This is a genomic window from Frankia sp. EI5c (assembly GCF_001636565.1).
GTDB lineage: Bacteria > Actinomycetota > Actinomycetes > Frankiales > Frankiaceae > Parafrankia.
This window is the reverse complement of the sequence record NZ_LRTK01000024.1, coordinates 1-57,671: the sequence shown is the minus strand read 5'-3', so window position 1 is coordinate 57,671 and position 57,671 is coordinate 1. Positions and strand designations below refer to the sequence as shown.

Sequence of the window (57,671 nt, the reverse complement as noted above, 5' to 3'; positions counted from 1 at the left end):
CGCCGGCGGCCAGATTTCCGGATTCAGGTCAACGAGGGACTGGCTCCCGGTTGCGCCCGGGGGTTCAGGAACCGATGAAGGGCGCGCCCGCGACCAGCTCCGACTCCCTGCCGTCGACACCGACCGGGACGTCACCTTCGAGAGTCACCCGGTAGAGAACCCGGTCGAAGTCGAGATGACCGAGGTCGGACGGGCCGAGGTGGGCGGTGGCGCGGTTGTCCCAGAAAGCGATGTCACCCGGGTTCCACTTGAACCGCACCGTGAACTCCGGCCGCGAGATCTGCTCGTAGAACAGCTCGAGAATCCGGTGGCTCTGCCGCTGCGAAAGACCGATGACGTTGTTCTCCCGGGCGGTGAAGCTGGGGCTGACGAACAGCGCGCGCTCCCCGGTCTCCGGGTGTACCCGGACCAGCGGGTGAATCGCCACCAGCGGGTTCTCGGCGACCCGCCGGCCGTACTCACCGCCGTCGAAGATCGGCAGGCTGAAGCTGTGCCGGGCCCGCAGGCTGTCGGCCAGCGCCCGCAGCGGCTCGGGCAGCCCCTCGTAGGCGGCGACCAGGTTCGTCCACGCGGTGTCGCCACCGTAGGGCGGCACGATGTCGGCCCGCAGGATCGAACCGGCCGGCGGGTTCACCAGGGCCGTCACGTCGGTGTGCCAGCCGTTGTCGTAGGTGACCTTCCGCTTCTGGCCGAACAGCTTCTCGTACCGCCGGCTGTCGATCGGGAGGATCTCCGGGAAGCCGGCCGGCGGCTCCGTCTCGTGCGGGTGCGCCGGGGTGAGGCGGCCGAAACGGCGGCCGAAGGCGATCTGCTGGGCGTGGTCCAGGTTCTGGTCGCGGAAGAAGACGACCTTCCACTTCAGCAGGGCGGAACGGATCTCGGCGATGGTCGCGTCGTCGAGGTCCACCCGCAGGTCGACACCGTGGATCTCGGCTCCGGTGTGGCCCGACAAAGGCCGGACATCGATGCCGATGCTCTGCACGGAACTGGTCATTTGCACACGCACCTTTCAGCCCCGACCGCCCGCGAGACACGCCCGCGACGCCATTTTCTGGCAGGCCGAGGAAAGAGATGTAGAGGGGTCTGGAAAAAACGGTCGAGGGGTCCCGGGGGCGAGTTCCGGCCGGCTTCGGAGCGGGTTTCCTCTATTACATCGTCGCCCGCCGAATGACGGAGGTCAACGATTTCCGATTGAATGGAACTATTTCGCGACCGCTACCGAAGAACGCCGGTCCCGGGCCGGGTTCGGGCCGTTGTTCCGCTGCGGGGCACCGCTGGCCGGACTGGCCCCGCGCCCGGGACTGACGCGGCTCGCCGCGTCGGCCCTGCCAGTGGGTTTGACGCTGTTCCCCGGGTTCGTCCAGCCGCCCAGGTTGACCGGGCGCAGGGCCCGCGGGCTGCGGTGGACGGACTCCAGCACGGTCGCGGCGGCGGCGACCGCGAGGACGTCTTGCCCGAAACTGTTCGGGCGCACCACCCGCTCCGGGTCCGTGCAGGTCCGGGAGCTGGCGGCGATCTCCTCGAACAGGTCGGGCAACAGCTGGGGCTGGTAGATCGAGCCGAGCTCGGTCAGCACCAGCACCTCCGGATCGAACATGTCCAGCAGGGTCGCGGCCACCTTGGCGACGCCTCGCAACCGGCGGCGCACCAGCTCGATCACCCGGTGCTCCCCCGCGGCGACGGCGTCGCGCAGCAGCTCCGGGTCCCGGCGCGGGAGAACTCCCTGCTCAACCGCCGTCGCCAGCAACGCGCCGTCTGACAGCACGGCCTGGGCGCAGCCAGTGTCGCCGCAGGCACACAGCCGGTCCTCACCACGAATGCGCAGGTGAGCCACCCGGCCCGCGGCCGAATGCCCCCCGCGGTGCACGACGCCGTCGGTCGCGATCGCGGCGTCCACCACATGGCCGACGAACAGATGGATCAGGCTGGAACGGGCCCGCGGCTCACCGAAGAGGATCTCGGCGCCGGCCAGCGCGCGGGCGTGGCTGTCAACGCTCACCGGCAGCCCGGTGCGGGCCGCGAGCAACGGGCCCAGCGGCAGGTTTCGCCAGCCCAGCGGCTCGTGCTCGACCACGGTTCCGGTCCGGGTGTCCACGTGGCCGCCGGTCACCACCCCCAGCCCGAGCACCCGGCGGCGAGCGGCGTGCCGGCGGAGGAACCCCGGCAGGTGACGGACGACGAGCGCGAGTGTGGCCTGCGCGTCGCCGCCGTGCGGCACCTGCTCCCGGGCCACCGTCCGCCCGCGCAGGTCGACCAGGCCGAAGGTGACCATGGGGACGGCGATGTGGACACCGCAGGCGAGGTGGGTGTCCGTGTCGACGTCGATCGGCACGCTCGGTCGGCCCGCGCGCGGCGCGCAGGCCGCCGCCGGCAGCTCCCGGAGCAGGCCCAGAGAGATGAGATCGGCGGTCTGCCGGGAGACCGCGGCCGGGCTGAGGCCGGTGGCCGCGCCGATGAAGGTCCGCGCGACCGGCCCGTGGTCGAGGACCGCGCGCAGGACGGCCGCCGCCGAGCCGGCGCCTCTCGGCAGCTCGCGGGAACGCTCGACCGGACCGCCGAAATCCCCGGTACCACCGGAACCGGCAGGTCGGGCGGTGGGTTGCTTCGTGGATGGGCCGGTGCGCTGGACGGACACGGGATCCTCCTACACGCGTGCCGTCCGCGGATTCAGACGGTCTCCGCCGGGCACGGGGGCACGGCGGAGCACGTCCTGCTTCGGCGGAGGGCGGCGGACGTCGGACAGGCGATGCGCTGGGGGACCCGGGACCGTCGAGGCGGTTGGGCCGTCAGAGCGTCGCCGGACAGAGCGCGCTGGCTACGCGACGGAGGTCGATATGAGCACGGCAGACAAGAAGCAGGTGCTCACCCATGGGTCAGAGGCTAGGCGGCACCGGACCACATTGTCAACTACCTCGGTGAGGATAGTGGCGAAGGGAGGGCGGTCGCGGACGGGTCGCCCCCGATCCGCCGCCGGTACACCGACGGCTTCTCGCCGCAGTGCTGGGCGAAGGCCCGCGCGAACGCACTCGGGCTCTCGAAGCCCACCGAGGTGGAGACCTCGAGCACCGACAGGCCGGGGTCGGCGAGCAGCGCCATCGCCCGCAGCAGCCGCGCCTGCAGGAGGTAGTGCCGCCACGACATGCCCAGCGTGACCTGGAACTGGCGGCGCAGCGTCCGCTCCGAGACGCCGGCCGCCCGGCTCACCGCCCCGATGCTGACACCGTCGAGATGATCCTGGGTGTAGGCGATCGCCGCCGCGACGACCGGGTCGGCGGAGGTGGGCAGACTCAGCGGGGCCTCGTGCTCCAGCGCGTCCGCGACCAGGTGCCCGAGGGTGCGGAAGAACCCGTCCGAGACGTCGTCCCCGCTCCCGCGCGCGATCGGCCAGCGCAACGCATAGATCATCATCTCCCGGATGAGCGTGGGCACCGCCAGGATGCGCGCGCGGTCGCCGGGGCGGGGCACGAGCTCGGGGTCGAAGAGCACGGCGATCGTCCGGGCCGCGGAGTCGAGGACCGCCCGGTGCTCCAGGCCGGCGGGAATCCACGCGGCCTGCTGCGGCGGCAGCAGGTAGTGGGCGCTGGCCGTCCGCACCTCGACCACGCCGGCCATCGCGTACTCGATCTGGTGCAGGTCATGCGAATGCCAGCCCGTCGCCAGCCCGTCACCCTCGTGCAGGTAGCTGCCGCCGAGCGCGGTGCCGCCGCGGCGCATGTCCACCACGCCGATCCTGGCCGGCTCGGTGGTGCTGTCGGGCAAATAGGCAGGGGCGGCCACAGGACGAGACTATGCGCCCTTGCCGGCCAGACACACCGAAATCCACCCGGTCCCACGGGTCACACGAGTTGCGCGCCTGCCGGCGCCGGCGGCCCGGGCACGCTCACGGCTGGCACCGGCCCGGGATCAGCCGCGGTGGACGGTTCCGCCGGGGGACTCCCGCGCCGGAGGCCCTGGGCCACTCCCGTCAGCGCGAGCGCGGCAGCGGCCCCGAGGAAGGGGAAGGCGGGCGCCACGTAGCGGTAGTCGAAGCCCGCGGTGGCCGGCGGCAGCAGCAGCGCCAGGAACGCGAAACCGGTGAGCAGCAGCAGCGGCGCACGCAGCGACCGGTTGCGGATGGACAACGGCACCCCGCCGAACGCGACCAGCAGCAGTACGCCGATTCCGCGCGCGGGAACCTGCACGTCACGCTGGTAGGAGACCAGCCAGCCGGCCGCCGGTGCACGCGCGGTGGTGGTGAAATCCCCGCGCTCGTACGCGCGCAGGTCGGAGCCGTCCTTGCCCACGATGGGATCGGTCGCGGTGGCGAAGCGGTATCTCTTCGCCACCAGCTGGCTCGGATAGTCCGCCAGCCGGGATTCGAACGTCCGCCGGAAGTCGTGGGCGACGGTATGCAGGTATGCCGCCGGCTGCCGGGTTATCGCGCTGATCGCGAACTCCCGCGCGAGGCGCTCCTTCGCCNGGCTGAAGGTGTCCCCGGGAATCGCGAACAACGGGGTGTCCCCGTGCCAGATGTAGTCCGACGGCGGCCGGTGAGTGTCACCCAGCGGCTCGGTCGGGCACAGGATCCGCAACCGGTCCGGAGGATTGATCACGGCGCAGTCGGCGAAGGTGGTCGTCCGGGAGTACAGGAAAATCCCGGTGCTGCCCGAGACCGCGAATGTGCCGTGTTCGGCCTGGTACCAGCCGCAGTAGGCGGCCACGGGCAGCGTGAGTGCCGCTGTGAAGGCCGCGACGGGGCGCCAGCCCGGCCATCTGATGATCAGCCACAGCGCGGCCGCGAGAGCCAACGGCAGACCGACCGATCTGGTCACCGACGCGGCGCTCAGGAGAAGGCCGGCGCCGAGCGCGCCGACGACCCCGACGCGCCGTTTCCACAGCAGGCACAGCACGGCGCCCGTCAGCAGGGCGGTGAACACCGTCTCCGACAGGACCATGTGCTCCAGCGCGATCTGGTAGGCGTCGAGCAGCTGTGGGGCCGACCCGGCCGCGGCGAGCCAGGCGGGGGCCCGCAGCCGCAGCAGCAGCACATAGATTCCGAGGCCGACGGCGAGCCCGATCAGATGCTGGGCGACAACCACCAGCTCGAAGCTGTGGAACGGCAGCAGGATCCGCAGGAAGAAACTGTAACCGGCGGGCCGGACGACATAGGGCTCCGGCCGCAGCGCACCCGCGACATATTCGTAGCTGTCGTTGAACCAGAGCGCGGGCCGATACCCGAGGCAGGCGGCCGCGCGTACCGCCAGGCCCGCCAGGAAAAGCGCCAGGAACAAACAGTGCCACCAGCCACCGGTACGCCGCCATATCTCGATGGGCGCCGGCCGGCCGCGGGCCGCTCGGTGCTTCGGTCGATGGACGTGAGCAGGGCCCAACACAGGCCGGAGCGTAGCGAGACCGCACAAGAAGGGCAAACTTCCCACCTCATGGTGTTATTCGCCAGCGCGGTACGTGACCCAGAGGACGCCCTACGTGCCGCCGCCGGCCGGCCGTCACCGGAATCGGCGGCGGCCCGGACACTCGGCGGGGCCGGCCGCCCCACCGCCGACCGGACGCGTTCGCAAGCATGGATCGTGCTCTGTGAACAGCCTTTCCAGGCATCGGACAGATGACGGATCAGCCCGCGGTGACCGGGAATCAGATCATCCGGGCCAACGTTGCGTGAACAGTCCGGCGACCGCCCTCGCCCATTTCCCGGCAGGTCGTAGGAAAGCCCCCATGACCCAACTGAACCGGCGGACCGTCCTCCTCGGTGGGATTGCGGGAGTGGGAACCGCCCTGGCAGGTGCGGCGGTGGCCCGCGCCGCCGCCTATCCCTTCACCCTCGGAGTCGCGTCAGGTGAGCCCACCGCGGACGGATTCGTCCTGTGGACCCGCCTCGCGCCCAGCCCGCTCAACGCGGACGGACTCGGCGGCATGTCGAGCGCGAACGTCACCGTGGAATGGCAGGTGGCGACCGACCAGAACTTCACCCAGCTCGCCGCCAGCGGCTCGACGACCGCGGTCCAGGCGTGGGCGCACAGCGTCCACGTCGAGGTCGCGGGCCTGCAGGCGAACCGGGAGTACTGGTACCGCTTCCGCGCGTCGGGCCAGATATCCCCGGTCGGCCGGGCCCGCACCGCCCCCGCCGCCGGCACCAGCCCGGCGCTGAAGATGCTGTTCGCCTCCTGCTCGCACTACGAGGCCGGCTACTTCACCGCCTACCGGCGGATGGCCGAGGAGGCCCCGGACCTGATCCTGCACCTCGGCGACTACATCTACGAGGGCGCGGCCGGTTCCGCCGTGCGCACCCACGTGCCCAGCGCCGAGATCAGCTCGCTGGCGAACTACCGGGTGCGGCACGCGCTCTACAAGACCGACGTCGACCTGCAGGCCGCGCACGGCGCCGCGCCGTGGATCCCGGTGTGGGACGACCACGAGGTCGAGAACAACTACGCCAACCTCGTCCGCAACGACTCAAGCCCCGCCGGGGACTTCACCGCCCGCCGCGCGGCCGCCTACAAGGCGTACTACGAGCACATGCCGCTGCGGTCCGCGCAGCTTCCCGCGAGCCACAACATGCAGCTCTACCGGCGCCTGCGCTGGGGGAGCCTGGCCACCTTCCACCTGCTCGACACCCGGCAGTACCGGGACGACCAGGCCTGCGGCGACGGCACGAAGGTCTGCGCGGACGCCGACCTCGCGAGCCGCACGCTGACCGGCGCGGCCCAGGAGGCGTGGCTGCTCGACGGGCTCGGCCAGCACCTCGGCACCTGGGACATCATCGGCCAGCAGGTGTTCTTCGCCCAGCGGCTCGCCGCCGCGGACGGGTCGAGGAGCATGGACTCCTGGGACGGCTACACCGCCAGCCGCGGCCGCATCCAGGCCGGCTGGCAGGCCCGCGGCAACACCAGCACGGTCGTGCTCACCGGTGACGTCCACCAGCACTGGGCCTCGAACATCATGGACAACTACACGACCCAGAACCAGGTGATCGGCACCGAGCTGGTGACCACCTCGATCACCTCCGGGGGCGACGGCAGCGGAGCGGGCACCGGCCTGTCCAGCCTCAACCCGCACGTGAAGTTCAACTGGAACAAGCGCGGCTACGTCCGCACCGTGACCACACCCACCCAGATGACGGTGGACTTCCGCGCGCTCAACCAGGTCACCGTGCGCGGCAGCGCCGCCACCACGGTGCGCAGCTACGTGATCCAGGCCGGCAGTCCCGGTCTCCAGACGGCCTGAACGGGGCAGGCATGCGCAGGCGCAGCACACACAGCACACGCATCGCGGTGGTCGGGGTAACGGCGGCGGCTGTCACCCTCACCGCCCTCGTCGGCACCGCGGCGGCGGACGGCACCACCACGGCCGACGTCACCTGGACGGTCGCCAACACCACCGCGGCCGGCGACCAGGACAACGCCGAGGTCTCCGCGACCCGCAACGGGTACACGGCCGTCGTCTGGGAGGACGACCGGGACGCGACGGCGCCCGAGAACACCCTGCACACCGAGGTGTACCTGCGCCTCTACCGCGACGGGACGTCCCTGTACGAGACGAGGCTGTCGGCGGGCGGCAGCGGCGACTGGCGGCACGTGCAGCCCGACGTCGCGCTGCACGAGGACGGCACGGCGGTCGTCATCTGGGCGGAGGACCCCGACGGCAACGGCTACTACAACATCGCCGTGCGCGCGGTGAACACCGCGGGCACCGTCACCGGCACCGCCCGCGCGAACGCCGACGCCGACGGGCAGCAGCTCAACGCCCACGTCGCGGCCGACCCGGACGGTCCCGGGTTCGCGGTCGCCTTCGAGGACGTCCAGGGCACCGCGGCGCCGACGATACGGCTGTCGGGATACGCGTCGATCACCTCGAAGACCTACGAGGCCCAGGTGAACACCGCGGGCGGCACGCACCGCCGGCCCGATGTGGCCATGGACGCCGCGGGCAACGCCGTCGTCGTCTGGGACGAGGACGGTGACGGCAACGGGGCGTACAACATCGGCCGCAAGGTGTACACCGCCACCGGCGGAGTCAAGGTCGCCCAGGCCATCGCCAACGTGGCGACCGGCGGTGACCAGGTGCATCCGTCGGTGGCGGCGAACTTCAACGGCGACCAGTTCGTCGCCTGGGAGACCGACCAGAACGGCGGCGCGCAGGTCGGCACCCGCTCGTTCAGCGCGGCGAACGTCGCCGGCCCGGAGGTGATCGTGCCCGGCACGGACCCGCAGGCCGGGCTCGACGACCAGCGGCGCGCGGTGGTGGCCTGGGCCCAGTCCACCGACGTCTACGCGCAGGGCCTCAACGCGGACGGCACGACCGCGGGACGGCTGCCGCAGCTGCGGGTGCACACCACCGTCACCGGCCGGCAGGATGAGCCCGCGCTCGGCGTCAACCCCTGGGGCCAGCTCGTGATCGCCTACACCGACGACCACGACGGCAACGGATTCGACCAGATCTATCTGGGCACCGGGCTGATCAACAGCACCTGGTAGCCGGTAGTCCGTGGAAGCGCGCGCCCACCGGTCGGGTTGCCAGCCGCCAGGTCTGGCAACCCGACCGGAGCGGTGTTCGGGTGTTCGGGTGTTCGGGGGCTCCGCCGCCCGGCGGCCAGCGGCCAGCGGCCAGCGGCCACGGGGCGGGAGGGCGGCGTGACATTGGTGTCGGAACGTGCGATCCCGCCGCCCGCGGGCGGACCAGTCGACGCCACGGCCGCCAGGCTGGGACGGCATCCGGGCGCGGGTACCCCGCCCGGCTGAAGGTCGGCGGCGACGGTGCGCCAGCGCCGGCCCGCCGGCCGCGGCCCCCCGCCCTCAGCAGTGGCGCCCGGGGGTGGCCGAGGGCCTCAGTAGGCCGCCCACCAGCGCTTCTCCGCCGGCTGGCCGACTTCGACGGAGTCGGTGACGGCCGCCGGACCTATCGGCAGTGGCGACTATAGGGCTGCTTGTGGTCTCCCGGCCCCGAGGGATTGCAGGACACCCATCGCAGCTGTCGTCAAGACCCGTTCGGGCAGAGTCACACAGAGCTCTTCAGTCGCGAGGACGCGGCACCCGAACCCGTCACCGAACAATGCCCAGCCATGTCAGATACCCGAACGCCAGCCCACCCGGAGCGGCCACCCGGCCCGCCGCGATCTGGCCCTGGCGGCGCGGTCCGTCCCGACAAAGCGCGGCTGGTCTGAGCGCGCGGCTGGGGATCGGTGCCGCCGGCGGGTCAAGCCGCTCTTGCCCGGTGCACTATCTGACCTGCACAACAGCGGCATAGACTTGTTTTTCGCCAACGGGGGTAGACGGCGGGGGGGGTGTCGGCTATGCGCCGGCTCGGATCGCATTACGTCCTGCACGCACGGCTCGGGCGCGGCGCGACCGGTGAGGTGTGGCGNGGCGAACGGGAGTCGGACGGCAGTCCCGTGGCCGTCAAGATTCTGCGTGCCGAACTCGCGGACGACCACGATGTCGTCGACCGCTTCCTGCGGGAACGCCGGGTCCTGCTCCGGTTCGACCACCCGCATCTGGTGAAGGTCCGCGATCTGGTCGCCGAAAGCGGGACGCTGGCGATCGTCATGGACCTTGTGGACGGAGTCGACCTGCGCGGGCATCTGCGCAGGCAGGGGCCCCTGGAACCGCGCGAGGCGGTCGCCCTGCTCTGCCAGGCGCTCGACGCACTGGCCACGGTGCACCGCGAAGGAGTGGTGCACCGGGACGTGAAGCCCGAGAACATCCTGGTCGACACCACCGATCAGGACCACCCCCGGGCGATGCTGACCGACTTCGGGATCGCCCGGCTCACCCACGGCCCGGCGATGACCCGGCTCACCGGCCTGATCGGCACACCGCGGTACATGGCGCCGGAGCTTTCGGACGGCACCCCGGCCACCACCGCGGCCGATCTCTACAGCCTCGGGGTCGTCCTCTACGAACTGCTGAACGGCCGGGCACCGTTCGAGGCGGAGCATCCGATCGCGATGCTGCGGGCGCATCTGGAACAGCCGCCCGCCCCGCTCGACGGACTCCCCGGAACGCTCTGGCCCACGCTCGCTCGCCTGCTCGCCAAGTCCCCGGCCGACCGGCCCGCCACCGCCGAGGAGGCGCGGGCCGAACTCCTGGCCGCGCTGCCCGGAGCCGACCCCGCCGACGCGGGGCCGGATCTCACCCTCGTCGTCACCCCGACCGACAGCGACGGCGGTGCCCGCGCCGGCGGTGGTGTGCCTGATGAGACGGTCATCTCCCCGCGGCTGACCACTCCCCTGCCAGTCGCCGGTGAGCCGACGCTCGACACCATCCTCTCTCCGGTTTCGGGGGCGGCCGTCGCTCCCCTGCCGGGGCCGGGAACCAGACCGGAACCAGTACCTGTCGCCACGTCGGCGCCCGCTCCCGCGGCGGGAGCCGCGGCGGATTCCCTTCCGGTGGTGGATTCCCTTCCGGTGGCGGAACCCCTTCCGGTGGCGTCAAATCCTGAGCCGACATTGATCGTGGCCGGCGGTGTGCCCCGGGAACAACCGCCGACCGCGGACGCGGGCAGCCTGGCAGCCGCCACCCCGGCGCGGACGGCCCGGAAGCGGCCCGGTGGGCCGGTGTGGGTGGGGGTCGCCGTGGCGGCGGCGGTCGTCATCGCCGCCGGCTCCTGGGCACTGGCCTCGACCGGGGGCGGGAACGATGACACCGGTGACACCGTCGCGCCCGTGGCTCAGGCGAGGTCCGGCCTGCCGGGAGGCGGCACCTCGGCGTCGCCCTCGGCGTCAGCGGCCGCGTCAGCCACCCCGGCCGATACGGGCACGCCCGAGGCCACAGACCCGCCCGCGGGGGCGCAGACCACGACCGAAGCCGTGGCCGCCGGTCCGGAGCCGGCCAGGGCCACCAACGCCCAGCCCGGCGGCCGGACGACCGCCCCGGCGGCGGTCCAGCCGGCGGCAACCCAGCCGGCGGTGGCGGTGCCACCCGCCGACGACGGGCGCGCCACCGTGCCGGGTGTGCTGAACCGGACGCTCGACGACGCGGCGGCCGTCCTGAAGCAGGCTGGCTTTTACAACCTGCCCTACCTGTACAACTGCTACGGCTCGTCCAACAACGGCAGGGTCGTGCGGCAGGAACCGGCGGCCGGTACGCGCCTGACGCGCACCGACCCCGTCCATCTCTCGCTTGAGGCGAACAACTGCGCGATCGTGCCGGATGTGCGCGGCAAATCCCTCGACGCCGCTGCCAGTGCCCTCAAGCAGCGCGGTTTCACCAACATCCCGTACCTGTACGCCTGCCTGGGCTCGGCTCAGATCGGGGCGGTCATCACGCAGTCCCCGGCCCCCGGTACCGACCAGATCACGTCACAGCCCATCGACATCCGGCTGCAGGCGAACAACTGCTGACCGTCAGCCGCTGACTGTCAGCAGGCAGTCATTCACCGGCACCGGCGGCGACGCCGAGGCTGCTCCCGCCACCGGGACCGGCCCCGGTGAACGACTGCCGGCAGTGTTCGAGCAGCTTCTGGACCACAGCGCCCGGCTGGCTCCGCCAGACCAGCGAGAGCACCGCGGGTGTGAGCACGTCCGAGATCGGCACCGCGGTGAGCCGGTCCGGGAAAGCGACCACCCGACTGATCAGGCCGAGACCACCACGGCGGCGACGGCGGCGGCGATCCCGGCGTCGGGAGGGTAGGCGCGAGGAGGCTGACGTCCGCCGCGCGGGGCATGGGGCATCACGCGCGCGTGTAAATTTTTCACGCGCGCGTGATGGTCAGGCCGGTGCGCGTGATGGCATCACGCGCGGCGCGTGTAAACCCGGGAACGACGATCGCCGACCGCCACCAGCGGCCCACCTTCCCCCGCGAGCCGGCGCAGCAGCCTCGATGCCTGGTCAGGGGACAGCGAGCAGAGGTCCGCCGCCTCACCTCGCGTGATCTGGCCGTGAGCCGCCACGTAGCTGACCACCATCTGCTCCTGCTGGGCCTGATCGAACCCGCGCACCCTGACGTAGGCGGCGGGCTCGCGCAGCTCGCGGTAGACGGCGGCGGCGAGATGCCAGGTACGGCCCTTCCCGCCACCGCGTTCCGCCACCAGGCCCCGGGTGACCATCCGTGCCAGCTGCCGCCGGGCCTCCGCCTCACCGACCTGCAGTACGGCGGCGACCTCGCCGGTCCGCAGCCGGCCCTGGTGCAGCAACTCGGTGACGATCTGCAGGTCGGGAAGAGTCAGCGGCTGGCCTTGACGCTCCTGCTCGACCACATAGCGGATCAGCGGCAGGTCAGCCTCGCCGCCGGGGAGCACCACCACGACCGATTCCTGGGTCGAACGGGCGTAGTCCGGCGGGCTGTGGCCGAAACGCAGCTGCTCGGCGAAGATGCGGTTGATCCCGCGGCCGGTCCGCTCGACAATGCCCGCACGCTTGAAGGCATCCGCGATCCGCGGGTTACGCGGGCGCGGTGGCGCGATGAGAAAATTGTCGACGGTGATATCCCCCGGGAAGCCGCCGGGGTTCGATATCTCCAGCTGATCGTCCTGCCACTGGACATGGACCGCCCCTCGGGCGGTGTAGTCCCGGTGGATCAGCGCGTTGGCGAGGGCCTCTCGGTAGGCCGTCTCCGAATATGCGGGCACGCTGATCCGCAAGAGGCCGAACTGAATCTCCTCCTCGGTGTTGCGGGCCCGGAACCGGGCGAGGAACTCGTCGGCGAGCCGGAACAGCGGCCAGGTGAAGAAGTCGTTGACCTGCACGGCCAGGCCCCGCATGGCCTGGAATGCCGCTTCGTGGGTCGGGCAGTGGCGTCGGATCGCCTCCTCCCGGCCGAACAGAAGCAACGCGCCGGCACAGATCACGACCGTGCCGCCATGATGTTCGAGCAGGCCGAGCGCGCGCGCGAGATCCTGGTCGTCGAGCTCGGCGAGCACGCGGTCACCGTAGCCGGCTGACTCCCGGACCAGGCGGCGGAAGCGTTCGAACTCCAACGGGTCCAGATCGCCCCAGGTCGCGTCGGGCACCGGGAGCGCCGAGTAGTCCACCGCACCCCGGTCGATCTCATGCGCGAGCATCTCGTGCGCGTGGATCGGTACGCACATCGGCTTTCCATCACCACCGACAGCCCGCCGCTGGTACATCCCACGGGTGCTGCCGACGACCCGCGGGCTGTTCTCCACCTGGACACAGAGCACCGGCTGGCCGTCAATCTCAACGGTGCAGGCCACGGACTGTACGGGAGGTTGTGTCGAGTTCGCGATGAGCGCCTGCAACCGCGGGGGATCAGTGCTGTCGCCGTGCCGCGGTCGAGCACCGGTGACCATGCCGGAATCCTCGACGCCGACGAGCAGCAGACCGCCGCGACCGTTGGCGAGACAGACAACCGCCTCGATCAGCTCACGGTCACCGAGCTTCTGCCGCTCCTCGCCCTTGAACTCGACCGTCAGCGTCTCGCCGCCCGCTATCGCCGCCCGGACCGCGTCCACATCGAGCGGCGGGAAGGAGACGACATTTCTGACCATCCTGTCCTCCGCCCGTGGCGTCGCCGGCCTGATCCCGCTGGCGTCACGCTACTCCGGATCTCCGGCCCCGAACGTTTCGGCAATCCGGCCGCGCGGGTGGGTTTCGGGCGGTCAGTTGCCTGGGGACGCCGGCCTTTCCGGCAGGTCGACGCGCCAGACCGCGGCCCGCCGCGCGTCCGCCGACCCGTCCGAGACGTCGCCGACGACCAACAGCTCGTCACTCCCCGCATCAGCGCCGCTGAGCAGTTCCGGCGCTCCCGAGGCCACACCCGGGTCCGTCGTGTAGTGCTCCCACCGCACCGCGTCCGCGATCGCGTCCCCGACAGCGATCAGCGGCACGTGCCGCCCCTCACCGGAGCCGAGGCCGCCGACGGCGAGCACCCGCCCGTCGGCCAGGACGCCGAGGCCGCGCACGAGCGCACCCCCCGGCAGTTCGAAGGCGGCCGACGGCGCGGAGGTGGCCGGCTGTCCGGAGGCGGCCGGGCGTTCGGAGGTGGCCGGGCGCCAGTCGGCCCCGTCGTCCGACCACCGCAGGCGGGTGACACTCGTGCCCGCCTCCGGCTGCGCCCCGGCGCCGAGCAGGCGGCCGTCGGCCAGCTCGACAACCCGGGTGACATGCTGCTCGCCGGGGCCACCGAGCCCGGTCACAGCCAGCTCCTCCCAGCTGACGCCGCCGTCGGCGGACCGCCACAGCCGTTCGGTCTCCAGCGAACCCGCACCGCGCCCGACGGCGAGCAACCGCCCGCCGGAGACGACGACCTCGCTCAGCTCACCCACCGGGCCGCCGACCGACGCGGACCACGTCGCCGACACAGCCTCCCACCGCGCGCCGTCGGCAGAGCTCCACACGGCGGCCGCCTGAGCGGCTCCCGGCGCCGGGGCCGAGCCGACGGCCACGAACCCGCTCCCGGGCAGGAACGTCACCGCCGTCATACCGCCACCCGCGCCAGCGGGCGGGGCGGCAGGCACCCAGGGCCCACCGCCGACCGAACGCCAGGCGGCCGGCTCGGTGCCGCCGCCAGTGCCGCCGCCGGTTCCGGTGCCGGTGCCGGTGCCGGTGGCACCGTCGGCGGACCGCCGCCCCACGACCACCCGGATCCCGGCCGGCGAGGTCGCGACATCCTCGGCGCGGGCACCCGTGCCGCCTTCGAGTCGCTGCTCATGAAGCTGAACCACGCGCGGGATGTCCGCCGCCGAGCTGGCTGCACCGCCCGCTGGGAGGCTCGCGGTGGCATCCAGGACTGCCGCTGCGCCGCCCGTTCGCGGGACGAGTGTCCACAGCGCACCTGCCACGGCTGCGGCGGCGAGCACGGCGACGAGCACCAGCCCGGCGGGCCGCCGGGCCGCCCGCGGTGATGGCGCCCGGGCGCTCCCGCCCAGCTCGACGACCAGAACCGGTTCCGGGGATGGCGGCGGGGCGGGTGTTACCGGGGCGTCCTCGTGTTCCGGAAGAACGACTGTGACCGCGGTGACCGGTTCCGGGGGCCGGGATCCGCGGGATGCCGGTGTGGGCGTGTTCTCGGCCGGCGGGCGGGGCGCCGGCGGCGGGCCGATCCGCCGGGTCGTGCCGCCGGGCTTCTGAGCTGCTTCCGGCAGCCAGGTCGGCGCGGTTGGTTCGAGGTTCCCGAGCGGAGTGGCGGCGTCCGGTGAAGAGGCGGCGTCCGGCGGGGAGGGGAAGCCGGTGGCCGCGGCCGAGGTCACGGGACCCTGGCCACGCGCCGCGTCCAGGATCGCGCGGTCGACCCGCACCACGGCCCCGGACCGCTCCAACCAGTCCGGGCCGAACAGGGCGCGCGCGACGCCGACCAGCGCCGCGGCGAAGTCCCGGGCGTGCGCGAACCGGTCCTCCAGGCTGGGCTCCAGTGCTCGGTGGAGGAACGCGGCCAGCTCGGGCGCGACCTCGGCGGGCAGCTCCGCCGGCGTGGTCAGCTGCAGCCGCCACAGGTGCAGCGGCGGCAGTGACGGGTCGAACGGCGGGCGGCCCACCAGCAGCCGGTACAGCACCACGCCGAGCGCGTACAGGTCGGTTCCCGGGCCGATCCGGCCGCCGCCGAGCTGCTCCGGCGCCATGTAGCCGGGGGTGCCCGCGATCGTCGTCACCGAGGCTCCGGGTGCCCGCAGGAACTTGCTGATCCCGAAGTCGACGAGTTTCAGCGCACCGTCCGCGGCGAACATCATGTTGGTCGGCTTGACGTCCCGGTGCAGCACGTCGCCGCGGTGGGCGGCGGCCAGCGCGTCGGCCGCCGCCAGGACGAGTGCGCAGGCCAGGGCAGGGTCCGGAGACGCCGACCCCGACGCGGTTTCCGATTCCGACCCGGGTACCGGCCGGGCTGCGGGGAGCCGGGCAGCCAGGGTGCCGCCGGGCAGGGATTCCATGACCAGCAGGGAGAACTCGTCCCGCTCGACGTAGTCGTAGATCCGCACGATGTGCGGATGGTCCAGGCCCGCGAGGACGTCGGCTTCACGCCGGAAACCCGCCCGGTCGGCGTGCTCGGAGACGGTCAGGACCTTGACCGCCGCGAGCCGGCTGATGTGCCGGTGCCGCCCGGCCAGCACCAGGCCGCTGGAGCCCCGCCCGAGCACCTCCCCGATCTCGTACCCGGGCAGCGCGGCCTGGATCTGCGCGCGTTCGACCAGCACCATCGGCTACGACGCGAGGTCGATGGAGACCGGGCTGTTCGTGGCGTCACTGCGGACGGTGACGACGGTGGACGTCGTGCCACCGCCCACCGTCGCGCTGAGGGTGCAGGTGCCGTAGGGAAGGAGCCGCGTGCCCACGCAACTCCCGTCGACCGGGCCGCTGATCGAACTGATGACGATCGGGTCCTGACCACCCATGATCGTCACCTGGTACTCCGTCCCGCCCGGCGAGGCGGAGATCACGGTCTTCGACAGCGTCATCTCGGCGTCCCGATCACGGATCAGCATGTCGACGCTGGCGGTGGACCGCAGCCCGTTCTGGTCGATCACGGTGACCGTGCCGACGAAGTCGCCGCCCTCGCCGTACATGGTGTAGGCGGAAACCGGATCGGACTGTGGACCCATCACCGTTCCGTCACCGAAGTCGAAGGTGTACGACACGATCGGCGAGGAGCCGGGCGTCGAGGCCGACGCGTCGAGCGCACGGCTGTAGGTGCCGCCCTGGCCACCGGCCGGGGGTGTGACCACGCTCACCGCCGCTCTCGGCCCGACGGCCGCGGCCGACACGGTCACGTTGCCGTTCGCGGTCGACTCCCGGCCCCCGGCGTCACGAACCGTGACCGTCACGGAGTAGGTGCCACCGGCGGTCACGGCGAGCCGCGCCGTCGGGGACGCCTGCGGGCCGACGACCGCACCGGTGCTGAACCGGAAGGTGTAGTCGGCGATCGCGGTGGAACCCGCGGTGGACCCGGACGCGTCGGCGACGACCTCGGTGGGTGCCGCGGAACCGGCGGCGCTCACCCCGAGACGCGCGGTCGGGCCGGTGGCGGTGACCGTGTCGACCTGGACGTTGCGGCTGTCCACGGCGGTGCGGCCGGCGCCGTCGGTCACCGTGACGGAGACCCGGAAGGTGCCGGACCGGGTGTAGGTGTGCGTCGCGCGGGCCTGTCCCGCCGTCGTCCCGTCACCGAAGTCGATCAGATAGCGGGCGACCGGTCCGTTCGCCGCGGTGGAGGACGAGGCATCCGCTGTCACGGTCAGCGGCGCGGGGCCGCCGGTCGGGGTGACTACGAGACGCGGCACGGGGAGCGTGCCGGGATCATCGGTAGGCGGCGGATCGTTCCTGCTCACCGTGACGGTGGCCGAGAGTGTGGCCGACTGCCCGTCGGCGAGGAAGACGTTGGCCGTCACGGTGAAGGTGCCCGCCGCCGCCCAGGTGTGCGGCGCCCTGGTTCCGGTGGCGTTCGAGCCGTCCCCGAAGTTCCACGCCACGTCGACCACCCCGGGCGCACCGGGGGCGGTGGTGGTGACCTGGTAGGTGACGGCCTCGCCGACCGAGGGGGTCGGGTCGCTGGCGGCGATTCTCAGCGCAGTGGCGGGATCGTCCCGGGACGGGCCGCCGGTGGCGGGCGGGGTGTTCGTCGGCTCGTCCCGCGGGGGGGTCCGCGTTGTCTGCGGCCCGGTGAGCGGGCCGGTGGGCGGCGTGCGGTCGGCCGGGGCGCGGCTCGGCGGTGGGCCGGGCGGCCTCGACGGCGACCTGGAAGGCGGTGTCGAGGGCGGTTCCGAGGGCGGTTCCGAGGGCACCGTCGGCGGGGGCGTCTCGCCGTTCCCGGTGCCGGTGCCGGTGCCGGCTCCGTCGCCTTCCCCGCCGCCGCCCGTGCCTTCGCCCGTGCCGCCCGGGGCGCTGTCCGGTCCGGCGGGACCGGCGGCATCCACCGCGCCCTCGGCGATGTACTTGCGCACGAGCGCCGTCGACCCGTCCGGGCGGATCAGGCCGGCCTGCTCACTGGCGGGATCGTTGAAGAAGACGAACCCACCCTGCGAGGCGAGGGTGAACGGACGGTGCTCGGGCAGCACCCGGGGCGCGGCGAGGAGCTCTGCCGCGGCCAGGTCCACGATGTGCACCTGGCCCGAGGTGTGGTCGGGGACGAAGACCCGGCCGGCCGCGGCCAGGGGCGGCCCCAGGTCGTGGCTCGCCGCGCCGAGGTCGACGACCGACTGGCACTGCCGCCCCTCCAGATCAATGATCATCAGCACGCCCCGGCTGCCGACGGCGGCGAACACCCGGGGCTCGTGCGGGTCCCCGGCGACCCGGGCCGTCGCGTCGCCGGACGCGAGATCCAGGCAGGTGGACGTCCCGAGGGCTCCGTCGGCGGAGATCGGCGCCACCCGGCGGCCGCTGAGGTCCACCAGCGTGGGGCGCCCGTCGACGAGCACCAACCGGGTGTGCTCGGGATCGACGGCGGCGCGGCGGTCGTGCCGGGTCGTCCCGTCGAACCAGACCAGGTCGCCGGTGAGCGCGTCGATCACCCACAGCCAGCCGCGGCTGTCGACGACTCCGCCGTCCGATCCGATCCGGGCGGCCAGGGACTGACTGCCCCGCACCCGCATGGTTTCCGGGTCGAGGATCGTGACGATGCCCGAGCGGCCGTTGACCAGGTAGACCGCGCCGGCGCCGGCGAAGATCTGATCCGGGCTGCCCGGCCCGGTCACGCCGTCCCGGCTGTTCCAGGCGTAGGTGGCGCCGCTGATCCGGCCGACGGTCCCGGTGGAGCTGTCGGTGACGTAGGCGTCGAGGTCGGCCTGGGTGGCGGTCAGCGTCCCGGGCGCCAGGCCAGGGCGCCCCACCGTCACCTGGGTCACCACCTTCTCCGAACTGCCGTCGACCAGCGCGACCTGCCCGACGGCGTCCGAGACCAGCCAGGCCTTGCCGTCGGTGAAGCTGACCGTCTGCTGGCCGGGCCCGGTGGCGGTGCCGGCGACGACCAGTCCACCGAGCACCAGCAGCACCGCGGCCGCGATCTCCGCCCACCGCGCCGGGAAACGCCGCGACCGGCTGGCTCCGCCTGTCATGTCAGGCCCCCTTGCCCGTGTGCGGACGGTGCCCCGGGCAGGCCGGCGCGGCTGGTTCCGGCGTAGTCCGCCGGTGGGCTGTCCGGGTGAACCGCGGACCGCCGGCGGCGAGCGTTCCGGCCCAGCAGCGGGCGCGCGTTGAGCGCGGCCCGCGACCGGCGGGTGATCGGGCGGCCCGCACGCAGCTGGCCACGCAGGTCGGCGACGAGCGCCCAGGCGACCTCGACCTCGACCTCGACCTCGACCTCGGCGCCGGCCCCGGCCGCGACCCCGCCCCCGACTCCGGCGGCGTGGACGTCCGGCACGGCGCGGGCGGCGAGGGCCGGTTGCGGCCGGGCGAACATGGTGGCGGCCATCAGCGCCGCCAGGCGCGCCAGCACATCGGCCACCGGATCTCCCAGGGCACGCGCGTCCTCGACCACTTCGGTCGCCGTCCGTGACCGATCGGGTGGGACACCCCAGTCCCACAGCCGGTCACGGGCCTCCTGCCAGGCGCCCGCGATCCGCTGCGCCGGCGGCCCGCCGACCCGCCGCCGCCACCGCCGCCGCCGTTTCTCGCCGACGATCGCGGCGGGCAGCACGACCAGCAGGAGGATCAGCAGGATGAGGAACGCCAGCAGAGCGGAGCGGACGGGGCCGCCGCCCCCGGACGACGGCGGGGCGAGAAGCGGAATCGGATCCACCCGGGGCAGCGGCGGCTCGCTTTCCGCCGGCTCCGGCGGCGCGGCACCGTCACCTTCCGCGCTCGCGGCGTCGACCTGGTCCTGTCGGGCCAGATCCGTGGTGTCCGTCGGCTCGAAGGGCAGCCATCCGATGCCGTCGAGGTAGACCTCGGGCCAGGCGTGCGCCCGCGTCTGGCTGATCTCGTAGACGCCCGGCCCGCCGGCCCGGTCGGGGCCGAGGAGATAGCCCACGGCGATCCGGGACGGGAAGCCCCTGACCCGGGCGAGCAGCGCGAACGCGGCGGCGTGCTGCTCGGCGTACCCGCGCTGCTCCCGCGGGTCGAGGCTGGTCAGCATCCGGTTCAGCGAGCCGTAGGACTGGCCGGGACGTCCGCTCAGGTCGTAGGGGAACCTGGCCGGGTCGCGGAGGAACCGCTCCAGCGCGGTGAGCTGCTCGTAGGGGGTGCCCGCGGCGGCGGTCGCGGCGGCGGCGACGGCGACGAGGTCCGGTGGCAGGCCGGTGGGCACGGTGAGGTACTCCGCCAGGCCCTCCCCCGATCCGGGGAGGGCGGCGGCGAGCCTGGTCCGGTCCGGCGCCGGAACCGCCGCGGTGAGCTGGTAGCGGTAGGCGTTCGCGGGAGTCCCGGCGGCCAGCAGCGTGCCGGTCTCGGGATCGATCGCCAGCGCGGCGCCGGTGAGGCGGGTGGGCCAGCCCACGACGGGCAGCAGCGGCGAGCCGAGCGCCTCGACGGTGATCTCCGCCCGCACCGTGACGGCGGGGTCGACGGGGGCGAGACCGCCCGCGGGCGGGACGGCGCCCGCCCGCACGAAGACATTGGTGTTGCGCCAGCGCGCGCCGTCGAAGTCCCCGAGGATCGCGGTCGTCACCCGGTCCACGGGCAGCTGGCCGGTGGACGACGCCAGCCGGACGGTTCCGAGCCGGCGGGCCGGTGTGGCGGTGAGCTGGCCCCGCACCTCGACGAGGGGGTTGAGCTCCTGGCTGATCGACACCGGCGGCTGGCGCAGCGCCCGCGGGTCCGCCGGGTCACGGGTCGGCACGACCGCCGCCGCCGCCGTCCCCAGCGCCACCGCGATGATCACGACCGGCAGGCCCAGCAGCAGGCGGCCCCGCAACGCCCGCCCGGGCGGCGACTCTCCAGCCGTCGCGCCGCCGCGCGTCCGGGGGGTGTCCGCGCCGGCCGGACCGGCCGGACCGGCCTGTTCGGACCTGACCAGCGCGAAGCCCAGGGCGGACAGCCCGAGCACCGCGGCGGCGGGCAGGTGTGTGCCGCCGCGGACCGCGGCGAGCGCGAGGGCCGCGGCGAACCCGGCCAGCACCGGCACCAGCGCCGGCAAAGCCGACCGGCTGGTCACCGCGAGCGCGACCGCGACAGCCGTCGTCAGCCACACCAACATCACGGGCGCGGTCAGCAGGGCCGCTTCCGGGTCGGCCGGGATGCCCGTCGACAACAGCGCCGACCAGCCGCTCCGCAGGGCGACGGTGAACGCCCGGACACCGAACGGGCCATGGGTGCTCAGCGGCCCGAACAGTGTCACCAGCGCGTAGCCGGCGAACCCGGCCACGGAGGCGACCGCCAGCAGGTCGAGCCGCCGCGTGCGCGCGGCCACCGCCAGGACGACCGCCGCTGCCGCCAGCACCGCCCCGGCCAGCTCCGCGAGGGCGCCGTAGCCGGTGAACAGCGTGCTCGTCGTCCAGGCGACGGCGAGCGGGCCCACGAGGAGAAACCCCAGATCGGCCCGCGGCCGCCGGCGGCCGCCCGGAGCGGAGAGCCGGCCCGCAGCGCTCATCGGGTGGACACCGCCCGGTTCCAGGCGACGGCGAACGCCCCGCTCGTGTCGGCGCTCACTGCGAACACTCCCGCGGGCACCGCCGCGGGCCGCCGCCCACCCGGGACACCGTTCCCACCCGGGACACCGTGCGACGCGGTCGCACCGCCGGAGTCGGCTGCGAGCACGGCCACACTGACCATCGCGAACCGCTGGCGAACCGTCGTGATCGCCCGCAGCGCCGCCGGTGCCGGAACCCCGGTGACCACACCGAGCGCGGCCCCGTCGTTGGCCAGTCCGAGACCCACCAGCACCGGCAGGCCCGGGTCCCCCGCGCCGCGGTGCGCGGCGGCGAACAGGTCCAGCAGCTCGCCGCGTTGCGACCGGCCCCGCTCCGCCACCAGGTGCGCACCCGCGGTGGTCCGCACCTCGACGGGGAAGCCGCCGTCGAACGCGGCGACCGTCAGCGACGCGGCGACCCGCACCGCCTCCTCGAAGGAGTCGTCGGTGTACGGCTCGGCGCTGGTGTCGAGGACGACGACCACCCTCGGCTCGTGTGGCACCACGTTGTGCCGGATCATCAGCGTTCCCGTCCGCGCCGACGACGGCCAGTGGACGAGTCGCAGGTCGTCGCCGCGGACGTATTCCCGCAGGCTGTGGAACGCCACGCCGCCACTGGGCGCGGCGGCCGAGGTCCGGCCGTCGGTCTCCCGCGAGCGGCCCGTGGGCGGTGGGAGAACGCGCTCCGGCCTGGGCTGGACGACCAGCTGCGACCGCGACGGATACGAGCGGGCGGCGTGGAACAGCCCGAGCGGATCACTGTGCCCGATGGTCAGCGGCCCGACCGGGAAGACGCCGCGGCGGTCCGTCGGCAGCAGGTAGGCGACCTCGCGCGTCTCCGCCGGTGCGAGGCTCGGCACCGCCACCCGCACCCGCCGGCCCCCGACGAGCTCGACGGCGAGAAAGGGCGGGCAGCGGCGAGGCCCGAGGTTGGTCACCGCCAGCAGGCCGCGGGCCTCCCCGCCCTCGGTGATCCGCGCGGGTTCGATCCGCCGCGTGATCCGCACCCGCGGACGGGCGGTCATCCACCCGGCCGCGGCCACGAGCGCGACCGCGCCGGCGACGGCGAGCGCCACCAGCGCCGGATAGCCCAGAGCCAGCCCCCCGGCGAGCAGCACGGCCGAGCCCGCCAGCACCCCCCAGCCCGACCGGGTGATCATCCCGGGGCGACGCGGCGCTCCGGGACGGGCACCGAGGCGGTGATCTGGGCGAGGATGCCCTCCGCGGTGACGCCGTCGAGCGCGGCCTCCGGGCGCAGGATGATCCGATGCCCGAGCACCTCGGGCACCAGCGCCTTCACGTCGTCCGGTGTCACGAACGGCCGCCCGTTCAGCGCCGCCCTGGCCTGCGCCGCGCGGGCCAGGGCCAGGCCTCCGCGCGGGCTCACCCCGAGCCGGATCCGCTCCGGCCGCCGGCGCGTGTCGGCCACGATCATGACGATGTAGTCGAACACCTCGCGGGAGATGTACACACCGCGGACCAGATCGGTCATCCGGACGAGATCCGCGGTGGACACCACCGGCGAAAGGTCCGCCGGCGAGGCGCCGCGGGTCCCCGCCGTGAGGATCTCAACCTCCGCCTCGTGGCCCGGATAACCCACCGACCCGCGGGCCATGAAACGGTCGATCTGCGCTTCGGGAAGCTCGTAGGTCCCGCCGTGCTCCACCGGGTTCTGCGTTGCGATCACCACGAACGGCCGCGGCACCGGATGCGTCACCGAGTCGACGGTGACCTGCCGCTCCTGCATGACCTCAAGCAGGGCCGCCTGCGTCTTCGGTGACGCCCGGTTGATCTCGTCGATCAGCACGACGTTCGCGAACACCGGGCCGTGGTGGAACTCGAAGGTCCGCGACCGCTCATCCCAGATCTGCACACCGGTGACGTCCGACGGGAGAAGGTCCGGGGTGAACTGCACCCGCCGCACCGACCCGCCGGCGGACTGCGCGACAGCCTTCGCGAGCGACGTCTTGCCGGTTCCCGGGACGTCGTCGAGAAGCAGGTGCCCCTCCGCGTACAGGCAGGTCAGCGCGAGTTCGACGACGGCGCTGTTACCCCGGAAGAACTGGGTGACGTTGGCCGCCAACAGCCGATGCTGCCGCACGAACCAGTCGGCGTCCGCCGCGGAAGTAGCCGCACCCACCTGAATACTCACTATCCCCCGAATTCACGACTCGCGGCCAATCTACCGCACACCCACCGGCGTGGACGCGCTGCCGCGACACCCGCGCACCGCGGCTTTCGCGGCCGGTGCGGGTGCGACCCCGGCCCGGCGCCGACCCCGGCCCGGCGCCGACCCCGGGCCGGCGCCGAGAACGAGAACGAGAACGGGACCGGGACCGGGACCGGGACCGGGACCGGATTCTCGGCCTGGGGCGTACGCACCAGGTATTTCGAGGGCTTGTCCGCCGGCGCGTCACATGTTGGACTCGGCGTTCACGGGCGGCTCCGGCGCACAGGTGACACTGGTGAGGTCGCATTGACGCGAGACACGCACACGCGCGACGGCGGCGCCGAAAGTCGGCGGCGGCCGGATGATCTCGGCGGTCGATCCGGTGAGCGTGTCGCGCGGCGGGGTGCCTGGTCCCGCCCGGTCAGGTTCACCGGCCTGCTGGCCGCCACCCTCGTCACCGCGGGCATGTTGGTCGCCTGCTCCGACGACTCCGAGCCCCCCTTACCTGCGGCGAAGACCGATCTCGGGCGCCCGTTACAGATCGACCGGAAGCCGTCCGCGGGCCCACCCTGCGAGCCCGCCGCCGAAGGCGGCGCGATCCGCGTGACCGAGAGCTGCGTCGATCCGGACCTGAACCAGCCGTATGTCGACATCGACGAGAAGCGGACGATCACGGACTCGGCGGCGAAGGTGACGGTGGACGTCCGCCACGTCCACGGTGGCTTCAGCGGGACGAAGGCGAAGTTCTCCTTCTACTTCCCCGAGCGGTATCAGGGCCGATTCTTCGAATCCACCTATCCCACATTGTCGACGGAGGAGGCGGCGCCGAACACGGTGGCGTTCGCCGCCACCAACGGCGCGTACGTCGTCTCCACGAACAACGCCGGTGGCCTGCCCGGCGCCGGCGACATCGCCGGCTACCGGGTCAACGCGGCGGCGGCGAAGTTCTCCCGCACGGTCGCGGCGCAGGTCTACGGCGACACCGCCCGCCCGCGCGGATTCATCTACGGCGCGAGCGGCGGCGCCTACCAGACGATCGGCGCGCTGGAGAACACCGAAGGCGTGTGGGATGGCGGGGTGCCGATGGTCCCCGGCACGCCGAACGCCATTCCGAGCAGCATGACCGTGCAGCTGCTGGCACTGCGGGTGCTGCGGGACGCGTTCCCCCGGATCGTCGACGCGCTGGAGCCCGGCGGCAGCGGTGACCCGTACGCCGGCCTGACCGGCGAGCAGCGGGACGTACTGCGCGAGGTGACCCGCCTCGGCCTGCCGATCCGCGGCTGGTGGGACTACCGGGACATGAGCGGGGGCGCCTTCTTCGCGGTCGGCGGCGGGGTGCGGATTCTCGACCCGACGTATGTCGACGATTTCTGGAGCCTGCCGGGCTATGCCGGCACCGACCCGGCGTCGTCGGCCGCGGCCGCCCGCATCCAGCACGAGGCCGAGGTCACCGCGCTGGTCAGCGACCCGGGAACACCCGCCAGACCAGCTCTGGCCGACGTCCAGGGCACGCCGACGATTCCCGCCGCGCCGCCCGGCGGGCTGACCCTGTCCAGTGTTCCGACCGGCCCGGCGGGCGACCTGGCCGGGGCGGACATCGTCGTCCTGAGTGGGGCCGCGGCCGGCAGCACCATCCCGCTCGGGGAGGTGCGGGGAAACACCATCACCTACGGGACGGGCGCCGACCCCGCGATCACCGCCGCGCTGCGCCCGGGTGACCGGCTCCGCCTCGACAACTCCTGGATCATCGCCCTGCAGTACTACCACCGCCACCAGGTCCCGCCGACCGACGAGTACGCCTGGGACCAGTTCCGCGGCGCCGACGGCACACCCCGCTATCCGCAGCGGCCGGTTCTCGCCGGGCCCACGTTCGCCCAGGCCGCCAGCGGCGCCATTCCCACCGGCACCTTCCACGGAAAAATGATCATGCTCGCGTCCCTGCTGGACACCCAGTCGTTCCCCTGGCCGGCCGACTGGTACCACGGGCGCGCCCGAGCTCACCTCGGCCCGAAACTGGCCGACCACTACCGCCTGTGGTTCATGGACAACGCCGACCACATTCCCCCGCGGGACGCGGCGGCCGGAACACACGTCGTCAGATACCTGGCCGAACTCCAGCAGGCACTGCTCTACCTGGACGCCTGGGTCCGCGACGGGACCGCCCCGCCGGCCAGCACCACCTACCAGGTGGACGGCGACACGCAGGTGCGGGTGCCGGCCAGCTCCGCCGAGCGGCACGGCGTCCAGCCGGTCGTCGACCTGGCCGTCACCGCCGTCGCGGGCCGCGGGATCCCGGCAGCCGGACGCGCCGAGGTCTCCACCGGCCAGCCCGTCGCCCTCACCGTCACCGCGCAGGTGCCACCGGACGCCGGCGACCTCGTCAGCGTCGAATGGGACTTCGACGGCAGCGGCGAATACCCGGAGCATTCCGAGCTCGACAAGCCGGCCCGGGAGACGCGGCTGACCATCAACCACACCTTCACCAGGCCGGGGACCTACTTCCCGGTCGTGCGGGTCACCTCCCGACGGCCCGGCGACGACCTCGGGGGCGCGGACGGCGGCACCCCTTACGGCCTGGTCCAGAACCTCGCCCGCGTCCGGGTCGTCGTCCGGTAGGCCGGCCCCTCAGCGCTCGTCCCGGGACGGCCGCGCCGCGGCGGCCCGGAAAACCCGCACATAGGTCAACGGAAAAGTTGCCCTGCGTGACATCGGTGCGATCAAGCGGACTTCTGTTCGCTCCGAGCGACCGTGCCATGCGACAGGAGGCGTCTCCACCGCGAATGTCACGCTGGCGGGTCATCCGGGTGGCCACCCTCCGCAGCACGGGACAGTGACGCGCAGAGGCCGTTACATGCTTCTACTACGATGCCGAAGGTCACTCGCAGTATTGAGTTAGACCAAGCGGATAGGACGAGCCTCCCGACATGCTGATCAATACCACCCCGCTCGCCGGCGCGGCGCTGGTCGATCTGAAGCTCCTCGAAGATGAGCGCGGCTTCTTCGCCCGTGCGTTCTGCCAGCAGGAGTTCATCGACGCCGGGCTCGAACCGCTGGTCGAGCAGGCCAACATCTCGTTCAACCACAAGGCCGGCACCCTGCGCGGCTTCCACTACCAGCTGGAGCCGAACGCCGAGACGAAGTTCGTCCGCTGCTACCGCGGCGCGATCTACGACGTCATCATCGACCTGCGGCCCGAGTCACCCACGTACCTCCAGTCGTTCGGCGCCGAGCTCAACGAGGACAACCGAACCGCGATGTACGTCCCGCGCAACTTCGCGCACGCCTACCTCACGCTGACCGACAAGGCCGAGGTGCTGTACCAGGTAAGCACCTCGTACACCCCGGGCGCCGAGCGCGGCCTGCGCTGGGACGACCCGCAGCTCGCCGTCGAGTGGCCGATCCAGCCGGTGGTCATCTCGCCGAAGGACGCCGCCTGGCCGCTGCTCTCCGAGGTCTCGGTGGAAGCCCGATGATCATCATTGACACCGCGCTGGCCAAGCGCGAGGCCCAGGGCCGCCCGATCCGGGTCGGCATGATCGGCGCCGGGTTCATGGGCCGCGGCCTGGCCAACCAGATCGTCAACTCCAAGCCCGGGATGCGCCTGGTCGCGGTCGCCAACCGCACCCTCGCGAACGCCGAGCGCGCCTACGCCGAGGCCGGCGTCGAGCCGGTCCGGGTCGAGAACGCCGCCGCGCTGGACGCCGCGATCGCCGCCGGCACCCCCGCCGTGCTCGAGGACGCCTTCGAGCTGCTCAAGGCCGAGAACCTCGACTGCATCGTGGACGTCACCGGCGCGGTCGAGTTCGGCGCCCGGGTGACCGTGGCCGCGATCGAGCGCGGCCTGCCGATCGTCACGATGAACGCCGAGCTCGACGGCACGGTCGGCCCGCTGCTCGCTCACCGCGCCCGCGAGGCCGGGGTCGTGCTCACCGGCGCCGACGGTGACCAGCCCGGCGTGCAGGGCAACCTGATGCGCTTCGTCATCGGGCTGGGCGTCACCCCGCTCGTCGCCGGCAACATCAAGGGCCTGCAGGACGAGTACCGCACCCCGACCACGCAGAAGTCCTTCGCCGAGCGCTGGGGCCAGGACCCGTACATGGTCACCAGCTTCGCCGACGGCACGAAGATCTCGTTCGAGCAGGCGATCGTGGCCAACGCCTTCGGGCTCACCGTGCCGAAGCGGGGTATGAACGGCTGGGACCACGAGGGCCACGTCGACGAGCTGACCAGCCGGTACGACGTCGACGAGCTGCGCGAGCTCGGCGGCATCGTCGACTACGTGGTGAAGTCGAAGCCCGGGCCCGGCGTGTTCGTGCTCGGCACCCACGACGACCCGAAGCAGCGTCACTACCTGGAGCTCTACAAGCTGGGCACGGGCCCGCTGTACAGCTTCTACACGCCCTACCACCTGTGCCACTTCGAGGTGCCGAACACGGTCGCCCGAGCGGTCGACTTCGCCGACGCGGCACTCGCCCCGCCGGCCGGCCCCAGGGTCGATGTGGTCGCCACCGCCAAACAGGACCTGAAGGCCGGGCACACCCTCGACGGGCTCGGCGGCTACGACACCTACGGCGTGGCCGAGGCCTCGGCCGCCACCCGGGCCGGCGCCCTGCTGCCGATGGGTGTCGCCGAGGGCTGCATCCTCACCCGGGATGTCGCCAAGGACGACGTGCTCACCTACGCGGACGTGACGCTTCCGCCCGGACGGCTGATCGACACGCTCCGCGAGGAGCAGGAGAAGCTCTTCGCCTGACGGCGGGACACCCCCCACCGGCCGGCCGGCCGGCCCGGCCCGGCAGCGACCCGCGCGTCCGCTGCCGGGCCGGGCCGCGTTCGTCTCCGCCCATCCGCGCACCACCTGAGCACGCGCGCCACCTGAGCAGCAGACGCGCGGCCTGAGCACGCGCGCCGCCCCCACCGTCTTGTCCGTCTTGTCCGTCTTTTCCCGGGCAAAGAGAAACCCCGGCCTGGACCCAGGCCGGGGCGCTCGTGGTAGCCGGTCAGCCGGCCGTCGGCACCGCCGCGGTCTCCTCGACGACGGTGAACAGGCCACCCTCGACCTCGCGCCAGTCACTGACGGGGCGGACGCCGAGGGTCGCGAGCAGCTTGCCGGCGGCCTCGCCGAGGGCGGGGAGGTCGGCTTCGTCGAGCCGGCCGACGACGGTGCCCACCGTGTCAGCCTCACCCCGGATGATCCGGACGTCGCGGGTGTCGGCGTCGACGTACGCGTAGGTGTTCGTGTCGGTCAAGGGAAGCCTCCTTGGGACAGGGGAGATCGGTTCGATTCGTACGAGGGAAATCCTTACGCAGCGACGCGGAACCGGGCCACGCGCCTCCCGACGCGTCAGGCCGCACGGGCATATGGCGTGCCGCGGTCGTCCCGCGGGACCAATCCCAAACCGATGGCGGCCAAATCCGGTCCGACCGGTGCGGCGGAAGCCCTTGGCGGTAGCTGCCATGTGGTGCCACTCCGCGGCCGGATGATGTGCGTGCCGGCACAATTGGGAACTACCGCTCGCCAGCCGCGACCCTCGCGGCGGGCCGACCGGCGCACCTCACGAACGCCTGTCGGTGAGGGCTTCCTTGATGAGATCCGCCATCGCCCGGTGCCCGACAGCCGTGGGGTGGTACGCGAATCCATCACCCTCCGGAACGGTGTACCCGTTCGTCCAACGTGCCGACTCGGGACCGCAGGCAGTGTGGTCGCCCGCGACGGCGTAGGGATCGACCAGGAGAGCGTCCGACGTGGCGAACGCCTCGACGAATGCCGCCTCGAGCTTCTCGCCCATCGAGCGGAGCATCGCCAGTTCGCTGTCTTCCAACGACATTGCCGGGCAGTTCGTGTCAGGCATTTCCCGCGGATAGGTGACGAACACGATCCGGGCCGAAGGTGCCTTTGCCTGAAGTTTCTCCACCATGGATACCAGCTGGCCGGGAAGTGCCCGCAAATTGGCCTCGAGGTCGACCGGCTCGGTGCACAGTCTGGCCGGGTCACCGCAGCCCAGGGCGGTTCCGTTGAAGGCGATGTCATTCCCTCCGACGGTTACGGTGATGAGTTTCGTATCGGCGGTCACAGCGTCGATCTGTGGCGGGTTCTCGCCCTGGTTCGTATCGACGACATGTGGCACCGAGGCCGCTCCACAGCTCACATCCACGAGCCGCAGCCCGAGTTCGGCGGCCACCAGTTGGGGGTAGTCGCGGCTCGAACGTCCACACTCCGACTGCTCACTGATCCCGAATCCAGAAGCGATCGAGCTGCCCAGCGCAACATAGAGATCGCCGTCACGTAATGCCGGGGCGGCTGAGGAGGTCGGTGTTCGCGCGTTGGACGACGTGGGCGTCGGCGAGGAACTCTCATCACTCGAACACCCCACGACTCCGATCACGAACGAGCCGGCGAGCACCGCGACCGCCGCCCGACCTGCCGTCAGCCGAACTCCCCCGTTGGAGCGGTTTCCCATACTGTGCGCCNTTCTCTTCACTGATTCCGATCAGCCCGGACTGTGCGATTTCTCGGGCGCCGCCACCGACCGCCGGTTCGCCATCCGGGAAGGATCCTGGACATTCAGGTGACCGCGGCACAAGGCGATGCCGACGGGCGCGGGGCAGGCCGCAGGCGGCTTGCCACCTGTTACATCATGTGTTTGAAATTAATACACTTGTTTTATCAAGGTGTCAACGGAGCGGACGGCACGCGCGGCCGGCGGGCTACGTCACCTGCGAGTCGGGGAGCCCTGCCGGTGTCACATCGCCTCGCTGGCAGCCGCCAGGTGATCACCGCGTCCTGCCGCGACCGATCAGCGCGAGGTGCGGTCGGCGCGAGGTGCGGTCGGCGCGAGGCGCGGTCGGCGCGAGGTGGCCGCCCCCGCCGCGAACCCGACTTCGGTCGAAGCGCAGATGTTTAATGGGGACCGGGCGTGAGTCCGGCAGCCGGTGGTAGACCCGTCCTGGTCGGGTACGGAAGGCGCACAGCGATGGCAGCAGTAGCTCGACCGCCCTCGATCCGTGAACGGGCTCCCATACAACTACTCGAGACCGCGGAACGGCTGTTCGCGATCCACGGTATCGACGGAGTATCGCTGCGCCAGATCGGCAGTGCCGCCGGCCACCGGAACTCGGCTGCGGTGCAGTACCACTTCGGGTCGAAGTCGGCGCNGCTCCAGGCGATCCTCGAGCACCGACTACCCGCGATCAACGCCCGACGTTCCGAGATACTCGAAGCTCTTCAGCACGAAGGGCGGCAAGGAGATCTTCGAGCTCTCGTCGAGGCGATGGTCCTCCCGCTTCTCGAGCTGAACCTGGGGATGCACTACGTGGCGTTCCTCGCCCGCCTCATGGACAACCGGAGCGAACTGAGAACTGCCGCCCTCGCGGTCGATCCGGTCGGCCCCCCCAGCGTCGGACTGGTGGCCGAGAACATCAAGGCCGTCCTCGGCCATGTGCCACCACATCTGCGGGACCGCCGCGTTCTGATGGCGCTGGAGCTCACGGTGCACACGATCGCCAACCGCCAGTCGAGGACGGTCGACGGCGAAGACGACGGGCTGACTCCCACGATGTTCGCTAATGATCTTGTCGACGCTGTCGTCGGGCTGCTCGCGGCACCGCATTCCAGCGCTCGCCGAGGGTAGATCCCCTCGCGCCGGCAGCGCACGCCTCCGAGGATGACGGCCAGGACGTCCGTTCCCGGGGCGAGGTACCCGTNGTCAGTGCGGCTGGTCGAGTTGGCTGGCCTGTGCCGGACCGCCACATGACCCACTTCAACCGGGACTTGGCACCAGGTCGACGTTACGATCGGCGATCTCCTCCAGATCATCTCGGAGGTCGACGATCTCGAAGCCAAGAGTCGAGTCGGGCGCCAGCACATACAGCAGGTCGCCGTACGTCGACTCCTGGCAGTGATCAGCTGCCATCGAGCACCTCGCCNGTCGTGGCGTTACACGCTGGTAACGTCGGCTGTACCGGTACAGACAGGGTGGCCGCATCGAGTGATCGAAAACAGTACTGGTACAGCTTGAGTGACGAGGAGTGCCGGTATGACCAGATACGAGGAGATCGCCGCCGAGCTACGCCGACGCCTCGACGCCGACCCCACCCCCTACCCGGTGGGTAGCCGCCTGCCCGGCCACAGCCAGCTGACCGCGGAGTTCTCCGTGGGCCGCGGGGTCCTGACCGAAGCCCTCGGCCTGCTGGCACTGGAAGGCCGCATCCGCATCACCGACCGCTCCGGCGCACTCGTCCTCGACCCCGCCGCACCCCCGCAACCCGTCGACGTCGGCGGACAGGTTCGCCGCAACGAACTCGGCTACATCTTCAACGCCGCCGCTGGCCACTGGCGGCTCACTGTGCCACCCACCCGCCGCTGGCTTCCGGCTCCTCCACACATCGCCCGCCTCCTCGACGTCCCCATCGCCAGTGACGTGCTGGAACGCCACCGGATCGTCGGCCCCGACGGCCACCCCGCCCAGATCGCCGACTCCTACCTGCCCGCCGACCTCGCCCGCGGCACCATCCTCGAAGCCGCCTCCACCGGCCCCGGAGGCATCTACGACCGGCTCGAACACGACTTCGGCCACGGCCCCCTCACCTGGCACCCCCGCATCGGCGCCGCCGCGGCCACCCCCGACCAGGCCCGCGACCTCGGCGTCTCCCGCGGCACCCCGCTGCTCGTCCTCACCCGCATCTCGATCAGCGGCACCAGCGGACGCCCCGTCGAAGCCACGATCACCTACCTCGACGGACACCGCTTCGCGGTCACCGGCCAGTCGATCACCCGCGACGACACCGCCGTCTGGCCCACCACACCCGCCACCGCGGAAAACCGACCAGCCGCCCTTTGACCTGTGTACACATGCCGGGCCGTCGCGGGCGAAAGCGTCAGCGGCGAGTGGCCAGCATCTGATCGCGGTCAGCGCCAACGACCCGGACCATCTGCGCGAACTGGTCGAAGCAACGCGCCTCGATGTCGACCGCGGCGCGGTCGACCGGTACCGGTCCCTCCTACGGGATCGCCAGCGGCCAGAGCACAGCGCGCTACGCCGCTCCTGACAGCTCGATCACGAGCCGGTCAGCTTCGCGGGCCAGCGGCCCGGCCAGGTCCGGATGATCGCCGAAGTTACGGCACATCCTCAGCAACTCGACGCACATGAACAGCCGGGCCACGGCCCCGGACCGGCATGCCAGGTCATCGGCGAACAGGTCGGCCACCCGCCCGGCAACGGCGGGAACGAGGAGCAAGAACGCCCACAGAGTGGCGCCGTCGAGCCCACGGGGCCCCTGGCCCCACCCTTCCCAGTCCAAGAGCACCATGCGCGGGGCGGTCAGGTTCGCCCAGTGCACATCGGCGTGAGCTGGTAGCCACTCGTCCACCGTGGGGTCCACCGCCGGGCCGGCGTACTCGGAGATCCGCCGACTGATCAGATCCTGTCGGACGGCAACGCGGGTCGTCTTCGCCCCGGCAAGTGTGGTGAGCGAGCCACGGAGGGACTCCCACCAATCGCCAGTCAGGCTCTGCGGTTCCTCCCGGATCTCCGGCGTCGAGCTGACGGCAGGCGCCTCGACGCGGGTCGTCTCGTCCGCCCGCCACACCAGGCCCCGCGTGTCGTCGCGCCAACGCACCGAGCCGAGAAGCTGCGGCTTCGACACGCCTGTGAGGACGGAGGCACATTCCTCCNCGGTCCAGATGCGTTCGTTGATCTGCGAGGCGGGGCGGAACAGGATCTTGACCCAAGTCCCCCGGCTCGTCCCGAACCCCATCGACTTGCCACCCCACCCGAAGGCCGGGTGCTCGATGTCGAGATCGGTGGCGAGGGTTGCCGCACAGCGGGCAATCACATCGGGCACGGGAGCATCCCGCAGGTCGAGCACCGTCGTTCCTTCGGGCTGGTCGAATCTCGGAAGGACCGACGGTACCGCACTGCGGAGGCAGGCCCAGACACCCGACGCTCAGGTGATCCAGTTCCGCCGCGTCGGCTGATCCTTTTCTAAGTGGGCACGCCGTGGGCATACGACCTTCGAAAAGATCAAGCATAAAAATGCCGTGCGCTCCAAAAACTGTTGGAGCGCAGGCGGAATCCAAGGGTGGAGCTGAGGGGATGGAACTTGAACCCTGATCTCGCCCGCTACCTGCGGGAACGCGGTACGCCCACCACAGGCGAAGTCAGAACGTAGTCACGGAACTCCGCAGAGCAGAGGGCCCGCCCGGGAGGAGCACTCCGGGCGGGCCCTCTGCGTTCCACGATCAGGTCGGGCGCTAGCCAGACTGCTAGCAATAGCTAGCAGTCGGTGGACGGGTGGGGCGCGTACTCGCCACGCGCCATCACCGGCGACCCCTCCTGATCGCATTCGTCGGATTGTTGGCGGGTGCGGCGAGAGTCTGTGGTCTCCACAGTTCTCCGAGCGTGACGATGACCGTGTCCAGCATCGCTCTCTGGCCGTACTCGTAGGCGGCGGCTTCGTCCTCGGTGACCTGACGGCCGGCCGTCAGCAGTGGCTTCGGGTCGGCGCCGAGGATGGCGAACAGCGCCCGACGGTAGTCCGATTTCCTGAGCGGCGNCCCGTCCTCGCTTTCGGTGTCGAGNTCGAGGAGGTTCATCACATATTCTCGATACAGGGTGATGACTTTTTCCCCGCCGACTTCGAGTATCACCGGATCACCAGCCCCGATCCGGCGGGACGAATGTCGGGCGAGACATCGAATTCGATGGGGGCGACATCNTATCCGTCGAGCCGCCGCAGCCGGGCTGACCTCTCGGCAGCGGCGACCGATTCGTAGGGAAGCAGGATTCCGCCGATACAGGGCTCCGGCCCACCCTGATACCAGACGATCGCGTAGACGGTCTCGTTTCCCACGCCCGACCTCCCGTTCCGCCCGCGCCATGCGGGCCCGATCGACAGTTCTTTCTCGCCGATGGCGGCTACCCGGGCCCGGGAGTCGAAAAGCGTGGGGTGCTCTCCGCTGCGACCGAGCCCGGGTGCCTGGAACAGAAATCTAGCCGCTCGTAGCCGAGGGCCACGAGCGACGGATCATGGTAGTTCCCGATCGTGTCGGTGGGACTACCACGCAACGTGGTAGTCCCTGATTGCTGCTACGCAGAGACGTCAAGGAAGTCCGCGAGACCCCGGAGTTCCTCGTTCAGGGAACGCTTGCGGCTGTGCAGCAGGGTGATCAGGACGTCTTTCCCCTTGCGCTGGTGCCGCAGCCATTCCGGCGCGTTCTTCCTCAGGTGGACGAGGACATCCGTCGCGTCCTTGTAGTCGCGCAACACGGTATGCGCGGTGGCGACGTCGAGCAGATGACGGCTGAGGTTGTCCGACCGGTACCGGCGGGACCGGGGGTACGGGATGCTCTCCGCCAGCCGCAGCACGCCGCGCGCGTCGCCCATTACCATCATGGATTCCGCGCGTTTCATGGCGACCACGGCGGGCCCGAAGGTCGTCAGGTACTGGTTGTGGTGATCGGGCGCCCGTGCGGCGGAAATCCGGGACGCGGCGACGTCCGCCAGCGACAGGAAATCGTCCGAGGAGTCCTGCCGGTTGTTGCGGATCGCGGCGGCGGAGCCGCGCAGCAGGAGCCATCCCCACGCCGATAGATCCTCATCCGTCGCCGTGGACATGCGCGGTTCTATCTTCGTCGCGATGTCGCCTGCCAGTGATTCGGCGTCCACGAAACGGCCCTGCCGGATGAACAGCCATGCCTGCGAGATGGCAGCGAACGCCGCTGTCAGGTTGTCCCCGACGGTCGTGGCGTCGCCGATCGCGTCACGAATCGCCGCATAGGCAAGGTCGTATTGCCTCACCTGAGTGAGGAAAAGTCCGGCGAGTTGGAAGATCTCGGCTCGCAGCCGGACCAGTGTCGCTCTTTCCTCGTCGGCTGCGCGGTCCACGAGTGCGTGGCTCTGCCGGATCATTCTCGGGAGCATCGCGGCGACGGCTTCGAAATCGTCGGCACGATACCGGCCCACTGCTTCGGACAGTGCCGCCCGGAGGGTGGCCTCTGGCGCTTCGGCGGCCGGTTCCGCGCCGAACGTGACCGCACCCGCGAGACCGATCATCGGGGTGAGCGCCTGCCGCAGCGGGAGAAGATTCAGCTTGTTACTTTCCTCGTGCTCTGCGACCGGTGCCGGTGAGCCCGACTCGAACAGCGACGAGGTCTCCACATCGAGCGCACGAGCAAGGATGTGGAACGTTTCCAGCCGGGCGTTTCCTCCCTGTTCGATTTTTCGGATTGTGGAAACGCTCAGCCCGGCTCTCTCGGCCAGCCCCTCCTGAGACAGGCCGCGTCGGCGGCGGAGGTTCTGGAGATGGGTTCCCGGTGCCGGCTCGTCTGTCATCGCGACCCTCTTCCCGCATACGCGCGCAGCCACTTACCAGAGTACGGCGCCGCGATGACAGCGACGCGCCACCGCACCACGGATGCCGGTATCTCGCCCCGGTGGTCCACCGGACCGACAGCGCGTCTCCGGAGAGCCGGTGGAGCCGCGTCGGCGGCGTCACCGGTCGCGTCCGTGGAAGGCCGGTGGGCACCCGACCGGGCAGGCAGGGCACCGACCCCGCGATGACTACGCAAGGTGACGACCGTCGGGGCGACGGGCGGAGGGGTTAGCAGTCCGCCGGAGGGTCTCACAGGCCGGTTCTCCGGCGTTTTCGGGGTTTGGCGCTCCTGGGCGCTAACCACATAACGCCCAGGTCAAGGGCCGTTTTGGCTGCTAACACAGGTGCTAACGTTAGCGGGCAGGCCGCTAACGTTAGCGGCTCTCCCTCGCCGGATACTGCTACTTTCCGTGACGATCTCGGCCGCCGGGCGGCGGCGTCGCGGGGCNGGTGCGGCACGCTCGGGACCACGCCACGAGCACAGCCGGACATGATCCGCGACAGGGCCGATTCAGAATGACTTCTCTCACGAAGGTCAGGACTTTCTGCCCCGCTTCCGCCGTGAATGCCGGATGCCCTCACGGGGAATAACTACAGGGGAGGCATGGTGTTCCGCGCCGTGGCTCGCACGCCCGATCATCGGTCCCGTCGTCTGGGAGAGGGTGCGCTTGACATCATTGTGGATCTTCGTGGTTCGGTCTGGCCGTTCACAGGACTTCGACAGCTGGTTCCCACATCCGGCCACCACGACGAGGACAGGCGTTCTCCCGATGAGAGCCGCAGTCCTCGGAGGATTCACGGTCAACCCCCGGAGACAGGGCTCCACATCGTGTCGTGGATCAACCTAGACAAGCGGATCTTTACGTTCGGTATCGGGTAGCGGGCGGAGCGCTACGGGTAGCGGCTGTGCTACCCGGGGCGCTACCTGTCCCGCCGGTCCTGACCTGCGCCCGGACCGCCGGGTAGCGAGTAGCGGACGGCACCGCCGATCGCGCGCGCACGCGCGTGGCGGCGGGTGCCCTGCCCTGTGCGGCCGCTACCGCTACCCGACCGGGCGAATCCCCTTGTCCACGATTCTTCCAACCGCGCGAGAGAATCGGGTCTGATTCGTTGAATGCGGCACGCCGCCAGCATGTCTCCGTCATCGCACAACCTCATTCCGATATCGACTGCGGCGGGTTCGCGGCCGCGCTCGTCAGCTGGGCGAGCATGATTTCCCGCGAAGAGGTAGAGGGTCCGGGCGACACCCGGACCGACAGTTCTCCGGTCGCCATTACCGGCATGGAGAGAACTCAAAAGGAAAGTAAATGCTAACAGGAAGGGTGTTACCATGTCGTCGCCGATCATCGGAAGAAAGGGTCTTCCATGCACCCTGCCACTGCCACCGATACCGACATTCCACCGTCCACTGAATCCATCCGCCGACTGCGCGCCGTGTTCTATCTTCGGGTTTCCTCCAAGTCGCAGGTACGCACCGACTACAACCCGGAGGGAATCTCGCTCCCCGCGCAGCGGACGAAGTGCGGCGAGAAAGCCGAGAGCATCAATGTCGATGTCGTCGACGAGTACGTGGAACCGGGCGCCTCCGCCTACAAGGACCTGAACAAGCGACAGGCGTTCCTTTCGATGATCTCCCGTATCGAGGCGCAACGGGACGTCGACATCGTGATCGTCTACCAGTTGAACCGGTTCGCGCGGGACAGGTACGAGGACGCCGACTTCACGATGCGGCTGCGTAATCTCGGCGTCCTGCTCGTCTCCGCCACCGAGAACATCGACGAGACCCCGTCCGGGGAGCTTCTCCACGGAATCATGGCCGCGATCAACCAGTACCAGTCGGCCGCGAGTGGCAAGGACATCGCCTACAAGATGATGCAGAAGGCCAGCAACGGCGGAACTCCCGGTCTCGCCCCGATCGGCTACCGCAACGTCCGGATCAGGACCGACGGGCGCAACATCGCGGACGTCGCACTCGACCCCGACCGGTGGCGGCTCGTCCAGTGGGCTTTCGAGGAGTTCGCCACCGGGAAATGGACGGTCGCGACCATCACCGAGGAACTCATCCACCGTGGCCTTACAAACCGGGCCGCCGGAAAGCGGCCCGAACGGCCGCTCAACAAGTCCCACGTCCACAAGATGCTCACCAACAAGTACTACGTCGGTGTCGTCACCTTCTCCGGTGTCGAATACCCGAACGGCAGACACCNCACCTTCGTCACCCCCGCGATCTTCGACCGCGTCAACGCGATACTGCGTGCCCGCGACGTCGCCGGAGAGAAACCGCAACACCACTTCCACCCGCTCAANGGCAGCCTGTTCTGCGGGCACTGCGGCTCACGGTTCGGGATCACCAACGCCACCGGCCGGCACGGCGGCACCTACCCGTACTTCTACTGCCTCGGCCGCCAGCGCGGAAAATGCCGACAGCCCTACGTTCTCATCAGCACCGTGGAACAGCTCGTCGAAGAACAGTGGCGCCGCGTCGAGATCNCCCCCCGACACAGGGCACGCATCCGGGAACTCGTCGTCGCCAGCGCGCAGTCCCTCACCACCCACGGCGCCGCACAGGCCACCCGCCAGAAGAAGACCATCACCGACCTCGAACACGAACGCCGCGCGTGCATGCGCGCCTACTACAACGGCGCGATCAGCGAGGAATTCCTCAAGGAGGAACAGGACCGTATCGACCGGGCACTTACCCGGGCCCGCGAGACCCTCGCCGTGTGTGAGGGTGAATGGCGCAACCTCGATCGCGTCCTGGACCAGATTCTCGCGCTCTGCGAGGACAGCCACACCCTCTACCGCACGGCACCCGCCATGGTGAAACGGCACCTCAACCAGGCGGTGTTCCACCGATTCTGGATTTTCGACCGTGGCATCCGTACGGCGGACCTGCACCCGCCGCTGGCACAGCTCCTCGGGAAGGATCTTGACCAGCGGCTCGCCACCGAGACCAAGAACCTGATCAACGCCCAGCGGACCCCAGAGGCCTCCGAGACCCTCGACCCACACTCCCCNACAGGACCGACCATCGCGCTCGTCCACAGCGACGTCAGGGCCCATAGCGGACAAATGAAAACGCCGCCCGGGACTTCACCGGACGGCGTGTTGCTTGCCGAGGGACAGAGGAACCATGGTCAGGTTTCGAACATGGCAACTCTGGTGGAGGTGAGGGGACTCGAACCCCTGGCCTCCTCCGTGCGAGGGAGGCGCTCTACCAGGCTGAGCTACACCCCCTGGAAGCAACTGAAGCTTACAGGACGCTGGCGGCAAGCGGGTGACCACCCCCCTCCGACTGCCTACCGGTCGGTGGCGCCTGGCTTTCCGACGCCGACCGGCCGGTCTGACCGACCCCGGTCGTGGCGGCGTGCGTGGCGTAGGANCGCGCCGGGACGGGTGCGGGCAGGGGGTGGGGTGGAACCGTTCGGGCGGACCCGGGCTGGCCGAGGGGCTGGTGCGGCAGCTGGGCCGGGCCTGGCCGCACGACACCCGGTTTCGTGACGAGGCCCGCGACCACCAGCATGGTCTCGAAGATGGCGGCGGCTTCCGCCGCCCGGAGCAGGCCGGCCTCGTGCCCACGCCAGCCGCGGGAGCGGGCCCCGTCGAGCACGATCTCCGCGTCCGGCTGCCCGCTGGGGCCGTCGCCGACGAAGACCAGGCGCCCGCCGTCGGGCACGGCGCCGCCCCGCAGCGGGCGGTGCTCCCACAGTTCGAGGGTTTCCTCCGGGCTCCAGGCATCGTCCCGCAGCGGAGTCTGCCAGGCGGCCCGCCCCGGCCGGTAGACACGGAGGAAGACCCGGACCCCACGGCAGCGGAAATGCAGGCCGGTTCCGTCCACGGTGACGGCCTTCAGGTCCACGGGTATGGCACTGCTCGTCGGGCACGTGACGAATCCCCGGTGCCGCAGCCGGGCGAGCCATGATTCGAACGTCAAGACGGAACTCCTCCTGCCGCGAAGCACCGCGCACCTGCCCGGGCCAGGCCGGCCAGACCCGTCCCGGCGGCCGGCTCCCGGTCGGTCCCGGTCCGTGGGGACCGCGCGAACCAGGGCGGCGGCAGGTGGACGAGCGCTGGGCGCCAGTGGCCGGCAGGCGGGTCCGACGGCACGACATCGAGACACACCAGTGACCGAACATGGAGGGATACAGGTCAGGCTGGGAGCGGACGGCGGCGAGCGCCGCGGGCTCCGGTTGGCGCGTGATCACGTACCTGGCCGGCCGTACCCGACGGTCTTCACCGTGCGGGTCGCGCCCGGGAGGCGGGCCCGGCGCTGAACGTGATCCGGAGGCCCCTCACGCCCTGGCCCGTCAGGCGGAGCCTGTCGGGGCGACGCCGGGTGGCCGTTCGAGGCCTGGACGCGGCGTCAGTGGGCGCGAGGGCAGAGACAACACCGCGAACAGGCAGTCGAAAGCTCCAGGCGCCGGAAACCGGCGACAGCAGCGGACCGCGAGCGGAGTGTCACCAGGCCATTATGCACACGGACACCGCCCGCTGGGGGACGTGCCTTCCCCCACATCCGCTCAGCTGCCGACGGCGTGCCGCCGGAGCAGGGTCTCCAGCTCGTCCGGGTCCTGGCTCTGGGCCGCCGGCCCGGTGGCCTCCGGAGTGACGGGCTCCGCCGCCGGCGCGGCGGGCGGAATCAGCCCACCGTGGGTGCCCGGCGGGTGCACCTGGACGCGCCCCGGGCGCGAGGTGTTCGGGCGCGCCCCCGGCCGCGGGACGGGGCGCTGCGCGGCCCCGGTGCGGTAGGCGGGCGCCGCGGGGGCGGCACCGGCGCCGCTCCCGGGGGCCTCGACGCCATCCGCGGCGGTGTCGGCGTACTGAGGCTGGTCGGCGTACTGAGGCTGGTCGACGTACTGAGGCTGGTCGNCGTACTGAGGCTGGTCGNCGTACTGAGGCTGGTCGNCGTACTGAGGCTGGTCGGCGTACTGAGGCTGGTCGGCGTACTGGGGCTCGCTGTCGTAAACCCGCGCGTCGTCCTCGACCTGACCGGTCTGGACGGTGTCGTCGGCGTACCCGTAGTAGGCCTGCTCCGGGTGGTCCGCCGGGTGGCCACCCCGCTCCGTGTACTCGGGATCGGCGGCGTACTCGACCTCGGCGGCGTACTGGGCCTGCCCCGCGTACTCGGCTGCCGGGTACTGGGCTTCCGGCTGGGCCTGCACGTACTCGACGTATTCGACCGGGCCCAGGTGGTCGCCGTGGCCCGGGTGCTCCCCGTAGTGCGCGTAGGCCGTGCGGGTGACCATCCGGCCGGTGTAGCCGACACCGGTCGACGGAGGCGATGCCGGCGACTGGTCGGGGCCGGCCATCGAGCCGTCAGCCTCGTAATGCCGCGTCCCGTACCCCGCTGCCGCGCCGTCGTCGGCCGCGTATCCCTCGGCGTAGCCCTCCGCGGGGTAGTCGGCCGCGGGGTAGTCGGCCGCGGGGTAGTCGGCCGCGTGCGCCTCGGGGGCGTAGCCGCCGGCCGGGTAGTCCCGCGCGGCGTACTCGTCGGCCGGGTACTCGTCGTCCGCCAGGTCGTCGTCCGCGTCGTCGCCGTCCGCCGTGTCGGTGTGCCGGGTGCGGTCACCGGCGTGCGAGCGGCCCGCGGCCTCGCCGAGCCGCTCGTTGTCGGTGTGGCCGTCGGTGTGCCGATGATCGTGGTCCTCGGCGGCGAAGCGCTCGTCGGTGCCGTCCGCGGACAGCCGGATCGGCGCGTAGTCCGCGCCGGGGGTGGTGCCCACCGGCCGGGACCTGCCGGCCGCCGCGGGCGCGCTCGCGCCGCCGGACCAGCCTCGGATGCCGCCGCGGGCGCGGGCGGCCCGGTCCGCGGCGATCCGGCGGTCCAGGGCGGCCCTGGCCCGCACCAGGCGCCGATGCGCCTGCGCGGACCGACGCAGGTGGATCACGTAGCCGGCGGTCCCGGAGTCGACGATGAGCTGGACGACGATCCACATCCCGCCCAGCGTGGCGGCGAGGACGACGCTCACCGGCAGGGCGACGAGCAGCACGAGCAACCGCTGCCTGCGCAGCCGCACGAGCGCGGCGTGATCGGCCTGCACGGCGCGGACAGCGCGGACGGCGCGGTCGGCCGACAGGGCCTGGGGAGCGTCCATGGCGGCCGCGGCGTCCAGGGTCGGCGGAGGCGACGGAAACGCCGCCGGGGAATCCGCGGAAACCGCCGTGCCGGAGCCTGTTCCCGTCCCCGGTGTCGCCGCGCCTGCTGCTGACGCGCCTGATGCTGACGCGGGGTCCGCCGTTTCCGGCCGGCCATGGGAATCCGCCGGGCTGTCGGCTCCGCCCGGCCCGGCGGCCGTTGGTTCACCGGAGCGCGAATGCGCCATCCCTGTAGCCTCCTGTGCCCCCGTCGCCGGGCCCTCGGACGGGACCCGGGTCAGCGGGTCCGTCCCGACGCGCTGCGGACCGCGCCGGGCGAGCACCCGCATGGCGGTGGAGAACCGGTCCGCGGACCGGTTCTCCACCGCGGAGTCATGGTGACGCAACCACATGGGGATGAGCACGAAGCCCCATACCGCGACGATCGCGAGCCAGATCAACGCACTCACACGATCACGCCCCGCAACGGCTCCGGGATGTGGTCGCGCGACCCGCTGCCGAGTGGCCGGCGCGGATGGTTCTCGCCGTGGGCGGGGTGTCCTGGGTGGCGACCNGCGAGGGGGGAACCGCTCCCCGCCCGCCCGCCGCGAGCCGGGCGCGGAACCGATGCGCCAGGCGCGGGATGCGCGAGCGAGCAGGCCATCGCCGATGCCTCTTCTCGATGTCGTCGTTTACGATTTCGTGCTCGACGCTAGTGAGCGGAATGCGCGCGGTCACCGACCGGAACCCCGCGTGTCGCACACGTCGGCGTGGTTCACCGGGTGGCCGTCCACCGGCAATACACGGGGGAACAGATGTGGGCCAGGCGATACAGCCGCCACCGACCCGCGGGTAGGGCGACGAACACGCAACGCCGGACGCCCCGTGTGGGCACTCTTCCCGGTCATCAGTTGGGGGCGCGGAGGGCTGTCGGCGGCACATCACGGCAGCCCCGAAGGGGGTTGCCTCAGGTGTCACCGCGCCCCGGCGCGGCCTGTTCGCGGCTGTTTCCGGGCAGTGCGCAGAAGGGTCTCCGGGGCCCACTGAGGATGCCCTCCCCAGCCCCGAGCGGGCGGTCCGGAGACCCCGGGAAGGGGGCGTCGGCTCCCGGCGCGCGCTCCCTTCAGGAGTGGGCGGAACGGGTCTCCCGCCAGCGGGCCAGCAATCCACCGGGGACGTCCTCGGTGGTCAGCGCGTAGCAGATATGGTCGCGGTAGTGGCCGTCGATCGAGAGATATCGGCGGTGCAGGCCCTCCTCGCGGAAGCCCAGCTTCACCAGCATCCGGCGGCTCGCCGCGTTCTCCGGGCGGACGTTCGCCTCCAGCCGGTGCAGGCCCACGGGCCCGAAGCAGTGGTCGGTCACCAGCGCCAGCGCCGTCGGGGTGATGCCCTGCCCGGCGCGGGCGCCGTCGACCCAGTAGCCGACGTGCCCGCTGTTGAAGGCTCCCCGCACAATCGTCGACACCGTGAGCTGGCCCACCAGCCGCCCGTCGTAGGCGATGACGAAGGCGAGTGCGGTACCCGCCCTGGACTGTGCCCGCAGGCGGTGCATCATCTGGGTGTAGACGCCGACGGTCTGGCGCTCGGACCAGTTCTCCCGCACGGGCGGCGTCCCCGGCCGGGTCGCCTCCCACGGCGCGAGCCAGTCCGCGTTGCGGTTGCGGACCTCGACCCAGGTCCCCGCGTCCCGCAGTTTCATCGGGCGTACCACGATGTCGCCGTGGCGCAGGACGACCGGCCAGCCGGGAGCGCTCACCCGCCACCGCCCGCGGCCGGGTGATCGGTGTCTCCCCGGAGCTGGGCGATCGCGTGTGCGGCGACCGGGCCGAGGACCCGGGCGCCGTCGCGGACCCCGCCGGTCGAACCGGGCAGGTTCACCACGAGGGTGGCGCCCACGGTGCCGGCCAGGCCTCGGGAGAGGACCGCGGTCGGAACCTTGTCCCGGCCGGCGGCCCGCAGCGCCTCGGCGAGCCCGGGCAGCTCCCGGTCGAGCAGGTCCCGGGTGGCTTCGGGGGTGACGTCCCGCGGGCCGAGGCCGGTGCCGCCCGTCGTCACCACCAGGTCGACGCCGCCGGCGGCGGCGGTGCGGATGGCCGCGGCGATCTCGCCCCGCTCGTCCGGGACCACGACCGGCGCCGGCACGTCGAACCCGAGCCCGGCGAGCGCCTCGACCAGCAGCGGGCCGGAGCGGTCGGGGTAGATCCCGCGGTGCGCCCGGTCGGACACGGTGACCACCAGTGCCCGGGCACCCGCGGGCGGGCTGGGCAGCTCGCTCACCCGCGCCCGCTTCCGTCCCGCCGCCAGTCCCCGGACTTCCCGCCGGTCTTGGACAGGACCCGCACACCGGTGAGCTCGGCCTCCGGGTCGACGGCCTTGACCATGTCGTGCAGCGTCAGCCCCGCGACGGCGACCGCGGTGAGCGCCTCCATCTCCACTCCGGTCCGGTCGGCGGTGCGCACCGTCGCCGTGATGTCCACGCCGTCGTCGACCACGGTGAGCTCGACCTTCACCCCCGAGATCGCGATCGGATGGCACAGCGGCACGAGGTCCGGGGTCCGCTTGGCCCCCATGATCCCGGCGATGCGCGCGACGGCGAGGGCGTCGCCCTTCGGTACTCCCTCGCCGCGCAGCAGCGCGACGACCGCGGGCGAGGTCAGCAGACGACCGGCGGCCGTGGCCGTCCGGGTGGTCACGTCCTTGGCGGAGACGTCGACCATCCGCGCCGCGCCTCGGTCGTCGACGTGGGTGAGCCGATCAGCCACCGTTTTCCCCACCGGCCCCGGGCGCCTCCGTGGCCGGGGCCACCGGCCCGGCCCATTCGGGGTCCGGCAGCAGCAGCGCGGACAGTCTGGTACCAGGGGACACCTCGGTGACCTCCTCAGGGACGACGAGTAACGCGTGGGCCGAGGCCAGCCCGGACATCTGGTGGGCGCCNTGCCCGCCGGCGGACGTCGCGACCAGTTCCCCGGCGGCGTCCCGCTCAAGGCGGACCCGGGGAAACGTACGCTTTCCGGACTGGGAGAGGAGCGTCTCCCCCACCACCACGGTGACAGCTCCGGAACTCGGGTCCAGGCCGGCGGAGCCATCCTGCCAGGGCACCTGGGTGGCCAGCGGTGTCACCCGCGGCGGCAGCCCGCGCATCCGCCGCAGCGCGGGCCGGACGAAGAGCTCGAACGACACCAGGGCGCTGACCGGGTTACCCGGCAGCGTGAAGACCGGCACACCGTCCACGACCCCGAAACCCTGCGGTTTACCGGGCTGCATCGCTATGCGCTCGAACCGGACGTCGGAGGATTTGCTCAGCACCTGCTTGACGACGTCCCGGTCCCCCACGCTGATCCCGCCGGTGGTCACGATGACATCGGTGTTCTTCAACAGCTCCTCGAACACCTCGGCGAATGCCTCCGGATCGTCGGAGACACCGGCCACTCTGCGGACAACCGCTCCGGCCTCATGGGCAGCCGCGGCGATGGCGTGGCTGTTCGAGTCGACGATCTGCCCCGGCCCGAGCGGCGTGCCGGCCTCGACGAGCTCGTTCCCGGTGGACAGCACCGCCACCCGCGGCCGCGGGTGGACGGCCGGACGCGCGACGTTCACGGCGGCCAGCAGGCCGATCTGGGCGGCACCCAGCACGGTGCCCGCGGCGAGCACCAGGTTGCCGGGGGCGATGTCCTCGCCGGCCCGGCGGATGTGCAGCCCGCGCCGGGGCGCACGGTTGATCCGCACCGTCTCGGTGCCGCCGTCGGTCCATTCGAGCTGGACGATCGTGTCGGCACCCACCGGCAGCGGCGCACCGGTCATGATCCGAGCGACGGTGCCCGCCACCAGCGGTTCGGGGCGCACGGGGCCGGCCATGATCTCGCCGGAGACCGGCAGAGTGACCGGGTTTGCCTCGCTCGCCGCCGCCACCTCCGCGGCCCGGGCCGCGTAGCCGTCCATCGCCGAGTTGTCGAACCCGGGGACGGCGACCGTGGCCCGGACGTTGGCCGCCAGCACACACCCGTGTGCCTCCCGCAAAGCGGTCCGACGGGGAGACATTGGTCCGATTGATGACAGAATGTCCGATGCGTGCTGGTCTACCGTTTTCACGTTCCCCGTCCGTTCTTTACACTTCTGTTCTGACCGTTCGTCCTTCGCGTCAGCGGTGAGGGGGCAGCGGTGAGAGGTCGCCGGGGCGGACTCCGACAACCGTCACCCGAGGGTCAATTCCTGGCCCTGGTAGGGGCGTCATCCGGCCGCACCTCCGACGCCCCGCACAATTGCACACGAAGATGTCCGACCATTCTGCCTGCTGCCCGGCAATCACTCCTGCCAAGGGTCCGGGAATCCGGCACCCAGTCGCATATCCCGAAGTGTGCGGTCACATGCCGTCAGCGCACGGTGCGACCCATTCGCGGCCAGCCGGCAAGGCGGCCACCGGCCGCGGGCACCCGCGGCCGGAAAGGCCGGGCGCCGGACAATCTCAGGCCTCGGCCTTGGGACCGCCGGACGCCACGTACTCCTCAAGCCACGGGTAGAACTCCGGGCCGAGGTCCGGGCGCTCGCTGGCCAGCCGCACGATCGCCTTCAGATAGTCCACCCGGTCCCCGGTGTCGTACCGGCGGCCGGTGAACACGATGCCGTGCACCGGCAACGCCGCCGCCGGATCGTCACCGGCCCGCTCCGCCAGCGTCCGCAGCGCGTCGGTGAGCTGGATCTCGCCACCCCTGCCCGGCGGGGTCGACCGCAGGATGTCGAAGATCTCCGGAGGCAATACGTAACGCCCGATGACCGCGAGGTTGCTCGGCGCCTCGTCCACCGGCGGCTTCTCGACCAGGTCGGTGACCCGGACGGCCCGGTAACGGCCGGTTGGTGTGGTCAGAGCCGCCGCACCGCCCGCCGGTTCCGCCGCAGCGCCGGCCGGGGGCCCCGGGGCGATGGTGGCCACCCCGTACATCGAGACCGACTCCTCGGGCACCTCCATGAGCGCCACGACCGCGCCACCATGGCGGGCCTGCAACGCGATCATCTCGACGAGCAGCGGGTCACGCTCGTCGATGAGGTCGTCCCCGAGCAGCACCGCGAACGACTCCGAGCCGACGTGCGCGGCCGCGCACAGCACGGCGTGCCCAAGGCCGCGCGGTGACGACTGCCGGACGGAGTGGACCTCCGCCAGCTCCGCGGAGGCGCGGACCCGCTCGAGCCGGGTTTTGTCCCCCTTGCGCTCAAGCGCGGCCTCAACCTCCGCCTCCCGGTCGAAGTGGTCCTCGATGGCCTTCTTGGATCGGCTGGTCACCAGCAGCACGTCCCGCAGGCCCGCCTGGGAGGCTTCTTCGACTACGTATTCGATCGCCGGTCTGTCGACGACAGGTAGCATCTCTTTGGGAACCGACTTCGTCGCAGGCAGGAACCGGGTTCCCAGACCCGCGGCGGGAATGACCGCCTTCGTCACCAGCATGGGCGAAACCTTAGTCCGGCGGGCGGTCCCGGAGCACGACCGCACCGATACACAGGACATTCACAACACGGCGCCGGGGTGCCGGGCCGGCCCCGTGCCGCCACACCCCGCCCGGGTCGCCGGCGCGGGCGGCGCCCGCGCCCGGGTGCCACCGCCCTCCGTACCGACCGGCGACTCGGTCCGTACCGACCGGCGACCCCGCCGACACCGGCAGGCAACCCCGCCACTCCGGCGGCGGCGACCAACGCCTCAGGGCGCGGCCGGCGCGGCGGCAGGCAAGCATCCAGCCGCTACACAGCGCTACATTCCGCCACGTCTGCCGACCATCCGCGCCCGACTCGTCACCCTCGAACAACCCGCGACGGAACACGTGCGGCCCCGGCGGGTCGGCCTCGGGCAGGTCTCCACGTGCGGGTCGATCACGGTACCGTGTGGCCTTCGCCAGAGGGATGTCATGCCGATGTTGCCCGTCGGACCATCATCGGCAGCATGAACAGGCGCGGGCGCGGGAAGTCCGAACGGTCCGGTCGCAAGCCGGCCGGCCTCGGGGCAGCGGGCCCGAGCGCGGTGAGGGTGGGGATGGCTTTGACCGGAGGAACCGTCACCGGCAGTGATGTGGTGGGCCGGTCCGGCCTGGACCAGGGCACGCCGGACTCCGCCGGGGGGAGCCCGGCCACCGCCGGCCCTCCCGCCGCCGAATCATCCGCCGCCGCCTCCGAGCCGGCGTCACCCCCGCCCGCTCCGCCGCCGGCGACGTCCCCGGCCTCCGCAACGTCCCCGGCCTCCGCGACGACCCCGGCCTCCGCGACGACCCCGGTCGGCGCCCGGTCCCCGGTCACCTCCCCGTCCGCGGAGTGGCGGGGCACCAAGGGCGAGATCCGCCGTCGGCTGCGGGCACTCCGGCGCGCGGGCGTGACGCCGGACTCGGCTGTCCTGACCGAGCGGGTGCTGGCTGTGCCCGAGATCTCCCGGGCCACCTGTGTGGCGGCCTACGTCGGCATGGCGGACGAGCCGGACACCGCCGAACTGCTGACGCGGCTGCGCTCCCGCGGGGTGCGGATCCTGCTGCCGGTCGTACGCGCGGACCTCGATCTCGACTTCCGCGAGTTCGGCGGCACGCTCGTGCCCGGCGCCATGGGCACCCGCGAACCACCGCCGAGCGCCCGGCTGGTCGACCTCACCCGGGCCGACGCCGTCATCGTGCCCGCCCTCGCCGTCGACGGGGCGGGGAACCGGCTGGGGCGCGGCGGCGGCTCCTACGACCGCGCGCTGGCCAGGATCGCGCCCACGGTGCCGGTGATAGCGTTGGTGCACGATCGGGAGATCCTCAGCGACGTTCCGGCCGAGGCCCACGACAGGCCGGTGACGATCATCGTCACGCCCTCCAGAACCCTCCGTCCGGGCTCCCGGTGAGGCTCAGGTCCACATTCGGGAAGCCATCGGCCGCTCCGAGGCGTTAGAGTTGGCAGTCCCTACCACCGAGTGCCAACTTCGGGAGGAGTCCGTGCCGACCTACCAGTACCGCTGCACCGCCTGCGGGCATGATCTTGAAGCCGTGCAGAGCTTCAGTGACGCGGCGCTGACCGAGTGTCCTGCTTGCACGGGCCAGCTTCGGAAGGTGTTCAGCTCCGTAGGCCTCGTCTTCAAGGGCAGCGGTTTCTACAAGACCGACAGCCGTTCGGGTTCCTCCTCCGGGGTCCCGGCCCGACCGAAGGACGCCTCGGCCGGCTCCTCCGACGGTGATTCGTCCGCCAAGAGCACCGCGGCGGCGGAGAGCGGCTCCAGCGCCACGGCAAGCTCGTCGACGGCGTCGTCGACCGGTAGCAGCTCGTCCACCAGCACGGCCTCCGGCACCGCTGCCGCCTGACCGACCCGCTCGCGGCACCGTTCCGCCGAACCAGCCCCCGGCTTTCGCTCCACCGCCGGGGGCTGGTTCGCGTTCGGAGCCCCGGAGCGCGGGCCTTCGCCCTCGCCCGCCCACCGATCCGGCGCCCACCGGCTCGCCGGTACCCGCAACGCGACCATCACGAGAAGGCCACCGAGACACCAATGAACGCCCACCTGGACGTCGGTGGCGGCGCCGGGAGCGCCGGCTGCGTGCGGGGCGGCGCCGGCCCGGCCAACCGCGACGGGCGACCGGCGAGCGGCATCTGACCTGCGGATCCCGCCGCCCACCACCTTCTCCCGGGCGTGGGGCCGCCGAACGGACACGCCCCCGCCCACGCGACTCAGCGCCGTGCAATTGCATCTTCCCGAGCATCGAATCGTTCACGGCGCAATGGGCCCAGCCGGTATTCCGACGTCCGCCGGCGCCCGGCGAAGTCAATTGACTGAATTAATCGACTCGTTGCGAGAGACCGCCCCGCATTTTGAAGATGACCGCCGGGAACGTAGCCCCCNTCGGCCAGCCGGGACCACACTCAGGCCCACCACCGCTCCGGCCGCCGGGCACATGTTCGGGCACGCGAAGACGGGAGGCGGCGGAACCCGATCCCGAATACCGTCAATCGACGAGATCAGCGGGTGGCCNATGCCACAACCGGAATCGGCGCTGCCAGTACCCGCCCAGGCGGTGCCGCCATCACAGTGCCGCCTGCGAACTATCGGACACATTGCCCGATTTAGGGATCCGGCCCGGCGCACCGGGATGCCTGTAGCCGCAGCGCATCCCGCACGTGACCAGCCCGCCAGGGCGATCCGAGCGGGACGGGCGGAGCGCGCGGACGCTCCTACTGCTTACGCCGTCGATAGTGCTCCACGATCCAGGCGTCGACCTCGCGCTTACGCCAAACCCGGGTTCCTTTGGCTCCGCTGCCGGCCGGCGCGTTGATGACCTGGAGCGGCTCCGGAAACTTGGAGTCCTTGCGAGTCCAGTAGTCCACGGCCTGCCGTGTGATCTTGAGTTGGAACGCGATGTCCCCGATGCCAACCAACTGCTCACCGTCGTCCACGGCAACATCGTAACCACTTTGCTCTTGCCCAAGAACCTCGCTAGGGTCGTTTTTGCTTGACGACAAATAATGTCCGCGGAGGAAACCATGCCCATGACACCCGTCAGCCGGAACGACATCAGCGAGCTGATTGACCGCGACGAGGCGTACGACACCGACCCGTGCGGCGACCCCCCGCTCCTGGTGGCGAGGTACCGCGCCTCGCTGCGCGCGGTGCTGGCCGCCCGACCGGCCGAGCCCACCGGGCCCACCGGGCCCACCGGACCGGACGGATCCGCGCAGGCCACCGGGGCTGCCAGGACCGCCCGTTCCGCGGAACCCGACAACCACACCGGTTCCGCGGCACCGGCGAACCGCGCCGGCACCGCGGAACCCACCTGGCCGGGCGCGGGGTCACGTGCCTGGACCCGTCAGGAGCGGGACGCCTACCTGGCCGGCGGACGCGCCACCCTCCAGGCGGTCGTCGGCGCCGTGGCCGACGCGCTGGCGGGCCCTGACGCTCACCGGAACTGCTGACGCTCACCGGAAATGAGGAGTTGCCGGGCGCTGCCGGGCGAACGGCGCCGGCGTCCGGCCCGCCGGCGCCGCCCCCCGTGTCGCCACCCGTGCGCGGCGGGAGGCGGCCGGTAGATTGACCGCGCCGGCTCCGGGCGCGACGCGCGAAGCAACCGGCCGGTGGCTCGACCCGCTGGATGAACCGACGGACGGCCCCCGATCGACTGCCACCGGGCAGCGGGCCGCACGGCGATCGGAGGAGATCATCATGGGGAACCTGCCGCTGCCAGGCGACGAGATCCCGAGCGATGAGCGCTCAAGCGACGAGCGGGAGATCGGCTGGGGTGAGGACGGGCTGATCGAGGAGGAGGCCGACACCAACCTCGCCCGGCTCCTGGAGGACCTGCCGCCGCATCACATCGAGCGCTGAGTGCCGCTCGAGCGCTGCGTGCCGCGGGTGGCCGTCAGGACCGGCGCGAGAACCGCTCCGCGGCCCGCGACAGCAGACGCGCGAACCGCTCGGGCGCGTCCAGATGCGCCGCGTGGCCGCACCCGGGCAGCACCTCGACGGCGAGCCCGAAACGTTCACCGAGCGCTGCCGCCGCGCGATGCCGCACCGGCGGCGACAGCTCGCCGACGGTGATCAGAACCGGGGGCGCGCCGGCGGGTGGCGGCCCCGGCTCGAAGCCGAGAAACATCGCCAGGTCACGCCGGACCATGCCCGGGTCGGCCGAGGCGTGCGCCGGCCGCCAGCTCGGGCCGTAGAGACGACGTCCGAACGCGGCGACACCGCCGGTCTCGAACGCCTCGGCCATCGGGGCGAGCAGGCCGGGCACGAGCGAGCCGACCGCGGGCTCGTGCAGCACGGCGGCGGCCATCGGGACACCCGCGGCGAGCATGGCGAGGCCGAGGGTCGCTCCCCCACTGACACCGCCGAGGATCCCACCGGCGACGGCGGGGGCAAGCGTTCTGATCTCGGCGTCGAGGTCGCCTGTCGATGGCCGGTCAGGCGCCCGCACCTCCCCGGGGCCGAGCGCCGCCCGCACGTCCGACCAGATCGCCCCGGTGGTGGCGGTGCCGTGCAGAAGTACGAAGTGCGGGCTCCGCGCCGCCATCCGACCGTCCTCCGTCCTGCGGGACCGGCACCGCGGCCATCGCCGGTGCCCGGCGCGCTGACACCGGCCCTGCCTCCGACGCCAGATCGAAACCTGACGTGTGCTGATCAGAAACTTTTCGACCGGTACCTTCGCATCCATGTACACATCACTGTATACAGCTCTGTATGCAGAACATCGTGCGGAGCCAGGCCGGTCCTCCGCCGCGGCTGGCCGGCCGGGTCACACGACGACACCGGTCATGACGGATGCTCGGGTTCATGACATCGTCGCCCACAACTCGGACATCCGGCGCGGGGAACCTGCGGGAGCAGGTCTACGTCGCGCTGCGGCAACGCCTCATGTCCGGGGAGTTCTCCTTCCGGGACCGGCTGGGCGAGGAGCGGGTCGCCGGGCTGCTGGGTGTGTCGAGAACCCCGGTCCGCGAGGCCCTCACCCGGCTGGCCGGGGACGGCCTGGTCGAGAAGCGGCCGGACGGCGGGTACTACCCGGCGGAACCGGACCTCGCCGGGCTGCGGGATCTCTACGAGATCCGGGTCACCCTGGAACTGCGCGGCCTGCAGCGCGCCCTGGAGTCCGACGGGACGCACGACCCGGCCCTGCTCGAACCGCTGCGCGACGAGTGGCTGGCACTGCGCCGCGACCCACCCCCGCCGGACCCGGCCTTCGTGGCCCTGGACGAGAACTTCCACATCACGCTCAGCCGAGCGGCCGGCAACAGCGAGCTGGCGAACATGCTGGCCGCGGTGAACGCCCGGATCCGCGCCGTGCGGATGTACGACTTCCTCACCGCCGACCGGATCACGCTGACGATCAGCCAGCACCTCGACATCGTCGAGAAGGTGCTCGGCGGCGAGGTCGAGGCGGGTGTGCTGGCGCTGCGCGGCCATGTCGGCGAGTCGATGGAGATCGTCGAGAAGCGGGCCGCCCGGGCCATCACACAGATGGTTCTCAACCGGGGACGAGCCCCGCGCTCCCCCGCCTGACGCGGTGGCCGGCACCGGTCATCGCCCCCGGCGGCCCGACCGCCGCGAGCGCAACCGACCGCAGGAGGAGTAACAGTTGACTGTCACCACCGGCACCGTGGCCCCCGCGGGGGGTGGGCTCACGGTCGGTCCCGTCACCGCGGACCCCTACGACTGGCCCTACGACGGCTCCTTCAGCCCCGCGACCACCGCGGTCATCAACATCGACTGGCAGGTCGACTTCTGCGGCGCCGGGGGCTATGTGGACACGATGGGCTACGACCTGGCGCTCACCCAGGCAGGGCTGGCCCCGACCGCCGCGCTGCTGGCGGTCCTGCGGCCACTGGGTTTCATGATTGTCCACACCCGGGAGGGGCACCGCCCGGACCTGTCGGACTGCCCGCCGAACAAGCTGTGGCGGTCCCGGCGGATCGGCGCGGGCATCGGTGATCGCGGCCCGCGGGGGCGCATCCTCACCCGCGGCGAGCCCGGCTGGGAGATCGTCCCGGAGGTGGCACCTCTTCCCGGCGAGGTGATCATCGACAAGCCGGGCAAGGGCTCCTTCTACGCCACCGACCTCGATCTGGTCCTGCGCCGACGCGGCATCACGCACATCATCCTGACCGGGATCACCACGGACGTCTGCGTCCACACGACGATGCGGGATGCCAACGACCGCGGGTACGAGTGCCTGATCCTGTCCGACTGCACCGGGGCGACGGACCCCGAGAACCATCGCGCGGCCCTGCGCATGGTCACCATGCAGGGTGGCGTGTTCGGCGCGGTGGCGACCTCGGCGGCGGTGCGGGACGCGGTCACCACCGCGCTCGCCGCGGCCTGACCGGCCGTTGACGACGAGCCCGGCGGCGGTGCCGGACCTGCAGGCCGCCGTGCTGCGCGCGGGCTATCTCTCCGGCCGGCTGCGGGTCGTCGACGTCGTCGGCGCCGCGCTCGACCGGATCGCCACCCGCGGGGCGGACGGCGTGTGGATCAACACCGTCCCACGGGCGGAGGCGCTGCGCCGCGCGGCGGAGCTTGACGACCTGCTGGCGGACGTACTTCACGCGGCGGGCACGGGCACGGGCACCGGGACGGGGACGGACGCGGACGCGGCTCTTCCCCCTCTTTTCGGCCTGCCGTTCGCGGTCAAGGACAACATCGACGTGGCCGGTCTGCCGACGACCGCCGGCTGCCCCGCCGTCAGCCGCGTGCCGTCGGACAGCGCCCCCGCGGTGGACCGGCTGCTGGTCGCCGGAGCGGTCTGCGTCGGCAAGACGAACCTCGACCAGTTCGCCACCGGTCTCTCCGGTACCCGGTCGCCCTACGGGATTCCGCACTCGCCGTTCGACTCCCGCATGATCGCCGGCGGGTCGAGCTCGGGTTCCGGGGTGGCCGTCGCCGACGGGCTGGTCACCTTCGCGGTGGGCACCGACACCGCCGGTTCGGGCCGGGTGCCGGCCGCGCTGACGAACATCGTGGGACTCAAGCCCTCCCGCGGGCTGCTCAGCACCCGCGGGGTGGTGCCCGCCTGCCGCTCGCTGGACTGCCCGAGCGTGTTCGCGCTGTCCGTCCGCGACGCCTACCTCGTGCTCTCTGTCATGAGCGGCTACGACGATCTTGACCCCTACGCCNGCAGGTTTCCCGGGCTCCAGTCCCCGACCAGCTGGCAGACCTGGCCGGCCGAGACCGCCCGGATGGACGGCACGGGCGGGACGGGCGGGACGGGCGGGACGGGCCAGCCCGGCCGGGTCAGGCTCGCTGTGCCCCGCCCGGACCAGCTCGACTTCTTCGGCGACACCGGCAGCGCCGCCGTGTTCGAAGCCGGGGTGGCGCTGTTGGCAGCCGGCGGGGCCGAGCTCGTGGAGATCGACCTGGAACCGTTCCTGCTGGCCGGCAGGCTGCTCTATGACGGCCCGTGGCTGGCCGAGCGGTACGCGGCTCTGGAGGGCTTCCTGCGGCCGGGCGGACTGTCCGAGGCCGGCGCGCCCGACCCGGTCCATCCCGTGGTGCGGCGGGTCCTCAGCCCGGGCGCCGGGATCAGCGGCGCGGAGGTCTTCCGGGGCCTCACCCGGCTGCGCGCGCTGCGCCGACGCGCCGAGCCGGTGTGGGAGGCCGCCGATCTGCTGGCGGTCCCGACCGTCGCGACGACCTATCCGATCGACGTGATGCTGGCCGACCCGATCCGACTCAACGCGCGGCTGGGCCTGTACACGACGTTCGCCAATCTGCTGGATCTCGCGGCGGTGGCGGTTCCGGTCGGGTTCGCCGCGGGCCTCCCGTTCGGCCTGACTCTCCTGGCGCCGGCGGGTCAGGACGCAGCGCTCGCCGGGCCGGCCAGCTTCCTGCACCGCCGCGGCGGGCTGACGGCGGGCGCCGGCCCGCACCCGCTCGCCCCCACCTGAAACGCCGGTCCAGACGGGCGGACGACATTACCGGGAACCTTGCGCCCGGTAATGTCGAGTGTGACCAGCGATACACCCCGGCGGATTGGAACGCAAGGTGACCTTTGGCATTGTCTTCCGTCACGAGAGGGCGCCATACTGTTCCAGCCCCTGCATCCGAGGTAACCCTCGTGCGTCTACCGCGACAGCGCTCCCCCCGGAGACGACGTGACGCTCACCATCGGCAAGGAAGCCGACACTGATTCCGCCGGTTCGGCGGCACCCCCGCGACCAGGCCTCGCGGCCTCGGCACTGGTTCGAACGCCGCTGCCACCGGCTGCGTCGATCCCGACCCCGATCCCGACCCCGGTGGCGGTGCCCGCGGTGCTACCGGTGCCAGCCCTCACTCCGGGCAGGTCGCCGTCGGTGCCGCCCGCAGCGGGCCCGCGGCTGACGCCCGCACCTCCCGGCCTCGCCGGTGCCGGCCCGGTGGCCACCGGGCCGTGGCAGCCCGCCCGCCCCCTGGCGACGCGGATCGAGCCGCGGCCGGAGGGCGCCGTGATCCATCTGAGCGGGCTGCTGGTCTCCAGTGCGGTCAGATCCGCGCGAATCGCGGTGGAACAGGCGGCCTCGCTGGGGTCACCGGAGATCCTCGTCGATCTCACCGACGTGTGGGACGCGGACCCGCTCGGAGCGGTCCTCCTCGGGGCGATGAGCCGGCACGCGGCTCGCCACGGGTGCCGGCTGCGTCTGCGTAACGCCGGTCGGCGCGTCCGGCGGGCGCTGGAGGAGCGCGGCGTCCACGTCGAACTCCTGGAACCGACCGGCTGACCTCGACGGCCGCCCCGGTTCGCACGTACCGTTGGGGGGTATTTCGCGACCACGGCGCGGGGCGGGCGATGCGGGTGAAGGCCGAGGCCGACGGCACGGCACAGGGTCAGGGGCAGGGGCAGGAGCCGTCCCAGCACAGCCAACCTCAGCGCTCGGAGTCACAGCACTCGGAGTCACAGCACGGCTACTCACCCGCGAAGGACGAGTACACCGCACGGTTGCGCCGCATCGAAGGCCAGGTGCGTGGCCTGCAGCGCATGGTCGCCGAGGACAAGTACTGCATCGACATTCTCACCCAGGTCTCCGCCGCGACCCGGGCTCTGCAGTCCGTCGCGCTCGGCCTGCTCAACGATCATCTTGCGCACTGTGTGGCGCAGGCCGTCGCGGAGGGCGGGCCCGCCGCCGACGAGAAGCTCCGCGAGGCGACCGCCGCCATCGCCCGCCTCGTCAGGTCCTGAGGGCGGGCGCACCGGTGCGGACGCCAGCGGGGCAGGCGGCGAACAGCGGCACCCCGGCAGGCGGCCCCGGGGTGGACCCCACCGTGCAGTTCGAGCGGGTGCATCTCGACGCCAGTTCATGGATCGACATCGCCCGCGGCTGGATGACCGAGCCGGACGCGCTCTACGCGGCGATCCGCGACGGAGCGGCCTGGCGGCAGGGCACGATGTGGCGATACGAGCGCTTCGTCACCGCGCCGCGGCTGAGCGCCTTCGTCCGCGGCGGAGCGCCGATCCCCTTCCCTCCGCTGCTGGCCGCCTACCGCGCCCTGCGGCAGCGGTACGGCGTCGACTTCGACGGCTACGGGATGTCCTGGTACCGGGACGGCAACGACGCCGTCGCCTTCCACCGCGACCGCGAGCTGCGCTGGCTCGAGAACACCGTGACCGCGATCCTCACCCTGGGCGCGCAACGGCCCTTCCTGCTCAGGTCACTGCAACTCCCGGCCGGCCGCCGGATGCTCAACGATCCGCACGACCGGTCGGGTCGCGACTTCTCCCCCGCCGGTGGCGACCTGCTCGTGCTCGGCGGGCGAGCGCAGGCCGACTGGTTGCACGCGGTTCCCCGGGTCGCGGGCGGTGTGGGCGGGCGGATCTCAGTCCAGTGGCGGTGGACGTCGCGCACCGGCCGCCCGGAGACCGGCCCGGGCTATGGCGCTGCCCGCACCTTCTCCCGTTGATCCAGCGAGGCGGCGCGCCAGCCGCCCCGTCATCCGCGCTGACCGCTGACGGTCAGGTGGAGACGGTTCCGCGGAACCACCGTGGGCGCTGGTGCGGGGTGGCGCAACTAGGCCGATTCCATCGATCTTGATTCGTGCGGATGCTCGACGCGGTCGGGTGCTCGTCGGGTGCATTCGGTGATCTGACGACGATGGTCAGCATTTCGAGCGCGGGCGCGGCAGTGCCGATCCCGCGACTGAAGGGCTGTTCGTGTCTCC

General features: G+C 71.8%; 38 protein-coding genes, 1 tRNA gene and 7 pseudogenes. 23 read left to right on the top strand and 23 right to left on the bottom strand.

The window, feature by feature from the left end; translation table 11 throughout:
* Nucleotides 1-64 precede the first annotated feature (64 nt).
* From UG55_RS13545 to UG55_RS13535, 3 genes are all read right to left on the bottom strand, one after another.
* On the bottom strand, nucleotides 65-994 hold the full coding sequence (locus UG55_RS13545) for a TauD/TfdA family dioxygenase (RefSeq protein ID WP_066067893.1): 930 nt from the start codon (nucleotides 992-994) through the stop codon (nucleotides 65-67).
* A gap of 207 nt (nucleotides 995-1,201) precedes the next feature.
* The gene (locus tag UG55_RS13540) at nucleotides 1,202-2,635 is read right to left on the bottom strand and encodes an ROK family transcriptional regulator (RefSeq protein WP_199865127.1); all 1,434 of its coding nucleotides are present in this window, start codon (nucleotides 2,633-2,635) and stop codon (nucleotides 1,202-1,204) included.
* Nucleotides 2,636-2,907: 272 nt separating this feature from the next.
* On the bottom strand, nucleotides 2,908-3,714 hold the full coding sequence (locus UG55_RS13535) for a helix-turn-helix domain-containing protein (protein ID WP_083986777.1): 807 nt from the start codon (nucleotides 3,712-3,714) through the stop codon (nucleotides 2,908-2,910).
* 1,998 nt (nucleotides 3,715-5,712) lie between these two features.
* Here UG55_RS13535 and UG55_RS13525 point away from each other — a divergent pair.
* The 4 genes and pseudogenes from UG55_RS13525 to UG55_RS13515 form a co-directional block, all read left to right on the top strand.
* Nucleotides 5,713-7,221 (top strand): alkaline phosphatase, encoded by a 1,509-nt coding sequence (locus UG55_RS13525; protein WP_066067887.1) that lies wholly within the window; start codon nucleotides 5,713-5,715, stop codon nucleotides 7,219-7,221.
* Between the two features lie 11 nt (nucleotides 7,222-7,232).
* On the top strand, nucleotides 7,233-8,471 hold the full coding sequence (locus tag UG55_RS13520; protein WP_066067883.1) for a hypothetical protein: 1,239 nt from the start codon (nucleotides 7,233-7,235) through the stop codon (nucleotides 8,469-8,471).
* An 815-nt stretch (nucleotides 8,472-9,286) separates the two neighbouring features.
* Nucleotides 9,287-9,357, top strand: a pseudogene (locus tag UG55_RS45385) (hypothetical protein); the annotation flags it as partial.
* Between the two features lies 1 nt (nucleotide 9,358).
* The coding region (locus UG55_RS13515) for a protein kinase domain-containing protein (protein WP_242424287.1) at nucleotides 9,359-11,335 on the top strand (1,977 nt) is incomplete at its 5' end.
* Between the two features lie 28 nt (nucleotides 11,336-11,363).
* On the opposite strand, the gene UG55_RS13510 is transcribed toward UG55_RS13515, so the two are convergent.
* The 7 genes from UG55_RS13510 to UG55_RS13480 form a co-directional block, all read right to left on the bottom strand.
* Nucleotides 11,364-11,558: a hypothetical protein gene (locus UG55_RS13510; protein ID WP_066067873.1), complete on the bottom strand. Its 195-nt coding sequence runs from the start codon at nucleotides 11,556-11,558 to the stop codon at nucleotides 11,364-11,366.
* A gap of 167 nt (nucleotides 11,559-11,725) precedes the next feature.
* On the bottom strand, nucleotides 11,726-13,441 hold the full coding sequence (locus UG55_RS13505) for an ATP-binding protein (RefSeq protein WP_066067870.1): 1,716 nt from the start codon (nucleotides 13,439-13,441) through the stop codon (nucleotides 11,726-11,728).
* A gap of 111 nt (nucleotides 13,442-13,552) precedes the next feature.
* Nucleotides 13,553-16,084, bottom strand: a complete 2,532-nt coding sequence (locus tag UG55_RS13500) for a protein kinase domain-containing protein (RefSeq protein WP_066067867.1) — start codon at nucleotides 16,082-16,084, stop codon at nucleotides 13,553-13,555.
* 3 nt (nucleotides 16,085-16,087) lie between these two features.
* Nucleotides 16,088-18,934, bottom strand: coding sequence for a PKD domain-containing protein (locus tag UG55_RS13495; RefSeq protein ID WP_066067865.1), 2,847 nt, complete (start codon nucleotides 18,932-18,934; stop codon nucleotides 16,088-16,090).
* A complete protein-coding gene (locus UG55_RS13490) occupies nucleotides 18,931-21,405 on the bottom strand; it encodes a transglutaminase domain-containing protein (RefSeq protein WP_066067862.1) in 2,475 nt (824 codons plus the stop codon). Before UG55_RS13490 ends, UG55_RS13495 begins: the two co-directional genes overlap by 4 nt.
* Nucleotides 21,402-22,604 (bottom strand): DUF58 domain-containing protein, encoded by a 1,203-nt coding sequence (locus tag UG55_RS13485; RefSeq protein ID WP_066067858.1) that lies wholly within the window; start codon nucleotides 22,602-22,604, stop codon nucleotides 21,402-21,404. Before UG55_RS13485 ends, UG55_RS13490 begins: the two co-directional genes overlap by 4 nt.
* Nucleotides 22,601-23,584 carry a MoxR family ATPase gene (locus UG55_RS13480; protein WP_396230895.1) on the bottom strand — a complete coding sequence of 328 codons (984 nt, stop codon included), beginning with the start codon at nucleotides 23,582-23,584 and terminating at the stop codon, nucleotides 22,601-22,603. Before UG55_RS13480 ends, UG55_RS13485 begins: the two co-directional genes overlap by 4 nt.
* A 336-nt stretch (nucleotides 23,585-23,920) precedes the next feature.
* Here UG55_RS13480 and UG55_RS13475 point away from each other — a divergent pair, with 336 nt between their 5' ends.
* The 3 genes from UG55_RS13475 to UG55_RS13465 all read left to right on the top strand — a co-directional run bounded on the left by UG55_RS13475 (nucleotide 23,921) and on the right by UG55_RS13465 (nucleotide 28,367).
* The gene (locus UG55_RS13475) at nucleotides 23,921-26,230 is read left to right on the top strand and encodes a PKD domain-containing protein (protein ID WP_313954609.1); all 2,310 of its coding nucleotides are present in this window, start codon (nucleotides 23,921-23,923) and stop codon (nucleotides 26,228-26,230) included.
* 308 nt (nucleotides 26,231-26,538) lie between these two features.
* Nucleotides 26,539-27,087, top strand: coding sequence for a dTDP-4-dehydrorhamnose 3,5-epimerase (rfbC, locus tag UG55_RS13470; protein ID WP_066067855.1), 549 nt, complete (start codon nucleotides 26,539-26,541; stop codon nucleotides 27,085-27,087).
* Entirely contained in the window at nucleotides 27,084-28,367 is a 1,284-nt protein-coding gene (locus UG55_RS13465; protein ID WP_066067852.1) for an NAD(P)H-dependent oxidoreductase, read from the top strand. Before rfbC ends, UG55_RS13465 begins: the two co-directional genes overlap by 4 nt.
* Nucleotides 28,368-28,614: 247 nt before the next feature.
* On the opposite strand, the gene UG55_RS13460 is transcribed toward UG55_RS13465, so the two are convergent.
* Complete coding sequence (locus UG55_RS13460; protein ID WP_066067849.1) at nucleotides 28,615-28,863, bottom strand: hypothetical protein; 249 nt, start codon at nucleotides 28,861-28,863, stop codon at nucleotides 28,615-28,617.
* A 306-nt stretch (nucleotides 28,864-29,169) separates the two neighbouring features.
* On the bottom strand, nucleotides 29,170-30,075 hold the full coding sequence (locus UG55_RS47190; RefSeq protein WP_083986765.1) for an SGNH/GDSL hydrolase family protein: 906 nt from the start codon (nucleotides 30,073-30,075) through the stop codon (nucleotides 29,170-29,172).
* A 513-nt stretch (nucleotides 30,076-30,588) separates the two neighbouring features.
* Between UG55_RS47190 and UG55_RS47185 the strand changes: the two are divergent.
* Both UG55_RS47185 and UG55_RS13445 read left to right on the top strand, forming a co-directional pair.
* Nucleotides 30,589-30,769, top strand: a pseudogene (locus tag UG55_RS47185) (helix-turn-helix domain-containing protein); the annotation flags it as partial.
* Nucleotides 30,770-31,650: 881 nt separating this feature from the next.
* Nucleotides 31,651-32,454 (top strand): GntR family transcriptional regulator, encoded by an 804-nt coding sequence (locus UG55_RS13445; protein ID WP_066067840.1) that lies wholly within the window; start codon nucleotides 31,651-31,653, stop codon nucleotides 32,452-32,454.
* A 2,247-nt stretch (nucleotides 32,455-34,701) separates the two neighbouring features.
* Here the strand turns inward: UG55_RS13445 and UG55_RS13425 are convergent.
* Nucleotides 34,702-35,946: a helix-turn-helix domain-containing protein gene (locus UG55_RS13425; RefSeq protein WP_066067831.1), complete on the bottom strand. Its 1,245-nt coding sequence runs from the start codon at nucleotides 35,944-35,946 to the stop codon at nucleotides 34,702-34,704.
* A 1,405-nt stretch (nucleotides 35,947-37,351) separates the two neighbouring features.
* Here UG55_RS13425 and UG55_RS47180 point away from each other — a divergent pair.
* From UG55_RS47180 to UG55_RS47170, 3 pseudogenes are all read left to right on the top strand, one after another.
* Nucleotides 37,352-38,192, top strand: a pseudogene (locus UG55_RS47180) (recombinase family protein); the annotation flags it as partial.
* 1 nt (nucleotide 38,193) lies between these two features.
* Nucleotides 38,194-38,292: pseudogene (locus tag UG55_RS47175) on the top strand (hypothetical protein); the annotation flags it as partial.
* A 1-nt stretch (nucleotide 38,293) separates the two neighbouring features.
* Nucleotides 38,294-38,476, top strand: a pseudogene (locus tag UG55_RS47170) (zinc ribbon domain-containing protein); the annotation flags it as partial.
* Nucleotides 38,477-39,146: 670 nt separating this feature from the next.
* Here UG55_RS47170 and UG55_RS13405 read toward each other — a convergent pair.
* The 8 genes and pseudogenes from UG55_RS13405 to UG55_RS13370 all read right to left on the bottom strand — a co-directional run bounded on the left by UG55_RS13405 (nucleotide 39,147) and on the right by UG55_RS13370 (nucleotide 47,498).
* Nucleotides 39,147-39,223: transfer RNA gene (locus UG55_RS13405), tRNA-Ala, on the bottom strand.
* A gap of 1,669 nt (nucleotides 39,224-40,892) precedes the next feature.
* On the bottom strand, nucleotides 40,893-42,531 hold a 1,639-nt coding region (gene glpR, locus UG55_RS47165), incomplete at its 3' end, for a gephyrin-like molybdotransferase receptor GlpR (protein ID WP_396230894.1).
* 653 nt (nucleotides 42,532-43,184) lie between these two features.
* The gene (locus UG55_RS13390; RefSeq protein WP_066067812.1) at nucleotides 43,185-43,817 is read right to left on the bottom strand and encodes a GNAT family N-acetyltransferase; all 633 of its coding nucleotides are present in this window, start codon (nucleotides 43,815-43,817) and stop codon (nucleotides 43,185-43,187) included.
* A complete protein-coding gene (locus tag UG55_RS13385; RefSeq protein WP_066067977.1) occupies nucleotides 43,814-44,329 on the bottom strand; it encodes a MogA/MoaB family molybdenum cofactor biosynthesis protein in 516 nt (171 codons plus the stop codon). The genes UG55_RS13390 and UG55_RS13385 overlap by 4 nt, the downstream gene beginning before the upstream one ends.
* Before the next feature lie 5 nt (nucleotides 44,330-44,334).
* Entirely contained in the window at nucleotides 44,335-44,778 is a 444-nt protein-coding gene (gene moaC, locus UG55_RS13380; protein ID WP_066067980.1) for a cyclic pyranopterin monophosphate synthase MoaC, read from the bottom strand.
* Nucleotides 44,779-44,815: 37 nt separating this feature from the next.
* Nucleotides 44,816-44,995, bottom strand: a pseudogene (locus tag UG55_RS36565) (molybdopterin molybdenumtransferase MoeA); the annotation flags it as partial.
* 1 nt (nucleotide 44,996) lies between these two features.
* Nucleotides 44,997-46,099 (bottom strand): gephyrin-like molybdotransferase Glp (gene glp / locus UG55_RS13375; RefSeq protein ID WP_242424285.1); only part of this gene is annotated, 1,103 nt, incomplete at its 3' end.
* A gap of 424 nt (nucleotides 46,100-46,523) precedes the next feature.
* Nucleotides 46,524-47,498 carry a UTP--glucose-1-phosphate uridylyltransferase gene (locus UG55_RS13370; protein ID WP_066067806.1) on the bottom strand — a complete coding sequence of 325 codons (975 nt, stop codon included), beginning with the start codon at nucleotides 47,496-47,498 and terminating at the stop codon, nucleotides 46,524-46,526.
* A 585-nt stretch (nucleotides 47,499-48,083) separates the two neighbouring features.
* Here UG55_RS13370 and UG55_RS36560 point away from each other — a divergent pair.
* A complete protein-coding gene (locus UG55_RS36560; protein ID WP_242424284.1) occupies nucleotides 48,084-48,911 on the top strand; it encodes a 5-formyltetrahydrofolate cyclo-ligase in 828 nt (275 codons plus the stop codon).
* A gap of 91 nt (nucleotides 48,912-49,002) precedes the next feature.
* A complete protein-coding gene (locus tag UG55_RS47160; RefSeq protein WP_083986760.1) occupies nucleotides 49,003-49,365 on the top strand; it encodes an FmdB family zinc ribbon protein in 363 nt (120 codons plus the stop codon).
* Nucleotides 49,366-50,227: 862 nt separating this feature from the next.
* On the opposite strand, the gene UG55_RS13355 is transcribed toward UG55_RS47160, so the two are convergent.
* Entirely contained in the window at nucleotides 50,228-50,449 is a 222-nt protein-coding gene (locus UG55_RS13355) for a hypothetical protein (protein WP_026310552.1), read from the bottom strand.
* 87 nt (nucleotides 50,450-50,536) lie between these two features.
* Here UG55_RS13355 and UG55_RS13350 point away from each other — a divergent pair, with 87 nt between their 5' ends.
* Nucleotides 50,537-50,965 (top strand): hypothetical protein, encoded by a 429-nt coding sequence (locus tag UG55_RS13350; protein WP_083986774.1) that lies wholly within the window; start codon nucleotides 50,537-50,539, stop codon nucleotides 50,963-50,965.
* 247 nt (nucleotides 50,966-51,212) lie between these two features.
* A complete protein-coding gene (locus UG55_RS29475) occupies nucleotides 51,213-51,374 on the top strand; it encodes a hypothetical protein (protein WP_199865126.1) in 162 nt (53 codons plus the stop codon).
* A gap of 34 nt (nucleotides 51,375-51,408) precedes the next feature.
* Here the strand turns inward: UG55_RS29475 and UG55_RS13340 are convergent, their stop codons facing one another.
* Nucleotides 51,409-52,059: an alpha/beta fold hydrolase gene (locus UG55_RS13340; RefSeq protein WP_066067797.1), complete on the bottom strand. Its 651-nt coding sequence runs from the start codon at nucleotides 52,057-52,059 to the stop codon at nucleotides 51,409-51,411.
* A gap of 260 nt (nucleotides 52,060-52,319) precedes the next feature.
* On the opposite strand from UG55_RS13340, the gene UG55_RS13335 reads away from it, so the two are divergent.
* From UG55_RS13335 to UG55_RS13310, 7 genes and pseudogenes are all read left to right on the top strand, one after another.
* Nucleotides 52,320-53,045, top strand: coding sequence for a GntR family transcriptional regulator (locus UG55_RS13335; protein WP_066067966.1), 726 nt, complete (start codon nucleotides 52,320-52,322; stop codon nucleotides 53,043-53,045).
* Nucleotides 53,046-53,121: 76 nt separating this feature from the next.
* Nucleotides 53,122-53,865 (top strand): cysteine hydrolase family protein, encoded by a 744-nt coding sequence (locus UG55_RS13330; protein WP_396230893.1) that lies wholly within the window; start codon nucleotides 53,122-53,124, stop codon nucleotides 53,863-53,865.
* A pseudogene (locus UG55_RS36545) lies at nucleotides 53,792-54,655 on the top strand (amidase family protein); the annotation flags it as partial. The gene UG55_RS13330 and the pseudogene UG55_RS36545, both read left to right, overlap by 74 nt.
* Before the next feature lies 1 nt (nucleotide 54,656).
* A partial coding sequence (locus UG55_RS36540; protein WP_242424283.1) for an amidase family protein occupies nucleotides 54,657-55,426 on the top strand: 770 nt, incomplete at its 5' end.
* 207 nt (nucleotides 55,427-55,633) lie between these two features.
* Complete coding sequence (locus UG55_RS13320; protein ID WP_066067791.1) at nucleotides 55,634-56,236, top strand: STAS domain-containing protein; 603 nt, start codon at nucleotides 55,634-55,636, stop codon at nucleotides 56,234-56,236.
* A 68-nt stretch (nucleotides 56,237-56,304) separates the two neighbouring features.
* The gene (locus tag UG55_RS45375; RefSeq protein WP_083986758.1) at nucleotides 56,305-56,694 is read left to right on the top strand and encodes a metal-sensitive transcriptional regulator; all 390 of its coding nucleotides are present in this window, start codon (nucleotides 56,305-56,307) and stop codon (nucleotides 56,692-56,694) included.
* 14 nt (nucleotides 56,695-56,708) lie between these two features.
* Nucleotides 56,709-57,413, top strand: a complete 705-nt coding sequence (locus tag UG55_RS13310; protein ID WP_066067788.1) for an alpha-ketoglutarate-dependent dioxygenase AlkB — start codon at nucleotides 56,709-56,711, stop codon at nucleotides 57,411-57,413.
* Nucleotides 57,414-57,671: the final 258 nt, after the last annotated feature.

Bases quoted from the DNA above. Each gene is read 5' to 3' on its own strand.
- UG55_RS13495 (WP_066067865.1), bottom strand. From the start codon at position 18,934: ATGACAGGCGGAGCCAGCCGGTCGCGGCGTTTCCCGGCGCGGTGGGCG.
- UG55_RS13545 (WP_066067893.1), bottom strand. From the start codon at position 994: ATGACCAGTTCCGTGCAGAGCATCGGCATCGATGTCCGGCCTTTGTCG.
- UG55_RS13520 (WP_066067883.1), top strand. From the start codon at position 7,233: ATGCGCAGGCGCAGCACACACAGCACACGCATCGCGGTGGTCGGGGTA.
- UG55_RS13535 (WP_083986777.1), bottom strand. From the start codon at position 3,714: ATGCGCCGCGGCGGCACCGCGCTCGGCGGCAGCTACCTGCACGAGGGT.
- UG55_RS13505 (WP_066067870.1), bottom strand. From the start codon at position 13,441: ATGGTCAGAAATGTCGTCTCCTTCCCGCCGCTCGATGTGGACGCGGTC.
- UG55_RS13465 (WP_066067852.1), top strand. From the start codon at position 27,084: ATGATCATCATTGACACCGCGCTGGCCAAGCGCGAGGCCCAGGGCCGC.
- rfbC (WP_066067855.1), top strand. From the start codon at position 26,539: ATGCTGATCAATACCACCCCGCTCGCCGGCGCGGCGCTGGTCGATCTG.
- UG55_RS29475 (WP_199865126.1), top strand. From the start codon at position 51,213: ATGGGGAACCTGCCGCTGCCAGGCGACGAGATCCCGAGCGATGAGCGC.
- UG55_RS13335 (WP_066067966.1), top strand. From the start codon at position 52,320: ATGACATCGTCGCCCACAACTCGGACATCCGGCGCGGGGAACCTGCGG.
- UG55_RS13370 (WP_066067806.1), bottom strand. From the start codon at position 47,498: ATGCTGGTGACGAAGGCGGTCATTCCCGCCGCGGGTCTGGGAACCCGG.
- UG55_RS45375 (WP_083986758.1), top strand. From the start codon at position 56,305: ATGCGGGTGAAGGCCGAGGCCGACGGCACGGCACAGGGTCAGGGGCAG.
- UG55_RS47190 (WP_083986765.1), bottom strand. From the start codon at position 30,075: ATGGGAAACCGCTCCAACGGGGGAGTTCGGCTGACGGCAGGTCGGGCG.
- UG55_RS13350 (WP_083986774.1), top strand. From the start codon at position 50,537: ATGCCCATGACACCCGTCAGCCGGAACGACATCAGCGAGCTGATTGAC.
- moaC (WP_066067980.1), bottom strand. From the start codon at position 44,778: ATGGTCGACGTCTCCGCCAAGGACGTGACCACCCGGACGGCCACGGCC.
- UG55_RS13340 (WP_066067797.1), bottom strand. From the start codon at position 52,059: ATGGCGGCGCGGAGCCCGCACTTCGTACTTCTGCACGGCACCGCCACC.
- UG55_RS13445 (WP_066067840.1), top strand. From the start codon at position 31,651: ATGACCAGATACGAGGAGATCGCCGCCGAGCTACGCCGACGCCTCGAC.
- UG55_RS13500 (WP_066067867.1), bottom strand. From the start codon at position 16,084: ATGGTGCTGGTCGAACGCGCGCAGATCCAGGCCGCGCTGCCCGGGTAC.
- UG55_RS13490 (WP_066067862.1), bottom strand. From the start codon at position 21,405: ATGAGCGCTGCGGGCCGGCTCTCCGCTCCGGGCGGCCGCCGGCGGCCG.
- UG55_RS13525 (WP_066067887.1), top strand. From the start codon at position 5,713: ATGACCCAACTGAACCGGCGGACCGTCCTCCTCGGTGGGATTGCGGGA.
- UG55_RS13425 (WP_066067831.1), bottom strand. From the start codon at position 35,946: ATGACAGACGAGCCGGCACCGGGAACCCATCTCCAGAACCTCCGCCGC.
- UG55_RS13485 (WP_066067858.1), bottom strand. From the start codon at position 22,604: ATGATCACCCGGTCGGGCTGGGGGGTGCTGGCGGGCTCGGCCGTGCTG.